This window comes from Epilithonimonas hispanica, assembly GCF_003385395.1.
In the GTDB taxonomy this organism is placed as follows: domain Bacteria; phylum Bacteroidota; class Bacteroidia; order Flavobacteriales; family Weeksellaceae; genus Epilithonimonas; species Epilithonimonas hispanica.
This window is the reverse complement of the sequence record NZ_QNUG01000029.1, coordinates 1-47621: the sequence shown is the minus strand read 5'-3', so window position 1 is coordinate 47621 and position 47621 is coordinate 1. Positions and strand designations below refer to the sequence as shown.

Sequence of the window (47621 nt, the reverse complement as noted above, 5' to 3'; positions counted from 1 at the left end):
GAAATTCATAGACAAATATCTGATTATCAGATATAAATATACAAAAAATAACAATTATAACCAAAAAAAATCCGCCTCAAGTTGTGAGACGGATTCTTTATCAGAAATATTGTTAATTTTATAAAAACTATTCCGATGAAAGAAAAGTCTATTGCAAAACCTACAAAACCTCATCTACTATCAGATATCTGGAATGCTCATCCAGATGCATTAAGCAACAACTACAATGCAGTTACCGATCCTCCATCAGTTGAAAAAATCATTGGCGAAATGTTTGCAATGGGACCATTCTATTATTATGTGATTAATATGGCAAACAGTACTCTTAGCAACCATCATCCAGAACTACTGAAGATGCACGGACTAAAAAGACAGCCTCAGCATCTTAAAGAGATTATCAACCTCATTCATCCTGATGATTTAGAATTTGTGATGCAAGCCGAGAATATGACTTTACAACAAATAAAAGAAATTGGCTTTGAGCATCAACTTAATTTAAAATCTAGTTACTGCTTCCGTATGAGAACTGCAAAAGGTAATTACGAAATGTTTCATCATCAAGCAATCCACTCTCTGAAGGATGAAAATGGAAGATTGCTACAAGCAGTCAACATCCACACCAATATAGAACATATCACTAAGATCAATTCTTACATTGTTTTAGTTACTGGTATTGGAGGACGAACAGACTTCCACCAAATGCAATACAACAGCAAAACCATACAAATCCCTCAGCCAGAAATCAATCTTACAAAGAGAGAAATAGAGATTTTATCTTTACTAGCAACTGGTTACACCGCAAAAAAGATTGCCGAATATTTGAACATATCTTATCATACAACCACAACTCATCGCAAAAATATATTCAGCAAATTGAAATGCACCAAAATATCTGAGCTTGTAAAACGAGCTTTGGAATTGGGACTTATTTGAGATAATTGATAATTGATAATTGATAATTGATAATTGATAATTGATAATTGATAATTGATAATTGATAATTAATAATTAACCATTATTTCCCAAACTTGTTTTAAATTTGATTTTTAAATTATCTTTATGACATCGCCGTTTTACAAATCTTCAAAAGATATTATACCAACTTGCGATTGCATATAATCATTAAAAAAATTTAAATAACTTTATATGAAATATTTATTCATCATTATGCTATCATTATTCGGGTTTTCAAAAAATAAGGCGCAGGCAAAATCGATTCACAGTTTCAAAGTAGAAGCTTTGGATGGTTCTACAATTGATTTTTCTAAATTCAAAGGCAAAAAAATATTGGTTGTCAATACTGCTTCCGAATGCGGATTCACGCCTCAATATGCAGATTTGGAAAAGCTTTATGAGACCTACATAAACAAATTGGTTATCGTTGGATTTCCTGCTAATAATTTTGGTGGACAAGAACCTGGAGCCAACCACGAGATTGCAACATTTTGCCAAAGAAATTATGGTGTTCAGTTTCCAATGGCAGCGAAAATTTCTGTGAAAGGCGACGACATTGCTCCTATCTACAAATTCTTGACCGACAAAAAAGAAAACGGTGTAAAAAACACTACTATCGGTTGGAACTTTACAAAGATTCTATTGGATGAAAAAGGCAATATCATTGATAGTTTTGAAAGTAAAATAACGCCAATGAGCGAAAATATTACAAAGTATTTGAAATAGGGTTTGGAAACTCCATTGGTCCACACAAAATCAATATTAGATTAAGTAAGATTTCTATTCATCAAATGATTTTAAAGCAGGACTTTTGGGTCTTGCTTTTTTATTTTAATTTGCGGGTATTGATAAAAGAGGACAATTGTCTTGTAAAAAAATCTCAACATATACTTCAAAGACACAAACATCTTTTTCATTTAGTAATAAGTTCATAATATGAGCATCTCAATCATAGGTGGCGGAATTGGCGGTTTGACTTTAGGAAATGTTCTGAAGCAACAAAATATAGATTTCCAAATCTATGAAAGTGTATCGGAAATTAAACCTGTCGGAGCTGGAATTGCAATGGCAGGAAACGCAATGCAGATTTTTGATAAACTCGGACTCAAAGAGAAAATCGAAAATGCAGGAACCAAAATGCACGCTTTAATCATTACTGATAAAAAACTCAAAACTATTTCTAAAACTGATGTTCTGAAACTTGAACACAAATATAACGTTGGCAATATCGCAATCCACAGAGCTGATTTGCAGAAAATCCTAAGTGAAAACATTACCGAAAACATCATTCTCAATAAACGTCTTGAGACAATTGAAAAGAAAAAAAATTACCACTTGACTTTTCTGGATAAAACTAAAATTGAAAGCGAAATTGTTTTTGGTGCTGATGGTGTAAAATCTTTGGTTAGAAATCAAATTCTAAAATCAGGAAAAATCCGAAGTGCCGGACAAAAATGCTGGCGCGGAATTCTAAAAACTGAAATTCCGGAAAAATACAGCCACAATGCCTACGAAATGTGGGGCAAAGGAAAACGTTTTGGTTTTGTGAAAATCAGAGAAAATACCTTGTATTGGTATGCTTTGGTGAACGAAAATTTTTATTCTGACAACATAGATTTGTTAAACGAATTCAGAGATTTTCATCCTGACATTTTGGAAATGATTTCTAAAACATCCAAAGAAAATATTATTCTGAATGACATTATCGACCTTAAACCTATGAGTCATTGGTCAGCAGAAAACCTTTGTTTGATTGGCGATGCAGCTCATGCAACTACTCCAAATATGGGACAAGGCGGTTGTCAAGCGGTTGAAGATGCTTATGTAATTGGAAAATTATTAGAAACTGAAAAAGATTGGAACAAACTTTTTTCTCAATTTGAAAAAATCAGAAAAGACAAAGTTCATCATATTGTGAAAACCAGTTTTAAAATCGGGAAAATTGCACAATGGGAAAATTTTACAGGAATCAGGAATTTTATTTTTAGAAATATCCCAGAATCTGTGAATCAAAAACAGATGGAAAAAATTCTGAAATTAGAAATTTAGTTTTTTAAAGTCTTCGAGAACCTCAGACTGACAATTTTTAATGACAATTGAAAAAAAGACTGAGATTGTTAAAAATAGAGAACTACTCTTCTTCTTTTTTAATTTTTTCAATTAAGCTTTCTAGTTCTTTTATTTTATCTTTCAGGTTTTTGATATCATTTTTGTTGTTGGAAACTTTGCTTTTCAGCATTACAGTTCTGGCGCGTTCGCTATGATCTTCATCGTCTTCGTCTTCATTAATTTCCTCCACATCTTCCTGGATTTCATCAATATCTTCCTGAATTTCTTCTACGTCTTCTTGAATCTCTTCAATATCTTCCTGAATCTCATCAATATCTTCTTGGATTTCGTTAACATCTTCCTTCAAATCCTCGATATGTTCAGAACTTTTGTTGACAGACATCTGGATAAAAATTGCCAAATAAATAGCTTCCAAAGAAACAATAGTTGTAAGAACCAGCAACATATGCTCAAATTCTACAATATTAAAAATCGGTAAAGCAAAACTGACTATAAAAAAAATGGTATGAAAAACAAGCGACTGAATAGAACCTACCCACCAGATAATTCCGTTGGCAATTTTTTCTAAAAAGGACAATTTTTCTTCTGTAAGTCTCATTGGAAAATTTTGATAAAAGTAAGGATTAAAAAGGCGATTTGCAAAAATCTTTAACCAATAACATCTGTAAAAGCTTTATCCAAATTATCATATTTAAATTTGAACCCCGAATTTTCAATCTTTCTGGAAGAAATCTTACTGCCTTCCAAAGCTAAAACCGACATATTACCCATAATACTTTTGATAATAAATTGGGGAATATTTGGTAAAAATATTTTTTTGTTGAGATAGGAAGCTAGTTTATTTATAAGTGTTTCGTTGGTTACAAAATCTGGTGCAGCAGCATTGTAAGCCCCGTTCATTGTAGCATCTTCAACCGCTTTGCAATAGATGTTAATCAAATCATCGATATGAATCCAAGGAAAATATTGTTTACCTGTCCCAAGAGCAGAACCAAAGCCTAAATCTATTGGTTTTTTGAAAACTTCCAAAACACCACCTTTCTCAGATAAAACGGTTGCAGTACGAACTCTTACAACTCTGCTTCCAAGGTTTTGGAACTGTAAGGCTTTCAGCTCCCAATCTGTACAAACACAACCTAAAAAATCTTCTGCTGGAGCATCATCTTCCGAAAAATTCTGTTCAGAAGTAACCTGACCATAAAACCCAACAGCTGATGCAGAAATTACCGCTTCCGGATGGATATTCTGCTTCTGCATCTCTTCATAGATGAATTGTGCAGAACTTACCCTACTTGCGTAGATTTCTCTCTTGTAAGAGTCTGTCCAGCGATTACTGATTGGAGCACCTGCCAGATGAATAAAAATATAAGTATTGTCAAGAGCTCCTTCTTCCAAAAAGCCATTCTCATAATCCCAAACATAAGATTTGAAATCTGATTTTTCTTTTTTTGAACGAACCAAAATCTCAACTTGATAGCCACGCTCATATAATTTTCTAGAAAGCTTTTTACCCACTAATCCTGTAGCGCCGCTTATGAGAATTTTCTTCATTAATTATTTAATTTGCTCTTGACTAACAAAAACAATTCCAAATAAGAAGACTATTAATATTTTTTTCAAAAGATGATAATAATTTGAATTAAATTAATAAAAACAACTAAAGCAATCTAATCTTATCCTCTTGTATATCAATCACTTTATCTTTATACAAACTACCGATAGCTTTTTTAAAATTTTTCTTGCTCATTTGTAATTCATCTTTAATTTCTTCGGGAGAAGATTTATCAGATAGATAAAGAAGCCCGTAATTATCATTCAGTTTATCGATGATTTTCTGTTTGAACTCGTCAACATTTTCAAAACCTTGAGCTTGGAGAGTGACATCTATTTTACCATCTTCTCGGATAGTTTTGATGTAACCAGACTCGTCTGAAAGGGGATATAGTTTTTTGAAAACATCAGATGCATAGACCAATCCGATATATTTTTTATCTATTACAACGTTCCAGCCAATCTCTGACTCGTTCATCATAATTAGATCTACCCTATCACCATTTCTGTAAGGTAGATTTTCGTATTGAGGGTTACGTTTGAACTTGGTAGTACCAGTCGTTAGTCCAGTTGCCTCGTCAGTATAAACATAGACCAGATAACGTTTACCTTCTAGAATCTTGGATTTTTGTTGTTTGTACGGGATAAAAAGATCTTTTATAATTCCCCAATCCATAAAAGCCCCAGTCGGAAGACTCTGAACACAAGTCATCACAGCGAACTCACCAACTTCTGCATTGGCTTTTTCTGTAGTAGCTTTCAGATTACCATCGTCTTGATATACAAAAACTTCTACTTCTGCCCCAATTTCCCAAGACTCATCTGCAAAAATTTTCTGGATGAATGCTTTTTCACCAAGTTCATCTTTAAGGATATAACCTGACGAAATTTTTTCTGCGATTGTGAGAGTTTGGGTTTGACCAGCGTTCATAGGATTTAATTTGAGGCAAAAATAGACAAACTTTTTTTAATCTAATCTGTTACCCAAAATTCCCAAAACAAATATTAAAGGATCTTTCTATTTTCAACTTAATATAAAATTCAAAAACCAAAAACCTCAAGTTCATAAAAATATGAGTCGAGGTTTTTTTTATAGGTGTTAAGGAATGAATGTCTTAAAAAACGATTACCAGCTTGAAGTATCTCTTGGTGGATCTTTTGGTGGGTCTAAAGTCATTTCGGGTCTAGAACTAACCTTTGCGGAATCAGAAGCAATTGTATCTATAGATTTTTTATTTTCTAAATTTTCTTGAGAAGTTTTGTTGAGCTCCATTTCTGTAGTTGTATCATCGTCTTGTCTACACGATACAAAACTGAGAGATACAAATGCGATTGCTAAGATTGAAAAGATCTTTTTCATTTATGGTATAATTTTATAATTTCAAATTGAGTTTACAAGAAAATAATTCTGTTTTTATTCTGTGACGAAATTAGACTCTAATTTTGACACTTGATATGCACAAAACAGCAGCGATCTTTACCTTAAAAATAAAATAGCATACCACTTAGGCGTTATCAAAAACTATCTTGGTTATCACGAAGAAGCTATAGAACTGTTCAAAAACAGTGTCAGATATTTTGAGACAGAAGTTAATACTACTAATTCTAAATTTGGAAATGAAATCTACAACAACCAAAAAGGCTACCTGAACAGTCTTCATCAAATGATTGTATCTTACAGACATTTGAAGAACACAAAAAAAAACAGATTCTCTTACAGATATTGGTTTGTTAAAAACATTTAACAACAAAGATTTTTTATTAGAAAGAGGATACTTTTTGAAATCAAGAGGAATTAGCGAATTTAACAACAACAAATATCTCGCTGCCATAGAAAACCTTGACCAATCACTCAAATTGATGAGAGATGATTTTGCCTGGATGTCGGTTGATTATTTTAATATTGGAAAAAGTTATTTAGCACTTAATAACGAAGATCTTGCGATTACCAATTTCAAGAAAATAGATTCTATTTTCAACAAACAAGAGTTTTTACTTCCAGAACTAAGGGAAAATTATGAGCTTCTTATCAACCATTACAAAAAGAAAAAAGATTCTGAGAAACAGCTTTACTATACCACTCAACTTCTAAAAGCTGACAGTATCATATCTAAAGATTTTGCTTCACTTTCTCTTAAAATCCATAAAGAATACGATACTAGTACTTTGATAGAAGAAAAAGGAAGATTAGAAACCGCAAACACTTGGGGTATTTATATGATTTTTGGACTTTTGATTACGGCAATATTATTGGTTTATGTTTTATTCAAAAGACACAAAAAAGGAAAAGAAACCTTGGATAAATATCATATTTTACAGGAAAAGCTACTAACTGACAACTACATTGCTAGATTAGAAAAACCTACGCCTACACCTATTGCTAATCAAGAAAATAGTGAAGATAAAAAGCCGCAGATTACAGAAACTATAAAAAACGATCTTTTGCTAAAGCTGAGAAAATTTGAAGAGAAAAAACAGTTTAATCAAAAAGGTCTTACCATTCATAAGCTAGCAATTCAGTTTGAAACCAATTCCAATTATCTCTCTCATGTGATCAATGAGCAAAAAGGAATGAACTTCAACAGATATCTTGGCGACTTAAGAATCAGACACATCACCTACTTATTATTCGAAAAAAACATCTATCTCAATTATACTATTGATAGCCTAGCAAAAGAGTGTGGCATTGCATCTCGACAAAATTTCTCGGATTTGTTTTTTGAAATCAACGGGATTAGACCGACAGATTTTATCCGAAAAAGAAAACAAGAAATTGAAGATATCAGTTATCCAAAGATAAAAAACGCTACAAGTCTAGTATCTGATAATTAGAATATTTATTGTAAAAACTCTTCTATTTTCAATGTTTGTTGTTCTCCAGAAACAAGATTTTTAACCGTAACTGTTTGCTCTTTTATTTCCTGTTCACCTAAGAAAACAAGATTCTCGATTCCTTTTTTCTCTGCGTAAGTGAATTGCTTTTTCAATTTTGAAGCTTCTGGATAAAGTTCTGCAGAAATGTTTCTATCTCTCAACTCAGAAATTAATTTTAAAGCTTCAATAGATTCTGCTTCTCCGTAATTAGCGAAAAGATACTTTACTTTGACATCAGAATCTTCTGGAAAAATCCCCAATTCTTCCATCACCAAATAAATTCTATCCAAGCCAAAAGAAATCCCAATTCCAGGAATATCTTTAACACCAAAAACTTCCGTCAAGTTATCATAACGTCCACCGCCACCGATAGAACCCATTGCAACTTCATCTGCTTTCACTTCAAAAATAGCGCCTGTATAATAATCAAGACCTCTTGCTAATGTAATATCAAAAACTAAATTTTGAGAATCGATTCCAAGGTTTAAAGCATTGGTAATTACAAATTCTAACTCTTCTACACCTTTCAATCCGATTTCATTTCCTGCGAATTTTTCTTTCAGATTAAGAAGATTTTCCAAAGCCTCATTAGTTTGACTGAAAAGGAAATCCAATTTAGAGATTGCTTCTTCAGAAATTCCTTTTTCAAGCATTTCTTTAGTTACTCCATCTTTTCCGATTTTATCTAATTTGTCAAGAGCTACAGTAAAATCAATTAATTTATCTGCAATTCCCGCATAGTCAGCCAATCCGGAAAGAATTTTTCTGTTATTAATATGAATCGAAACTGATAATTTTAAATCTTTGAACGATTTGAAATATAATTGCAATAACTCCACTTCCTGCCAAAGACTCGTACTTCCTACAACATCTGCATCACATTGATAAAACTCTCTGAATCTACCTTTTTGAGGTCGATCCGCTCTCCAAACCGGTTGAATCTGATAACGCTTGAAAGGAAAAGCCAGTTGTCCGTGATTCATTGCTACAAAACGTGCAAACGGAACTGTCAGGTCATAACGAAGTGCTTTTTCAGAAATCTGAGAAATCAGTTTTTGAGAATTCTTATTATTCCAATCTTCTTCATTTGTTTTCGAAGCATAATCTCCGGAATTAAGGATTTTAAAAATCAATCGATCGCCTTCTTCTCCATATTTTCCTGTCAAAGTAGAAAGGTTTTCGAAACTTGGCGTTTCCAATGGCTGGAATCCAAATAATTCAAAATTCTTTTGTAATGTATTGATAATATATTTTCTTCTGGAAACTTCTTTCGCAGTAAAATCTCTTGTTCCTTTTGCTAAGCTTGGCTTCATTATATTGATAAATGATGATTGATAAATGATAATCGAGTGCAAAAATATGAATTATAAGCGGAAGGCTAAATTTTTGACTTTCATTAATTCAAAAATAATAAATTTGAAATATGAGTTTATTTGAAGACCAATTCGAAATCATAGAAAACATTCTGCCTTACGACGGAACAACTTCTTATTATGGAAAAATATTTTCCGAGGAAGAAGCAAACAATTATTTCCAAAAATTAATGACCGAAGTTGAATGGAAAAGTGATGAAGCTGTTATCTTCGGAAAACTCATTGAAACCAAAAGAAAAGTCGCTTGGTATGGGAATGAGGAATTTAGTTACACCTATTCCGGAAGAACCAAAACGGCTTTACCTTGGAACAAAACGCTTCTTGAAATCAAAGAAAAAATTGAAAATGCAAGCGGAGAAACTTTCAATTCCTGCTTGCTAAACCTCTATCACAACGGTTCCGAAGGAATGGCTTATCACAGCGACGGCGAAAAGGATTTGAAAGATAACGGTGCCATAAGTTCTGTAAGTTTTGGAGCTGAAAGGAAATTCAATTTCAAACATAAAACCACGAAAGAATTGGTTTCTCTAGTTCTTGAACACGGAAGTTTATTAATGATGAAAGATACGACTCAGAAATTCTGGTTGCATAGATTGCCAACGACTACAAGAATCATCAAACCAAGAATTAGTCTGACTTTTAGGACAATTGATAAAGCTAAGTAATTAGTTTGTTATCTCGCAGATTATGCTAATTAAGCTGATTTTTTTTCTAAAAATTAAAATTATTTCCCCCAACCCTAAAGAGAGTAATTTTAATTTTTAAATCACTGCTTTGTATTTCTTAATAAAGGCAAGGCAAAGTAAGAATCCAAGTCCTGCCAAACCTGCACCAACCAACGACGGATAATTGTAAGAAAACCCAAATTCCAAAGGAAATCCACCAAAAAGTGCCCCTACAGAATTCCCAATATTGAAAGCAGCTTGCATAAAGGCAGCAGCCATCATCTCGGAGTTTTTCGCAGAACGCAACATCATAATATTAACAGGCGTTCCAACAGACATTGATAATGCGCCACAAATAAAAGTCAAAATCAAAGAGATTGTTTGATTTTCTGAAAAAAAGAAAACACCAATCAAAGCAAGAATCATTGCACTTAAAAGAATTGCTGCGGCTAAAGCTGGACGCATTTTGTCCGCCAATATACCTCCAAGGAAATTACCAACAACCATTCCTGCTCCCGCTAGAATCATAATGTAAGCAATGAAATCTGTTGAGAATTTTGAAACATTGGTCATCAAAGGTGTGATATAGCTGAACCAAGCGAATAATCCACCAAATCCTACAGCTGTAATCGCAATGATATGCCAAGCTTTTGCAGTTTTGAAGAACTCTAACTCTTGCTTCAAACTTGTAGTTCGTAAACTGTTCATTGCTGGAAGGAGAAATTTGAGTCCAAGAATTGTAATTAATCCAATAACTGAAACTACTCCGAAAGCGTATCTCCAGGACAACTGATGTCCCAACCAAGTCACAAACGGAACCATTGCGAGATTTGCCAACGTTAATCCCGTGAACATCATTGCAATACTTTGCGCCTGTTTTCCAGGTTTTGCTAATCGTGTTGCCACCACAGTTCCTACTCCGAAAAAAGCGCCGTGTGGCAATCCTGCCAAGAATCTAATCGCCATCATCGAATAATAATCATTGGAAAAAGCAGATAATGCATTAAACAATGTGAAGGCAATCATTAAAAAAATAAGGATTTTCTTCGGTGGATATTTAGCTGCATAACCAATCAGAATTGGTGCACCTACAACCACTCCAAATGCATAAGAGGAAATAAGGTGTCCTGCCTGAGGAATTGATATTTTTAAAGATTCTGCCACATCTGGCAAAAGTCCCATAATCACAAATTCTGTTGTCCCTAATCCCAATCCGCCTAATGCTAACGGAAGTATTCTCTTATCCATTTTGCAAAAATCAAGATTTTATCAATCAAATTCAAATTTAGATGTTGCAAAATCTATAATCATATCATTGATTTAAACTATTGTTTAAATTTGGTTAATATTGCAACTATCAAATCAAATATTTATTTAATATAATTATTCATAAAGGAAGAAATATTAAAATTAAAAACAACTGTTATTGTTAGTTAATTTTGATTTGACTAATGTTTTTTCTATTATTTTTGCATAGCTTAAAATTATGTTGAACAAAATTTTGACTTTCCCGATTGTCGTTTTGATAAAATTTTATCAATTTGCCATTTCGCCTTGGTTGGGGAAAAATTGCAGGTATGATCCTACTTGTTCGTATTATACTTTAGAAGCACTGAAAGTTCACGGACTTTTTAAAGGAATCTGGCTTGCCATAAAAAGGATTGGAAGTTGCCATCCTTGGGGAGGCGAAGGTTATGACCCAGTTCCACCCAAAAAACATTAAAATCAATTATCAATGAATCATATTTTTCTTAGATTTTATCTAATCCTTTTCGCAGGGATTTCTCAATTGTTTTTTTCACAAAGTGCTCCCAATCAGCTTTCTGATGGGACTTTGAAAATCAATAATAAAGAAACTGTTGCTGTTAAAATATTTGCTACTCAAAATAGTACAAAATTTTATGATGAAGCTTCTAATAATGTTCCTAATGAATTGGTTATTCTAAACGAAGATAATATCAAGGCAGAATCTGCTGAACATCTTGGGAGCATCCAAAATATTTTATTGAAATACAAAGCTTTTGGTTTTCAATTTTTGGATAAAAATTTTAAACCTGTTGATGCTACATTGGAACAGAAAAACATAGAAAATTTCAAATATCTATTAAAGTCTAAAACTGTTTTGAAATCAACCGATATTGTAGAACTAGAAACAAATTTCAAAATTTGGGATCCTATAAAGGGAATCAAACTAGGACCTTTTATGCTTCATTTTTATAGTTTGATGTTCATTTTTGCTTTTGGATTGGGTTATTTTATAATGGCAAAAATCTTCAAAATTGATGGTGTGGATGAGAAATATCTGGAGCCATTTTTTACTTGGACTTTGGTAGGAACTATTCTTGGAGCGAGATTGGGACACGTTATTTTTTATCAGCCAGAATTATTCAAAGAAGATTTCTTGAGTGTTTTCTTACCAATCAGTACAAAAGGAGGATTGCATTTTACAGGATTTTCCGGTTTGGCAAGTCACGGTGCAGCTATTATGGTTATTGCAACGACTCTATATTATAGTTTAAAAGTCATCAAGAAAAATCCGCTTTGGGTCTATGACAGAATCGGAATCGTAGTAGCTTCTGGAGGTGCTTTTGTGAGAATGGGAAATTTTTTCAATTCAGAAATCATAGGAAAACCAATTGACCCAAATTCTCCTTTCGCTATTTTATTTCCTCAACAAAGCTCTGAATATGGCGTAACAATCCCGCGTTATCCAACACAATTATTTGAAGCGTTTGGTTATGTTTGTCTTTTTGTTTTGCTTTGGTTTTTATATAAGAAAACAGATAAAAAATACCAGCAAGGTTGGTTATTCGGGCTATTCTTTATCATACTTTGGGCGATCAGATTCTTTGTCGAGTTCCTGAAAGAACCACAAGGTGACGAGATTATTCATTTTGCTGGGCTTAATACTGGTCAGGTTTTGAGTATTCCTTTTATGGTTGCCGGATTGGTGATTATGATTTATTCTAAGAAATTCAAACTTCCGAAAGAAGAAGCAACAGTATAAAATTTAAACTCCCAGATTTTGGGAGTTTTTTTATGTCTTAATTTAATTATTAATTGAGTTACAGACTTTCAATTTCATTAATAAACTCATCCAAAACCTCATCAGAAGTTGCCCAAGAAGTAATCAATCTGATGGCTGAACTTTCTTCATCTATCTTTTTCCAAACATAGAAATCAAAGTTTTCAGATAATTTTTCGATTTGAGAATTATTTAAAATCGGAAAAATCTGATTGGTGAATGTGTCTGATAAAAACTCGAAACCTTTGTTCTGAAAAGCAGATTTGATTTTCATTGCCTGAACGTTAGAATGTTTTGCCAAATCGAAATACAAATCATCTTTCATCAATTCCAAAAACTGAATTCCCAATAATCTGCCTTTCGCCAACATCGCACCTTTCTGCTTGATGTGAAATCCGAATTCCTCTTTCAGTTTATCATTGGTAATTACAATTGCTTCTCCTAACAATGCGCCATTTTTTGTTCCTCCGAGATAGAAAACATCAGTTAATCTCGCAATATCTTCCAATGTCAAATCATTGATTTCGGAAGTTAAAGCTTGTCCTAATCTTGCACCATCCATAAAAAGATACAAATTATTGGCTTTACAAAAATCAGATAATTCTTGTAATTCTTTCTTTGTATAAATCGTTCCAACTTCTGTAGAATTGGAAATATAAACGAGTTTTTGCTTAACCTGATGAGGCTTATTAGTATGCGTATCCAAAACCGATTGGATATATTCTGGTTTTAGTTTTCCATCTTCTGTAATTAGACCGTGAACTTTGTGCCCCGTTGCTTCTATCGCTCCGGTTTCATTAGTAAAGATATGTCCGGTTTCTGCAGAAACTACACTCTCGTGTGGACGAAGAATTGAAGAAATAACTAAAAGATTAGCTTGAGTTCCACCACTTACAAAATGAATATCTGCATCGTGATGATTGATTTTTTGTTGGATTAATTCTCTTGCTTGGTCAGAATAATCGTCGTAACCGTAACCGTTTTGCTGACTGAGATTTGTTTTGATTAATGCTTCTAAAATATTGGGATGACAACCTTCTGAATAATCGTTTTTGAAAGAATATTTCTTCATTATTTCTACTTCTTTTTTGATGAATCAAAGTTATTGAATTATCGATTAAGATAAAATTAAACCAAAATTAAATTGTTAGAATAAAACATAATCTTTTCTAACTTTTAATTAACTTTGACTTATGAATTCTCTAACCGAAGAAAATTACCTGAAAGCACTTTATCATCTTGTAAATGAGAATGATGAAGTTTCTGTAAACGATCTCAGCCGTCAACTCAATATCAAAATGCCTTCTGTAAACAGCATGATAAAGAAGTTTGCAGAGAAAAATTGGGTAAAATATGAATCTTATAAACCCATCAAACTTACAGAATCTGGAAAAAAAGAAGCCTCGCTCATTGTAAGAAAACACCGATTGACAGAGATGTTTTTGGTAGAAAAAATGGGCTTCGGTTGGGAAAATGTCCACGAGATTGCGGAACAATTGGAACACATCCATTCTGATGAGTTTTTTGATAAAATGGATGAAATTCTCAATTATCCAAAAATGGACCCGCACGGTGAACCAATTCCCGACAAAGACGGAAATGTTATTCAGCCTGACTTAAAAAAACTAAGCAAATGTAAGGAGAACGAAACAGTAGAATTATTTTCTGTAACCACTTCTTCTGAAGACTTCCTAAACTTTCTCAATAAAAGAAATCTTAGTCTTGGAACAGAAATCAAGGTTTTGCAAAAGGAAGATTTTGACCAATCTATGAAGGTTTTTTATAACAGTCAAGAGGAGAATTTTAGTAAAACTGTTTGTGATAGGTTGTTGGTGAAGTAATTATGATTTATAAAAAACCATTTATACTTTTTATTTTTCTTTTCTTGTTTAGCTGTACTTCAAAATCGGATGAAGTTGTTAAAAGAAAGGGAGAGCCAGATGTTCATATTTTATATAACGATGACTCTGAAATGAATAATGCAATAGAAAAAGCAAAAAGTTCTATTGACCAATTCAGAAAAGCAATTATTAGTCAAAATCCTAATTATTACAATTTCGCTTTGAAGAAAAGATTTAAAATCAATGACATAGATGGCGAACATATTTGGATAAGTGACATTCAATATTATAAAAATAAATATTATGGCTTAGTTGATGGAATTCCAATATCCACAAAAGAAGTTAAACTCGGAGATACGATTGAGGTTGCTTTAGAGGATATTAGTGATTGGCTTTATGTTTATGGAAACAAAGTAAAAGGCGCATATACAACAAGAGTTTTACGAACAAGAATGACAGAAAAAGAGAAGAAAGAAATGGATTCACTTAGTGGATTAATATTTGAATAAAATCGCACTCAAAGAAAGGCTGAGCAAAATCAATTTTATCATCAGCAAAAACTCAGTAATTTTGTTAGAAAATAGAACGATATGCTCATCATAGACTCCCCTTCTCACAACGCTTTTTTCAATATTGCTTCCGAAGAATTCCTTTTGACTAAATTTCCGACTGAAGATATTTTTCTTCTTTACATCAATGCACCTTCTATTATTGTTGGTAAATTTCAGAATACTTTGGCCGAAATCAATTTGGATTATGTAAACGATAACAACATCAAAGTCGTAAGGAGATTGTCTGGTGGTGGCGCGGTATATCACGATTTGGGCAATCTTAATTTCTCATTTCACACACTATTGGGGACCAATGATTTTCTGGATTTCGGAGAGTTTACAAGTCCTATAATTAAAATCTTAAAGGATTGGAATATCAATGCTAACTTGGAAGGGCGAAATGATCTTTTGGTGGATGGAAAGAAATTCAGTGGGAATGCAAAGTTGGCAAAAGGCGGAAAAATGATTCAGCACGGAACAATTCTATTCAATTCTGAAATGAGTGTTTTGAGTGACGCGTTGAAGATTAATCCTTTAAAATTCATCGATAAGGCTACAAAATCCAATCGCTCTAGAGTGACAAACCTTATTGATTTTCTACCAACCGGAGCAACTATAGAAGTCCTAAAACAAAAACTGATTGATGAAATCCTGAAAGATTTCAATGGAAAAGTTTATAACCTTACAGATCAGGACATTCAGGAAATCGAGAAATTAGCCAAAGAAAAATACGAAACTTGGGACTGGAACTTTGGTTTCTCTCCGAATTATAACTTCAAAAAAGCGATTAAAATCCCTGCTGGATTTATAGAAATCCATCTTGATGTTGAAAAAGGAATTATCAAAAAAGCTAAAATTTTCGGTGACTTTTTTGCTTCAAAATCGATTGAAGAATTGGAAGATTTACTCATCGATGAAAAACACGATATTGAAAATTTGAATCAAGTTCTTTCTAAAATTAATATCACAGATTATTTTGGGAAAGTGACTGTTGACGAGATTTTGGAATTATTCAAATAAAAAAAGCCTTCAAAAACTTAATTTGAAGGCTTTCTTACATAAAATTAATTAATATTATTTCTTAATAAATTTCTCTTGATAAACTGCTTTATCAGTCGTAATTCTTAGAATATAATTTCCTTTTAGAAGTTGATTCACATTGATTTTTCCATCAATCAACTTAGTATTAATCGCTTTTCTTGTAACATCGTACACAGAAACCTCAACAATCTTATCTTGAATTTTGATATTCAAGACATCGGTTGTTGGATTTGGATAGATACTTAGGTTGATTTTCTTAACATTATCATTCACAGCTAATGAAGAAGATACTACAGTCAAGGTTTTGTCAACCACTTTCCCGTTGGAATTAAAACTAACCACGATGTTTGCCGTTCCAGCACCTTGCGGCGTTAGCACCAACTCTTCATCAGAATTGATTTCTGCATTAATTGCATTGGCATTGCTATTAGATTTGATTGATTTCAAAATAGAAACCGAAAGATTGTCTGCATCTGTCACAATCGTTTTCAGGTCAATTTTTGTAATACTACTCGTAGTAATTTCCGAAGGAAAAGTAGAACTCACAACCGGAAAATCAACATCCGGGAAAACTGTTACCGCTGGAAACCAATAATAATCGTTCAAGGTTGTTGTATTCAACAAAGCGCCAGTATTGCTGTAAGTATGAATCCAGTTTTTCTGATAATGTGCGCCATAACCACTTTCTGTTGTATTAAGAATCAATTCGTCGGAAACAGGATCAACTCTCAACGCTGCACCGTAAGGAATCTGCTTGTATGTTCCTTCCTGACCAGGAATCGTGATAAAACTATCAACCAAAGTTTTAGTAGTCACATCAAATTTAATAACCTTTGTTCCCGAGGTGAAAGCATTCACAGAGTTCATCCAATACAAAGCATTCTGCTGGTTACTGTAAGTGAAACTTCCTGCGTTCCAAGCCCCCCAAGAACCTAGATATTGCGTTGCCGTAGAAAGTGGATACTCAGTCGTTTCAAAAGAGGTTGGATTAATGTTAATCAACTTCTGATTCTGGATTGCCCAAACACTTCCATCTTTTGCCTGAACAACTGAATGGAAAGCTCCGGAAATTGTCTGAACCAAAGTATTTGTTTTCGGGTCGATAATTAGAATTCCTGTAGATTGCTTAACAGCGAAAACATATTGCGAAGTTCTAATCATATTTCCGATTTGTCCTGAATATAAGCTACCTCCGTTTGTTCCTTCAATTAGACTTCCAACTTGAAGATTATCAATATCAAAAGTAAAAATCCCGTTGGAAGCCCCGATGTAACCAAGATGTTCATTCACACCAAGAAAAAAACGTCCGTCTCCTCCACCGATATTGTCAAAACCTTTGATTTTTTCCATCGTTGTAACATTGGCAACAACCAATCTTCCGCCCGGTGTATATTGCGTATCTCCGCCGTCAGAAGCTTGTTTTGAAATGAAATAGAACTTATCTCCGTAGATTGTTCCTAACTGATTTGTAGCTCCGAAAGCCTGATTATTATTCTTCTCGCTATAAACTCGGTAATAGATTTGGTCATTGTCTCCTACAAAATTCACAGAACCGTTTGTATGACCAAACCATTCTTCGTTCACCATAAAATAACCTTTGGTAAAATCCGCCTGCGCTGAGTAAACGGAAACTGGTGTCAATGTTGAAGAAATATCATAACTTTCCATATTAGGATTTGCATTCCAAACATCCCAAGAACCATCTTGCAATTGTCTGCTGCTTGCTCCTAAACCGGAATATCCAAAATCTGTATCAGTGGCGTCCTTAACCCAATAAGACCAATAACCGTTGTACCAACCAGAAAACCAATGGTCGTTAGAATCAATTGCTGTATAATTATCAAAATCATAAGCGGTTGTATTGATAATTCCATCAACTGGATAAAGCGGATAAGTTGTGTTTCCGTTATTGTAAAGTCCTACAGTTCCTTTTCCGTCAAGGTCAAAACCTAAACCTCCGATTGCACTTCCAAATTGTGTTCCTTGATAAAGTAATGAGAAGAAACGCTTATCAGTTTTTGCAATCGCTTTCAGCATATCTTCGCCTGTTGCGTTTCCGTCCCATTTGAATCCCCAAACTAAAGCATCAGGATTTTTAGCATCATTCCATTGAACAACGAAAGCGGCTTTGTTAGAACCCGTTCCAACCCAATAGACGATATCATCCATTGTGAAATCTGCCTTTTTGGACTGCGTTTTTTTAATGGAATTCGTTTTGAGATCATTTCTCGGAACTCCTTGAACTGTGACTTGTGCATTGGTAAAAAATGCAAAGAACAACAGCAATGTCAAAAGATAAAACTTTTTCATTTTTAATTGATTTAAATAATTTTATTGTTGAATTTTATTTTAAATGTAAATCGTAAGCACCGGCAACTTCGGTATAAACCACGCCAAGCCAACCTGCTTCCTGATTGATTCCGTATAAACTTTCACGAAATCGATTCCGGGAAGTTTGACATAATTTCCGTTCTTGTCAACCGCCCAAGAGATATCAATGTTCGAAGCTTCATCATTATTCGGTGCGTTGTCTGCGTATCCAAATTCATAGGATTTTCCAACCCAATAAGTTCCGCTTCCACTTTGGTCATAGTAATTGTTGGCAAGTCTAGTTCCTGTAAAACTGTAAGAAACATCTGAAATCCATAATGGATAATAGCTTTGAACGTGGAAAACATTTTTGGTCTTAAACCCTGAATTCCCAAGATTATCTGTCCATTTGATATATTCTACATCGTTTTCCCAATATTCTGTCCCTGCAACTGGCGGTTTATTTTCATTGGGTTTGAAATAATTAATCGTATAATTCTTTACTGTTGTATTCTTGAAATATTCGCTTCCGGCAATCTCATACCATTCGTCTTCATCGGGTTTTCCATTTTTATTTTTGTCATAAGCAACGAGAATGATTCCAGGTTCACAAGAGCCTGCGCGTTCTTCCTGAGACAAATCTCCCCAAAATGCATTTCCCAAAATTTTAAAGTCTTTTCCATTCATATTTGGAATGGTGTGGTCTAAACAAAAGTGACATAACCACCAAATCCACCTAACGAAATCAACGTAGAATTAGAACCTACCAAAGATTGTTTCGCTTTCTGAATCATCTGTTCCGATGTATTTCCAACAACATATTCAGGAATCTCGTTTATAAATTGTCCAACCGCAGGACGGAAATCGAAGACATTCGAAATGTATTTACTATAAGAAACCGTTTCTTTGTTGACAATGATTTTTGAAGTGTAAGTTGTCGTTGTTCCATTACTTTCAACCTTCAGAGTCAAAGGATAAGTTTTCGCATAAGGGCTGATGAAATCCAAAGTATTGTTATCAGAAGTCGCTGAATCTTTGATAATCCAAGTTAGTTTTGCGTTTCCAGAGATATTTGGAACAATATTCAAAACTTTGAAACGGTCAATAGCGTATGAATCTTTCAGAACTTCTGTTGAAGAAGTGCCGTCGTCAGGTTCATCACGGTCACTTTTGCAGGAAATAATTCCAAAAGTAAGGAATGACAGCAAAGTAAATTTTAGAAAGTATTTTTTCATTTTCATACCAATTTATTTATACAGAAAAACAAAGTGTGCAGGGATGTTTCCGCCTTCGGTTTTCCATTTGAATTTTCCGTTTTTATCAAAACAATACACGAATCCCGTGGAAACATAATTCCGTGCACCGGTCATATAAATGTCTTCTGTAATTGGGTTGACAGCAATTCCGTAAGGCGTTTTGATAGCGTCAACATATTCTTGGTCAATGATTTTATTGGAGATGATTTGCTCAGTTTTGACATCAATGATTCCGAAAGATTTGGTGTAGGAATGTGTGTAATTGAATTCGTTGCCGTAATAATAGAGTTTGCCATTCACAATCGTTATTTCGCTGACCGCAATTCCAAAGTCTTTTTTCACAGTTCCCGTTTTAGAATCCACCAAAAATAAACTCGAAGGAATCGTATAATAATCGCCTCTTGAACTCACATACAAATCGCCATCATCATCCTTTGCAATATGATGAAGATTAATCGCTACATCGATTTTCTTAGTCTCAGTAAATGTGTTCAAATCAACAACTGAAACAGTTCTGTCATAATTCGGAAATCGATAACTTCCGGAATTAGCAACATAAAGATTGTTCCCGACAATCGCCATTTCTTCCGGCTGATAACCAACGACAACTTCGCGTTTTATGGAAAGTGAATTCGTATCAATCTCAGCGACTTTTCCAATTGGTGCATTCGGGTCAAGCGAAACCGGACCTGCGTAACTTGAAGCGTAAACTTTCCCGTCTTTGAAAGTCACATAACGACAATTCTGCAACGGAATAGTTTTGATACGTTTTGTCGTTTTAGCATCCAAAACCTCGATAATATTGGAAACATTAATAACAGCGTACATCTTGCTCCCATAGATTTTGATATCATTACCAACGTCACCCAATTCTTTTATCACATTGGGATTGGCTTCTGCATAAATATTTCTGTGATAAGTTCCTGTGGTATAATCAAAGAAATCCAGCGTTGCTTTTATTGCTTCCCATATTACCTTCATTCAAGACATAAAAGCCTTTTATTGATGTATTTTCGGGCTGCATCAAGGTTTCTTCTTCGGAATAGACAAAGATGTATTCGTCTCCTCGACAAGAGAAAATGAACATTAGTAACACTAATAACAAGTATAATTTCCTCATAATGTGAAGCTGATAATGAGTTTAAAATTCCTTCCCGGCATTGGATAATTGAGAACCACATCATAATATCTGTCCAAAAAATTATTAACTTCCAGACTGACTTTGAACTGATGAGACTTGTAATCAATTTTTTTTCTGAATCGATAAATCGTGCGTGTACCAAGGCGAAATGTTGTTGTAAGCTATATTATTCTGATTCACATCATAACGCTCTCCCGCATATGATTAAATTATTTCCCAACTCTAGCCTGTAAAGAAGCAGGATAACGCTCGCCAACAATCTGAATTTGTTTTAAAGCCAAATCGATTCTGTTTAATTCTTCTTCATTCAGATGAACATTCACTGCGCCAACATTTTCTTCTAAACGATGAATTTTTGTCGTTCCAGGAATCGGAGCGATATATGATTTTTGAGCTAATAACCAACTCAAAGCAACCTGTGCAGAAGTCGCATTATTTTCGATTGCAACTGCTTTTACCAAATCTACCAACTCCTGATTTGCCTTTCTGTTTTCTTCTGAAAATCTTGGAACAATATTTCTAAAATCTTTATCGTCAAATTTTGTTTTATCAGTAATTGCTCCCGTCAAAAATCCTTTCCCAAGCGGGCTGAATGGAACAAAACCGATATTTAGCTCTTCCAATAAGGGTAAAATTTCATTTTCAGGTTCACGCCAAAACATCGAATATTCACTTTGAAGTGCTGTTACAGGCAAAACTGCGTGCGCTTTTCTGATACTTTCAACACCAGCTTCGCTCATTCCGAAATGTTTTACTTTTCCTTCAGCAATCAAATCTTTCACGGTTCCTGCAACATCTTCCATAGGAACATTCGGGTCAACTCTGTGCTGATAAAGTAAATCGATAACGTCGGTCTGCAGATATTTTAATGAATTTTCAACCACCGTTCTGATTCTTTCAGGACGGCTGTCAACACCTTTTGAAGCATCTCCGTCAAGGAAACCGAATTTTGTGGCAATCACAATGTCGTCTCTGAAAGGTTTTACGGCTTTTCCGAGTAAAGTTTCATTTCCTCCTTGACTGTAAGCTTCCGCTGTATCAAAAAATGTAATTCCTAAATCATATGCTTTTTGAATCAAATCAATTGCATCTTTTTCGTCAGTTGCAGGACCGTAACCGAAAGTCAGTCCCATACAACCTAATCCTAATTCGGATACTTCTAAGTTTTGTCCTAAAGTTCTTGTTTTCATATTTTTTTTTGTATAAAGTGTAATGTAAAAAGTAGAATTATCAAATCACCTATTTTTCACTTTACAAATGTCCGATGATTCAAGAAAGGATTTGTTATATGAATTACTGCTTTGCTTACCATTTTTACTGATGGTTCTTGCAGTCGAATTGTTGCGTAAGGGATAGAAACGGCATCCTTTTTTGTTATTGCGATTGCCAAATAGTTATAGAAATTGCTTCACTTCGTTCGCAATGACAAAAAAGATATAGCGGATAGCCCGACCCGCTTGCATTTTTTGCCTTGTTGAAATGTTCTTTTAATAGACAAAAACTTCTGGCAAAAATGCAAAGGGATACGGAAATTATTCTTCAAGAACACCGAAAATCAAGACAGATTACAGATTCTCTTACCATTATTACTGAATTGGCGATTCAGATACCTCTGAGCGGTATTTTTAGATAAATTTGTAGTTTAAAATTCATCTAAAATGAACATAAACATCCTTAAAAGCGTTGGTGAATACAGTTTTCTTCGTGGTGCAACTACGCTTCATCCGCTCATTAATGTGATGGATTATGATGATCTGAAACCTTTGAATTCGGCGACCTACAACTTCGGATTTTTCTGTGTTTTTCTGAAAGAAACGAAGTGTGGAGATCTGCGTTACGGGAAAGAATCTTACGATTATCAGGAAGAAAGTCTGGTTTTTGTGGCTCCCGGACAGATTTTGACGGTTGAAAAATACTTACCCAATATAAAACCTAAAGGAAAGGTAATTGTCTTTCATGCGGATTTCCTGAAAGGAACGGCTTTAAGCACGATTTTAAATGACTACAGTTTTTTCTCTTATGCTTCAAACGAAGCTCTGCATCTTTCCGAAAAAGAAAGAGAAATGGTGGTGAATATGTTTGATACAATTGAAAACGAACTAAAACAAAATCTCGATAAACACAGCAAAACACTGGTTATCTCACAACTTCAGCTTTTCCTGAATTATGCTACCCGTTTTTACGACAGACAATTTATCACGAGAGAGCACATCAACAAAGGAATTTTACAAAGGTTTGAAGAGCTTCTCAATACTTATTTTGTATCGGATAAACCTCAAAATATTGGTTTGCCTTCCGTTAATTTTTTTGCGGAGGAACTGAATTTATCGGCCAATTATTTTGGAGATTTAATTAAAAAAGAAACCGGCATTTCTGCTCAGGAATATATTCAGCTCAAGCTGATTGATATTGCGAAAGAAAGGATTTTTGATAATGAAAAATCGATTAGTGAGATTGCTTATGGTTTAGGGTTTAAATATCCTCAGCATTTTACGAGGTTGTTTAAGCAGAAAGTTGGGGTGAGTCCCAATGAGTATAGGAATTTGAATTGATTTAAAAGACTGTTTAAAAATGATAAAATTTTAAAACCACAAAAGTCACAAAAGTTTTTGTTTTTTTAGTATAAAAGTTCAAAAAAGGAATCTGTTTTAAAACATTATCTTTTTGCTCTTTTGGTTATCTTTTTGTAGATTTCCTTTTGTGACTTTTGTGGTTTAAATTATTCCCAAATTGTCAAATCATAAGCAGCCTGCCAAAACTGAAACTCGAGTTTGGAAGCGGTGATAAAAGCTTCATTCATTCGGTTTCTTATTTCGGGAGTTGTGTTTTCAGCGGCTTTGTTGCAAATCTCGATGGCAGTTTTAACGGCAATGGCAAAATCTTCTCCGCCGTATGTTTCTATCCAGCTTTGATAAGGATTTTCTGAAGTTTTTTCAAGATTCAGAATGTAATCTCCGACTTCCTTATAAATCCAAAAACAAGGTAAAGTAGCTGCTAAAGCCACTTCAACAGGTTCAAAAGCGGCTGTACTTCTCAAAAAATGAATGTAATGATGACAAACAGGCTGTAAAATCCCTTTGTTTGAAATCTCAAATTCTTTAAAATAGGATTCGTGCAAAGCATTTTCCACAACGATTGCATTTTCGGCAAATCTCATATAAGCCAAAGCGTCTTCAATCTGATGCGCTTTACTTCCGATTAAAGCTAATGTTCTTCCAAAATGTTCCAGATACAAAGAGTCCTGAGCAATATAAAATTGGAATTTTTCTTTGTCTAAAGTTCCATCTGATAATTCTTTAATAAAAGACATTTCGATGATGTTGTTGTAAATATTTTCAATTGATTTCCAGGCGTTTTCAGACCAATTCATTCTTGATAAGTTTTTGAGGATTAAAAAAGTGATTCAAAGGACCATTTCCTTTTCCGGTTTGGACGTTGCTTCCTTCAAGAATAGCTTCTGAAACATAATTTTGAGCTAAAGCAACAGCTCTGTCCATAGATTTTCCTTGGGCTATAAAAGAAGCAATTGCGGATGACAATGTACAACCCGAACCGTGGGTATTTTTTGTATTTAATTTTAAAGATTCAAAAGTTTGAAAACCCTCTTTATTACTATAAAATAGAGAGGTAATTTTTTCGGTTGTTTGATGTCCGCCTTTTAGCAGAATATGCTTACAGCCTAATTTTTTGATGTTTTTTCCGGCAATTTTCATATCCTCTAAAGTTTTCACTTCCATATTGGCTAAAATGGAAGCTTCATCCATATTCGGCGTGATAATATCTGAAATTGGGAAAAGTTTCTCGATAATAGTCTGAATGGTTTCTTCTTCAATCAGCCGATGTCCGCTTGTTGCCACCATTACTGGGTCAAAAACAATCGGTACTTTTTTATATTTGGCTAAAGTTTCCACAATGGTTTCAACCAATTCTGGTGTGTGAACCATTCCGATTTTGATGGCTTCAGGAAAAATATCGTCTAAAATGGATTCAATTTGTTCTGAAACGGCCTGAACAGGAATAGAAAAAATATTTCTTACACCCTGTGTATTCTGCACAGGTAAAGCCGTCAAAACTGAAGTTGCATAGCATCCCAACGCTGAAATGGTTTTTATATCAGCCTGAATTCCTGCGCCTCCACTTCCATCAAAACCTGCAATCGTGAGAACTGATGGATATTTGTATTGTCTCATCTGTCAATTTTATTTTTTATTAAGGTCAGATGGAACGCCTATTTTTGTTTTCCATAGTAAAAATGTTTTCCGTTTGGCGTTTCATTTATTGATTTCGTTTTTTAGATTAAAAGCCGCTTTTTGAGGATTTTCAGCACTGCATATTTCTGAAACTACAGCGATGCAATCTGCTCTTGCATCCATCACAGTTCTGGCATTTTTTAAATGGATATTTCCGATGGCAACCAATGGTTTTTCCGTCAGTTTTCTGATTTTCATTAAACCTTCCAATCCCCATTCTGTTATGGTATCGGTTTTAGTGTCTGTTCTGAAAACCGGACTGATTCCCAAATAATCCGAAACAATTGTTTCCTGGTTTTCAAGTTGTTCTAAATACTCAATAGAATAACCAATCATTTTATTTTGAAATGAATTTTCCCTCAAAACTGTTGGCTGAGTATCACTATTCCCAACGTGAATTCCGAAAACATCGACCTCTTTGGCTACGAAAGTATTATCATTGATGATCAAAGGAATTCCATATTTATCGGTAATTTCTTTCAGACGAATTGCTTTTTGCAGAAAATCTTGGTCGGAAGCATTTTTCTCCCGTAATTGGATGATATCTACACCACCTAAAATTGATTGTTCGGCAACTTCAAGAAAGTTCCGTCCTTTACAATCAGCTTCAGAAATCACAAGATATAATTGGTAAGGAAAAGAATGAATTAAACTCATTTTTTAGAAACTTTTACGTTATCGAAAAATTCCTTTTCAGAAATATTGTAAAGCTTATCTAAAATATTCATTTGAAGACTTCCAGATCCATTTGAAATTTTTTCTGCTAATTCTCCGGCTATTCCTAAAAGCGACATTGCAGCAACAGTAGATTCGGTTTTATTTTCAAAAATCCCAGCAAAAGCTCCAATAATTGCCGAAGCAGAACACCCCAAACCCGTTACTTTCGTCATTAATGGATGTCCGTTTTCAACAAAATAAGTTTCTTTCTCATCAATAATAATATCCGTTGCACCCGAAATACAGACTACAGATTGATAATTTTCAACAAGATATTTTGCGGCATTAATTGCCTCGTTACTTTCTGCTGTACTGTCAACTCCTTTTGTAATCGTTTTATTGGCTTTGGCTAAAGCGATAATTTCAGATGCATTTCCTCTGATAACTTTTGGTTTGAATTGTAAAAGCTTTGCCAAAACCTCATCTCTGAAAGAAGTTGCGCCCGCTCCGACTGGGTCTAAAATCCAAGTTTTATTTGTGCGATGAGCTTCTTCTGCAGCAATCAACATTGATTCAGACCAATATTCATCAAGTGTTCCGATATTGATAACGACAGCATTCGAAATGGCGACCATTTCTTTGATTTCAGATTTTGCGTGAGACATAATCGGTGAAGCTCCGACTGCCAAAAGCGCATTGGCAGTATTATTCATTACCACGAAATTGGTGATATTATGAACAAGCGGCGATTGTTTTTTTACAGATTGAATGTAATTCCAAAGGTTGTTTTCCATTTAATTTTAATTAAAAATAAGCTTTAGGAAAACAAATAGAATAAGAAAGAAAACATCAAAAGATGCATTCCTGCTTTTCCCTACGTCGGTGTGAGCCGTATCAGGTTCAAAGGGACTCTCTCAATTCTTTTCAGAATACCCCTAAAGCGTGAAACAAATATACGAATGTTCTGTATTTAAAATAAGGTTTAAATAAAAAAATAGTCCTTATTAATTGGGCATAAAAAAACCGGGATAAACCCGGTTGAATATTATAATTAGTGTATAAAAGATTATCCAAAGAATGAATAACTTTTATTTATTACTTTACTAGTTCGATATTGATTGCTGAAAAACCTTTTGGAGATCTTTCTTTTTCGAAAGATACTTTGTTTCCTTTTTTTACCGGTACTGCACAGTTGTTACTATGGAAAAAGACATTTTCATTAGTTTTATTTTCCGTAATAAAACCGTAACCTTTATCACTTAAAAAAGTTACAATTCCTGTTTTAATAGGAGATTCTGCTTCCACAGGAGCTGCTCCTAACTGGATATCGTCCAAATCAACCTCTACTCTTTCTTCTGGTGGTGTAGAAGTTAATCTTCCGTATGCGTCAACATACATAAACTCGGTTTCTTTTCCTTTGTCGTTATTAGTTTTTCGTTCTTCACGACGAAGTGCTTTGTCTTTTTGTTTTTGAAGTTTTTTCTTGAAGTTTTCTTTTTTTGAGAAAGAATCTGCCATAAATTATTGGTTGTTATTTTAAATTAATGTTCTGAAATTGAATTAAATGAATTCAGAATAAATCTTCATTAATGGAATTTGAAAATCGATTCCTAATAAGATTAAAAAGTTATTCTGTTTCTACTATTCAGAGAGATTGTGTCGCCAATAAAAACATTAACCAAGGCCGAGAACACAAAACAAAAGAAAACGTTGCATCAGCAGATACAGAAAACCGTTTAGAAATTATAGTGCAAATATACGACAAATATGTGAGACATAGAAAATGCCCCTAAAAATTAGAGGCATCGTCTTTATCTATGGTATTGGGATATGACTAGAAAAAGTCCATCCAATCACTTTTTTCGCTTGTGTCGCACAGTGCGCTGATATTCTTATGATGATTGAAAGATGCTACAAGCGTCACAATCTCTTGTCTTACAATCTCTATAGAGTTATCTGTCAACTCTTGATTGAAGCCTGCATTATTAAGATCTGTCAAATCATTTACAGTCACAATTCTTGAAATAATTTTACCTAGATCAATCATTTTTCTTTGAGAAAGTGGACTACTGATTGTAAAGTCCAATTCTTTTTGGTATAACTTAGCAGCCTCTTTAGTAATCTCATTAATAGCAAGATAATCCGCCAGATTTTCTGTTTTCTTCTTCTTCATATCTTTCAAGATTCCTTCAGAAATCTGAGTATAAAGCATCTCATTAGACCCTTCAAAAATCTGGAAAGGACGGCTATCCATAATTCCTCTTCCGCCAATATGGCTCAATCTGTAACCTTTGGCTCCAGACAATTGCACCAAAATCTGAGCAGCTTCCTGCATCATATCTGTCACAAAAGCTTTCATACTATTGGCGTGTACTCCACTAGCAGAAACATCTTTATCAATTCCACTAATTAATGTACTTTTTGCACACATTGCAGAAGAAAGCGTAAAAAATGACTGTAATTTTGCCAATTGATATTGAACCTGATCCAAAGAGAATAAGTTAGAAGCTCCCACAATTCTTTCTTTACACTGCGTCATTGCTTCCTCCATCATTCTTTTCAAGAATCCCATTCCCATTCCCGGAAATTGTAATCTACTTCTGTGAAGCAAATCCAGCATCAGTTTAAGACCTGTAGATTCTGGAATCAGTTTGTTTTCTTGAGGAACTTTGATATCAAGTTTATTAAGACCGTAAGGAATCATATATAAACCTGCATTGTCATAATATTCCTGAACTTCAATATTTTGTTCTGGTTTGTGTGTATCTGCTATAAAGAAATCTACATCTCTCGCAAGATTACCATCAGCATTGATATTTCTTGAAGTTACCAACCAATAGTTGGCTAAACCTGTAAGACCTTGCCAGTGTTTTGTTCCTTTGATGTGGTATTTGTTATCCTTAAGTTCGTTCTGAGTTCTCATACTAAGCGCATCACTTCCGTAATCTGGCTCGGTAATCATCAACCCGCCCATTGCACCGTAGTCTAAAAAATGTTTGAAGATATCTCCTTTTATAATTTCATTACCATATTTTGCCAAAGGCTCTAGGAAAAGTGCAATATTAATCCCAAATGTCAAAGACAATGGTAAAGATTCGTAAGAGGCTGCAGATAAAACGCCTAAACATTCTTTCACCTTCACTCCTCTACCTCCAAATTCTTTTGGAATAGCAACAGATAATGGTTTCAAATTAAAAATCTCCTTCCAAACATTAGCTGGCAAACCTCGGGAAAGACTTAATTGATCTATATTTTCCTTTTGAAAAAGAGATGAGAGTGAGGTTTTGAAACGGTTAAGGAACTCTGTATAAGAATCCGTAGGTAAATCCAATGCTAGTGCATTCATATAGTTTGAGAGATAAAACACTGCAAGCCATCATTACAGTAAAATAGCTAAGTGAAACGAATGGCAATTGGATTACAAGAATCCAGCAGCTTCACAATTATATATACATTATGGCAAAGATAATATAATTAATTGGTTCACACTATTTTGATAAACATATGTTAATTATCACTGTTAAATTAATTAAAAATTAAACATAAGTTTAATAAAAAAAAGCTTTGAATTCTTGATTAAAAGGCTTTAATTTTTGAGAGTCATTTTGCGAAGAGTGAGGACTTTTTCACCTTCTCTTCATCTCTTTATTGATAAGCATCTTGTGAAAGATCTTAAATAATGTATTTGTAAAAAGTGGTAAATCCTATATAAAAATTTCGCGTATAAAAAGTAGAGATTTTCTTTCAAATTTGGAAATTATCTAGCTTAAAAAACAGCCTTCTTTTTGAACAAGTTTGTAATTGATATGAAAAAGTAAAAAGATAAAATAACAATTTTCACTTTCAATCTTATCCTAAAATAAGATGAGCTAATTGCTCGTATTTGATTCCTGAATAAGAACAAAACTCTTCGATTGTCAGGAATTCGTGGGGTTGTTTGCTAAGATCTTTTCTGATCTTCTGCATCAATCTTGTACTCTGGCGATAACTTTTGCCTGTTATCAGCTGTATGTCTTTTGGATAGATGCAAACCCTATTCATTTTCTTTTCCATACACTATGTATGCCTTTGGTTAGGATTATCTATTCTAATCTATGCAAGTTAAACAATTTTTCTCAGGTCTTTTCTGCTTCATCAAGACATCTATGTCAATTTGGGACATATGGAACACCAGAGTCTTTGACGGTCTATTTTTTAAGCTAAAATTTGCAAGAGAAATCAATCAAAACTGTTGCAACGAAAAAATGATTGAAGTGTAATTAACCCCATTTTTAACTTAAAATTTTAAAACAATGGCAAGACAAAGAAGTATTATAAAATTAGGCGGTACTATAGGAGGCATTACCTTCTATAAATCCAAAGACGGCTACCTCGCCAGAGAGAAAGGCGGTATATCTGCAGACAGAATCAGAACCGACCCTGCTTTTCAAAGAACCAGAGAAAATGGCGCTGAATTCGGGAGAGCCGGAAAGGCCGGAAAAGTCCTGAGAAATTCTATCCGTCAACTTTTGCAAAATCTCAATGACAGCAGAATGGTAAGCCGGCTGACCAAGGAAATGATTAAAGTGGTACAGATGGACGCCATCAATCCGAGAGGTTTGAGAAACGTCATCGACGGAGAGGCAGAACTCCTTATCGGTTTCGATTTTAACTCCAATGGAAAACTTGGAAATACCCTCTATGCTCCGTGGGAGAAGACACTGGACAGAGCAACCGGCGAAGCCGGTGTATCTTTCGCACCTTTTGTACCAGACCAAATGATAACAGCCCCCGGAGGTACTACCCATTTTAAACTGACTGCAGCCGCGATGGAAATCGATTTTGAAAATGAGAGCTATGTTGCTCCCACCGGAGAATCCGCTGTTCTGCTCTGGGATAGTACTCTTACCGCTGCATTGGATATCCCATTACAACTCACTGAAGGCTCTACCCATCCGCTCTTTCTGGCACTTGGTGTAGAATTCTACCAGCAAGTCAATGGCGTAAATTACCCGCTAAAGAATGGCACCTACAATGCTTTGAAACTCGTGGACGTTATAGGCTGATCATGGAGCTTGTATTAGAAAGGGAGTATTTTTCTTCGGGAACCAACGGCATTTTGTCCTATAATGGTGATGAAATCTGTAAAACTATAGAATTGCCGTGGCTAGAAAATCAGAGAAGAATTTCCTGTATCCCCGAGGGTACTTACGTCATCAGAAAACGTTACAGCCCTAAATTTAAATGGCATCTGGAAGTTGTTGCGGTTAAAAACAGAGACCTGATCCTGTTTCATCCCGCCAATGATGCGCTGAAAGAATTGAATGGCTGTATTGCTCCGGTCACGACACTGACCGGCGAAGGAAAAGGCATCCAATCACGGGTTGCTTTTGAACGATTGAAAGATGTCATTTTTCCGCATCTAGAGAAAGGACATGTAATTAAATTAACCATTAAAAAGATGTTCAATGAAAAAAGTAATTGAAAGAATCCAGGAGCCTACTCCAAAATTCTTTAAAATGATAAGAAACATAGGTTTGCTAATGACTGCAGTTAGCGGCGTTATAGCTACAGCCCCCATCTCGCTACCTACTATTGTTATAACGGTTTCAGGTTACCTTGCTGTTGCGGGCGGTATTGCATCAGCAATCAGTCAAACCGCTATCCATCGTGATGATTAGTCCATTAAATCAATTTTGCTATGAATTACGTGGATAACTCAACAAAAGTAAGTACCGCATTCGGAACTGTATTAACTCTGTTTGTGAATGTTCCCAGCGAAGATGTCGTCAAGACCATTGTATTGGCGTCTGTGGGCGGCATATCGAGTTTTGCAGCTACTTTGATGGTGAAATTTCTTATCAGAAATATTAAAAACAAGTTCCAGAGATAATCCTATCAAGTTATGGAATAGAAGAGCCTCTCAATATATGAGAGGCTTTTGCTATAAAAAACGTAGTACAATATCCTATCATTTCTATGTTAAAGCTCATATCCTAAAAATGTATTAGCTATACAAAAGTTAATGCTAACCAATTCCTTTTGTGTATCTAAAACAATTAATTATCTAATTAGGATTTCTTTACCTCTTGTCTAGGTTTGTCAGTAAAATAAAACATCACTACGTGGCTTCCCCGGAATGGATTGTAAGATGGCTGATAATCTATGTATCCCCTTGCATGAAGCTCCTTAATACATTTATGATAGGTTGCTTTGGAGCTGATTTTACTAATCTTCATAACCTCATCCCTTGAGATGCTTATAGGATTTCTGAAACGATTGAAGTTCCATAACTGGAATAAAGCTATGTATAAACTTATGTGTGTAGGATTGAGTATTTTGTCCTGCGTTACTTTTTCGAAAAAATCTGTGAGATGTTTGATGTAGTACATAATATCTGGTTGTTTTTGGTTATTATCTATTTTGCAAAATGAGGAATAAGACTTGTTAAAAAAATTATATTCAAAACCCATGGTGCATTTTGATGTATTTTCATCAGTTTGAGTAGACTGCTTTAGATGAGACATATTGATAAGTTTGTCATAAGACCAATTCTATTCTCGATACATTTTTCTCCACTTTGTTGCGAAAAAACACTCGAATTGACGAATCAACATTTTAACAGGTCTAATTAAAGTTGTCCACTTCAGCCGAAACGTATGGATAAGTTTGTCATTTGAAGACCAATTCTATTCTCGATACATTTTTTCTCCACTTTGTTGCGAAAAAACACTCGAATTGACGAATCAACATTTTAAAAGGTCTAATTAAAGTTGTCCACTTCAGCCGAAACGTATGGATAAGTTTGTATTTTGAAGACCAATTCTATTCTCGATACATTTTTTCTCCACTTTGTTGCGAAAAAACACTCGAATTGACGAATCAAATTTTAACATGTTTAAAGGAACTGTCATAATCATTAAATATTTCTATGACAAAGTTTAGAAAAAGTCAAAAAAAAAGTTCGGTAGTTCTTCGTAACTACCGAACGATTCTCTGTCAATTACTTTAGAAAGCCTATTTAAGAAATAATTTCAACGATACTCGTTGATAGAAATTGAAGTTTTGTTTCAGAAAAGATTATCATCAATAGCTTTATTAAGATTATTTGTCAATAATTCCAGAAATTTTGTTCTGTTATATTTTCTACTTTTAATTTCACCAATTGTTTTATAGAAATTACCAAGATCTACCCTAAGAATCTTTTCGGTTTCCCGAACCACTTCGATAAATTCAATATTTCCACCGTTAAAACATTGAGTAAGATGCAAAGAATACAAAACTTCCAGCAAAGAAACCTTCGAGGAAGACCAAGATAGTTTTGAATCGAAATTAGATAAATCGCTTTTGGGATTTTCGATTATTCTGATTTGTTCTGTAAAATAGTTTTGCAAAAGTTCGTCAGCCTTAATGATTGACACCTTACTGTCGTGAGAAGTTGTAAACTGTTCATCGAGGTCATAAAGACTAGACGACAATCTCATTTTAAGATCATTGGATTTTCTGGTAAAATATTTATGATCCAGATAAGTAGCCTTACGTCTATAATAGCTATAAAATTCAGAATTGTCGTTATAAAATATCTGCAATTTAACCTGCTCTGTCTCGTAAAAATCTTTTAAAGTTTTATTGTCAGCATTTGGTTTTAGTGCCTCAATCTCCAGTACTTTAGAATAATAGATAAACTTAGAAATAAATAGCGGCTTTAGTTCCTTAAAAAAATAGATTTCATCTGCCACATTTTCAAAATGATGAACAGATATCATTGCTTTTAATCTCCGGACATATTCATCCACAAAGATTAGTGACTTTTCAGCTGTTAAAACAATGTCATTTCTTTCCTTCCATAATACATTAATTTTTACATCAAGCTCTTCATACAGCTGGTTTGTTTTTCTAAAAATAGTTTTTGTTACCATGTCCTTTTTTCAGAAATTTACAAAAATTCCTTTATGAAAGCCTATATCAGCTTATTCCAAGTTCGGCTTTTCGCTTCTTAATAAAGTCACCAGGTCTAATTCCGTTTATCTCATAAAACAAGTTTGAAAAATTTGCGCGGGAAGCAATTCCGCATTCTTCAGCTAGCGCATCCATCCGGTAATTAAGATACTTGCTTTCACTGTTTAAAAGACTTGTAATATAATTGATTCTCAGATATGCCATATACTTATTAAAATTCATTCCCTTATTTTCGTTAATATAAATTGATAAATAATGAGAATTTGTATCTAATTTTGCAGCAATACTTTTCTGAGTCAATCCTTTCTTTCTGAATTGGAGTTCAGTTTCAAATTTTTTAAGTTTAGTTTCAATATGTGATGTTATCTCGGGTGCTAGAAAAGTTTTTCTTAAAGAATACTGAGGAGCTTCTTCATCTACAGTAACAATGTTTTGGGTAATTTGGTCAGAAAGTTTTTTCTGAAGGAGGTAATATTGTTTTTTAATTTTTAAATCCTTTCGATACCGAAGTATAAAAAAGACCAGAAGTAAAACAGTAATTAAAATAACAAACAATGCAACTCTAAATCTATTTTTCCCAGTTAATTCAAGTGATTCGCTATTATCAATTAAAATTTGTCTGTCATAATCTTTGTGAAGCTTTGATGATAAATAGACATAATCCTTAGCAATCACACTATCTGCTTTTAGCAGTTGATTAGTATAATAAAGTTGTTTTTTGAGATTGTTATTTTTATAATTTTCTATCAGAAAATTATAACTACTATAAACCTCAGGTACAATATAGTAATGATTTACAAAAATAGAATCTATATTATTAAAACTGGCAATTGCATTCTTCTTATCATTTTGTGCCATATATACCCTACCCATGTAATAATAGATCACAGAAGCCCAAGCAAAATCGCCTTTTAATTGAATAACGGTTAAAGACTGCTTTAAATCACGTAAAGCCTCGGAATAGTTTTTAGTATGAAACTTAGAAATTCCTTTGCACTTCAGAAAATAGCTATTTTCTAATTTAAAGTCGTTATCATGTAATGTTAGTTGATATCCCAAGTGACTTAAGCTATCACTAATCTTAAAATTTTTCAGGTATCTGTTAACAACACTAAGCTGATGCAGACTATTATAGTAAGCTTTTTTGTAGTTGAACTTTTCATTTTCAAGAAGTGCACTACTTAACTTAGTTTTATAGAATGAATTACAATATTGAAAATGCTCAAGAGCTTCCTCGTAGTATCCTAAATGAACTTTGACAACCCCTAAATGGTAAATCACTTTGTGCTGAAGATATTGATCTGTTGAACCTTTTGAATAGTTGTATGCTTTGAGATATTCATCCAAGGCTAGTTTGTACTTTTTCTGATAAAAATAATAGATAATGCCTTTGCTAAGGTAATCTCTGCTAATATCATTCTTAGTTCCATATTTTAGACTAACGGCAATAGCACTATCGGCATAAGCTAACTTGTTGTTCTTATCGAACTGTCTTCCATCACGATATCCTTGCAATAATCTGATCACATTAGAGGTACGTTTTGCCTGGCCGATAAAACGACACACTTGAACCATTGCATCGACATCATCAATTGCTTTTTTTTCGTAAGTTTTTCTGATTTCGCTGAAGATTTTTTCTTCACTATTCTGCGAAAAAAAATGCTGTGAAAAAACAAAAAAACAGAAAAGAAAGAATAAACCTTTTTGCATAAGCTATATTTAGAACCTCACCAAATCAAAAATAGTCATTTTGTCTTTAAATAGCCGATTAACGATGACTATACGCTAATTTTGGAAACAAATCATTCGTAATCATACGTTATTAGCATTTTTAAGCGCTTTTTTTGTCGTATCAATTTTAAAATTGACTCGTATTAATTTTAAAATCGCTACTACAAGGTTTTTTTTGTAGTCTGAAAGCCGTCTACCTTTGATCTCAGAATTCTAAATAATCCGGCCGGGATAATTTCAACTTAACCTAATTAAAATGAAAAAATTTATCCCAATTTTATGTTTAACGGCGTTTACATTTGCCGTTCAAAATTGTAACAATCGAGATGAAGATTTAGCTACGGAAAATTACAATAGCGAAGCATTTTCCAATAAGTCAATCAGTGATTCAACAATAAAAAAAACATCGATTGTAGATCCTGACCCACCAGTAAGAGATGGAGACAATTGGAGAATCAATCCAAATAATTAAAATAATTAATAAACATTGAAAAGATGATTCCTCATACATCCATTACAGTTTCCACCGGCTCACCATGTCCTAAAAGTGGTATCTGGGAAAGTATGGGGAATTTTAAAACACAGCATCCCTTATCAAAAGGGACCAAAATGCCAGACTATTGCGGTAAGAAAATCAAATGGAGATTGGTTCAAGTCTGAAAGAGGCTGATTATACGATTGGACTGTAAAAGTAATATTTTCATCTGTGACAAAAACTTCTTGTATCACATCGTCCAATGTCGCTAACATTTTCAGCCTTAAATTTTTAATATCAAGTTCGGCAATACCAGAAGTATAGTTAGTCGTATTAAAAGCTTTTAAGATTAACTTTCGATTCATATTCACTTGTAGAATCTTTGGTATATCCCAATATGATTCATTTAAGTATTTGGTTCTAAAATCTTCCTGAATAGAGAAACTTATGTCCTTTTCTCTTCCGAAAGTCAATCTTTTTGCGGTAACATGAATTAAATCAACCAAAAACAAATCGTATCCATCACTAATAATCCAAAATCCTTTTTTATTTGTAGAATATGCATTTCCTGAGCTATAATCTGAAAGACCATTGTAAACCCAGCTTGTGAAATTTGAAGGCTTTTCGAAAGGAATCTCGGAAACTAAACCGTTATTTAGGTTTTCAATCTTCCATTTTTGGTCTTGAAAATAAATCATCCTGTTTGTTAATCCATCATAATAGTAATTCTGTTTTCTCTCGTGAGAATTATCTATCATAATTTTGCTTTCTCCGAACTTTTTCTCAATTGTCATCTGATGAGTAACATTACTTTCATTCTCTATTTTGTCTACGGACGGATCAAATGACATTATTGTTCCAAAATCATCCAATAGAATCTGTCTGCTAAAAAAATCAGAACCCTCAGGCAAACGCTTCCATTTACTTTCAGTCAAATCAAAAACGGCCATCTGGCTCATTGGGGTTTTATAATAGGCATTTTGATTAGTGTACAAAATCAAACTCTGCTGAACTTTAGACTTATCGATTTTCTTAACTAAAGGTAAGATCAAATAACGATTTTGCTTTAATGTCATTTTTGCTGTTGATAAGCTGTCAAGATAAAAGCCCTCTTGGATATGTAGTATTTTAGTCTTTATATTATTCAATTTACCATAATGCCTAATTAGATAATTCTGACCATTAGATTCTAAACTTATAACATCCTCATTTAATAAGCGTTGCCAATAAACCTTATCTTCGGATTTCCATTGAGTGAGTTCAAGCTTTTTTAGATCAAATTTAAAAGTCTGTGAAGAATTACGGAATACGATTTGAGATTGCTCATGTGATTTCCCTATACTTTCGATATCTTCATATGATCTCAGTTTATTCCCTGCGCTGTCAAATAGTAATAGTTCTTTTTTCAACCTATCATAAAATAAAAGTTTCCCTACCTTATCAAAAGCCTCGTAGAGATAGTTCCCTTTTAATTGGATTGTATTCTTGTTTTTAAGTGATTTAACAATGGTACGTTCGTTCTCTTGAATTATTAGCAGATTATCACCAAAAAAGTAATTGTTATAAGATAAAGGAATATCTTCAGATTTTCCAGTCTGAAGCTGTACTAAGTGAGCACGTTCCAAACCATAGCTATTCTTGTCACTTATTATAGCCCACTTATGTGTTGGACTCATTGTCAAAACAGCACTGGTATAATATTGAGCGTATAAATTATTAATTGCTTTAATAGAATCTTCGTTTATCTGTCCTTTAAAAAAGGAAATAAACAAAGGAACAACAAACACTAATATTTTTTTAATAACCATCATTTTGAGGAAGCAGATTTGGGTTTAACAACAGTTCACTTTCAGGTAGTGGCAGATTTTGATAGTCTGCTTTCCAGTTAGCTTTAACGATCTGCATGACAGTGGTAAGTTCACCAGAACGCTTCAAGTCAAAAAAACGATGTCCAAATTCAGTGAATAGCTCGTGATTTCTTTCATTCATAACAGCAACTAAAAGAGCCTGACCGTCAACAGTAGTTAATGAGGGTAGCCCCACTCTATTCCTGATAAGATTCAGATCTGACAAGCCTTCTTGTATCATTTGTTTTTTGATGTAAGCTTCCGCTCGTATGAGATACTGTTCCTCTACTCGCAGGACAACTGAATGTTCTTGTGTTGTCGAAGTAACAGTATTCTGTTTGTATTTATATGAATAATAGAATTGATTCTGTTGAGCATCCTTTATCGTTCCAATCCAGTTTGTTTTACGTTGGTCTTGTGGTTCAAATGAATTAACAAAGCTATTGGACAATGATAACTGAGTAGGTGGTGCCGTCAAAAGTATAAACAATGTTCCTTGCTTGGTATTACTTCCCGCTAATGCAGGTTCCAACTGCCAAATAGAACTTCTGCTTTCCTTTTTAAAAGTTTTACTAAGATCAGTTTCATAGGCATAACTACCATTTGATATTACCTTCGAACTATATAAAATAGCCTGATCCCATTCCTTAAGATATAAGTGAATTCTTGATTTTAAAGCATAGACCGCCATTTTTGTTGGTCTGACTCTAGCACCTGCAGCAAGCTGTTCAGGTAAAAGCCTTTCAGCATTACTTAGGTCTTCTAACGCCTTACGCAATACTTCATCTGATTCCACCTTAGCTACCACTGCATTAATCCTATAATCTGTTGTTTTAATGTATGGTACATTTCCAAAACTTTGGGTCAGATAAAAATGTAATAAAGCTCTAAGAAAATAAGCTTCACCAGTTAGTCTATTATTGACATCGACACTTACATTACTAGATGCAGATAGACCTTCTATGATTCTATTAATCGAATAAACCTGATTGTATGTGTCGTTCCATAACGTTTTAATTAGATTTGCTTGTGGGTTGAGTGTTAATCTGTAAAACTGTACAAGATTGGAATTAGTTGTTTCGTGTGCTGTCAATTCATCAGCGTAGCATCCCATGTATGCACTGATTCCCATTGAGGAACCTGTCAAAAATCCTTTTTCCTCAATTGATCTATAGACACCTGCCATTGCTGACTTAGCCAGCTGGTCATCTTTAAAAATTAAATCAGCGGTTAATTGATCTTTGGGAAGCTCTACCTCTAAGAACTCATTGCAACTAACGACTAGTAAACCAAAGAATATAAAAATTATATTTTTCATCTTATTTAAAATTTTATGTTGAAACCAAACGAGAAAACCTGTAAAGGAGGCGTGTAACCAGAGAGGACTAGCTCAGGATCAATATCTTTGAATTTGGTCCATGTAGCAAGATTCTGACCTTGAAAGAACACTGACACATTCATAACTTTCAGTAAATCTGCTGGAAAATCATATTGTAGTGATACATTTCTCAGTCTAACATACCAGGCATTACTAATAACAGCATCACTGTTAGTGAAGTTAACTGCAGCTGTGGTCAAAGCTGCGTTAGCCAATGTAGTAGGTTTCTGATAGGTGGCGTTGGGATTATCAGGCGTCCAGTAATCCAAATACTGAACGGGCAAATTTCCCATCGATCCCAAACTGGTTGCATTAGACTTACTATTGGTAAGGTTCTGGTTGATGACCTGAACAAGGAACTGTAATTTCCAACGGCCATACTGAAAACTGTTCTGAATACTTCCATCCCATCGCAGCCCTATATCTTTAACAACAGTCCTATCATTAATATCCAACTTGCCGTCTTTATTAACATCTTCAAACTTATAGATACCCGTAACAGGATCTATTCCAATGTAATGATAAAGCTTTCGAATCGTAGTAGATCTACCTACGACTAAAGTATTCGCAAAAGTTGAACCTTCAAGATTTGGGAAATCAATCAATTGATTTCTTGGAGCAGAAAAATTGATGACACTACTCCATTTAAAATTATCCCGATTGAAAATCTTAGAATCAAGCACAAACTCCCATCCTGTATTTTGAACAGTCGCATTAAGATTTCCTTGGATAGTCGAAAATCCTGTAGTACCCGGCTGTGGAATTCCAACCAATTGATTTTTACTTCTATTACGATAATACGCTCCCGAAACATTAATCCGATTATCTAAAAAACCAGCCTCTAAAGCCACTTCCATTTTACGGGTTTCTTCCCATCCAAAATTGGGGTTATAAAGTCTAACAGGATTAATACTTTGAACACCCTCATAACCATATTGTCCTGTCTGATATGTATCCAGATACTGATAATCTCCAATCAAGTCGCTTCCAGCAGTTCCATAACTTCCTCTAAGTTTTGCAAAGCTCAGCCATTTAACAGATTGTAAAAATTTCTCTTTGGAAAAGATCCAAGCACCACCGACCGCAGCGAAGTTAGAATACCTTCTTTCAGGACCGAAACGGCTTGAACCGTCACGCCTTCCAGTTAAATTTAAGAGGTACTTTCCATCATAATTGTAATTAATACGTCCGTACAATGATTGATAACGATAAGTAAATGATCCTGTACTGTTAACTATCAGACTTTGAGCAGACCCTAAATTTTCAATCAATTCATCAGAAGGAAAATTAGATGCATATAAGACTTGATTGGTACTTCTCTGTTCCTGAAACGTGCTACCCAGCAACATCTGAATCTGATGATTGCCTAACTTTTTATCATAACTTAGCTGAGGTTCGACAATCCAACTCGTATTATTGACTTCTCCTTTTCTAATAGCCGAGCGTTCACTACCAATATTGGTACTTGGATTATAAAAGGTTTTAGGAAACAATCTTGTTTCATTGACCTTATTATCAGTATAGCCACTATTGATTTTAAGCATCAATCCCTGCATCAATTTATAATCCATTGACAGATTAGAGATCAACTGTTTAGACCCTGTACTGTACGTCTGAGTAGCAGCGGCTAAAGGATTAGTGAACGTATTATTTTCCCAATTAAGACTTCCATCAGGCTTATATAAATCAGGAGCATTAGGCGCAAGAGTTGTGTAAACCCTGTAGAAATCAGTAGGTGGCAACACATTATTTTGTGTGCTGTAATAAGAAGAAAACTGAACAGAAAAATTCCTATTAGGACTTTGATGCTGTAAACTGATTCCAGCATTATTCCTTTTATAACCATAATCACCTGGAAAAACAGTAGTTTGCTCATCGTGTGAACCACTTAGATTGAACCTTGTATTATCAGTTCCCCCAGAAATATTAATCTGATGACTCTGTTGCTCAGAACGATTTCCAATAAAGTATTTCTGCCAATTGGTATTTCTGTCAGGACTCCAACGGCCATTGATATCATACGCAGTCGCAGGAATGTTTTGGATATTGTCATTTTGAAATGCCTGTCTTCGAACTTTAATGTACTCCTCCGTTGACATCATTTCAGGAAGTCTGGCAGCTCTACCAATTCCATAAGACCCATTATAGCTCACAATAGTTTTTCCTTTACTGCCTTTCTTTGTCGTAACTAATACAACACCATTAGCCCCTCGTGAACCATAAATAGCAGTAGCATCCGCATCCTTAAGAACTTCGATACTTTGAACATCATCTGGGTTTATAGCACTTAAAGGATTAGTATCCTGATATGGAAGAATAGCAGAAGCCATCCCAGAGCGAAAATCATTTCCAGCAGGAACAGGAACCCCATCAATAATATACAAAGGCGCATTAGCATTAACACTTCCTGTACTGTAAGTCCTCAATGAATTTCTACCTCTTATCTGAATATCGTAACCTCCACCAGGAGTTCCAGAATTCTGAGTAATACTGACACCAGCCAACCTCCCCTGCATTGCAGAAAGCACATTAACCACAGGTTGATTTTCAATATCCTTAGCAGTAATCTTAGCAATACTACCCGTACTCTCCTTCTCCTTAACCTTATAATAACCAGCATTAAGAATTACTTCCTCAATACCAGTTACTGCCTGCCTTAAACTAAGATTAATGACAGTCTGACTACCAACAGGTAGTCTTTCCTGCATATAATTAGGATGTTTAAATAATAAAATAGGATTTTCTGATCGGACTTGTAGCTGATAAGTTCCATTAGAGTTGGAGGTAGTGAACTGATCGCTGCCCTCTTGTAAGATAACAACACCAGAAAGCGGTTTGCCATCAGCAGTTATAGTCCCTGAAATGGTTCGGGTCTGATTCTGAGACTGAGCCTTAACAGTAACACCACCGGTGCTCAACATAAGACCAAAGAAAATACCCCCTATTAGAGAATAGGATTTTTTCATAGATTTGTAAAGGTTTTTAATTTTCTTAACTGAATTAAATACTGAGCCTAGCTCGTTCCCTTAGGTCTGCAAACTGTATGGGAATGGGCTTTTTTCATTTTTTTTATTTCAAGTTTAATAGTTTCGATTCATCATATCAATGAAAAACTTTCCTGATGCCTTTAAGTATGAAAAAGGACTGGTGAGGCTCTAAGGCAGTGACCACAAGGCACCGGAAAGAATTTAATATGAATGAAATCTAAGTTCCCAAGTAAGCTATCGAAAGCCTCAATAGGCCGTACCCTCCTATTGTATCCATTAATCTGATACTATGTTAGGAAGCAAGCTTAGATTATAATGTAGAAATGAGCGAACAGCATCGAAAGAAAACGGCATGGAACTCTACATTATCCAATTCGGGGTACTGGTATACCTTACATACAGATAAGAGAGCCCACGCCTAGGTCGTGAGCTTCCTGCTTATCATCTCGTATGTTAAAAATTACCAGTTTTCGAATTTGAGATTCTAAGCAATAGCTTCTATAATTCTTTGAAGTATCGCAAAGTTACATTTATTGTAACCTATCTTACAAATATAGTAAAAAGTTTTGATATTCGGATTTCAGTCCGAGATTTATTTAACAATTAACAATTTATTTGTTTCTATGTTTGAAGTAAATAGAAAAATTGTTGAATATATAAGGAATGAATGGGTTATTCCTTCAGACAACAATAGTCAATTTGCTTTAGATCACGGTATTGATGAAAAAACAGTTCGCAGGATAAAAGATGATGAAAATTATCAAATTGCACTTATTACCATTATGCGAATATGCTCTGCTAAAGAAATTACTTTAGCAGACTTTTTTAAATCCGTAGGTATTTAAAGTTTTCTTATCACTTTTTACTACTACTCTCCAATTAATTTATAATATCTCTCTGAACATTGCTCCAGAACTTCTTCTGTTTTTTTATCATCGGTATTTCATCTAAATAATGTTAAAAAAAGAAATAATGAAGAGTTTAAAGTATTTTCATTTCAAAATTTGTATACTACAATAAAAAAAGAATTAAATTTGAGAAATTTTTTGTATAGATGAACACTTTTAAATATGTAGATTTATTCTCTGGCTGTGGAGGGTTATCATTGGGATTACATAATTCTAGTTGGAAAGGTGTTTTTGCTATTGAAAAGAATGATGATGCATTTAAAACTTTAGAATTTAATCTTATTAAAAAGAGAAAGCATTTTGAGTGGCCAGAATGGCTACCTCAAACGGCACATGACATCAATGAAGTATTAAATAACTTTGAATCAGAACTTAAAAAACTTAGAGGTCAAATAAATTTAGTTGCAGGAGGTCCTCCTTGTCAGGGTTTTTCGATGGCAGGTAGAAGAAATGAATCTGATGAGAGAAATGATTTAATAAATTCCTATATAAATTTTGTTGAACTTGTACAGCCTAATTTGATTTTTTTTGAAAATGTAAAAGGTTTTACAATGGAATTTAAAAAGAATAAAGAGAAAGGTATCGCATATTCTGAATTAGTTCTAAAAAATCTACGAAACCTCGGTTATATTGTACAAGGAAAACTAATAAATTTCTCTGAATTTGGAGTTCCGCAGAAAAGAACAAGATTTATTTTGGTAGGGATGAAGAATGATCTTCCAAAAGCTTCGCAAGAAACAGTAGATAATTTTTTTGAAGAATTGGAAAATAATAAATTCAATTTTTTAAAAAATAAAAATTTAAATTTTATAAATACTGTGGAAGATGCAATCTCTGATTTACTACAGTCCAATGGATTAGTTGATTCAAATGACTCCCCTAGTTTTAAATCATCAAAATATGGTTTAAGTAAATCAAAATATCAAAAATATTCTCGCAAAAATATTAAATCGGATATTCCAGATAGCCATAGATTCGCAAAACATCAAGATTCTACAGTTGCAAAATTTAAGAATATTCTAGAATTAACTGAAAACAGAAGAAATTTAGATATCTCTAACGAAATAAGAGAAAGGTATAACATTAAAAAACATACCATTATACCCTTGTGTGGGAATAATTGTAGTCCAACAATTACGACACTTCCTGATGATTATATTCATTACAAAGAACCTCGAATATTGACAGTTAGAGAATATGCAAGATTACAGTCCTTTCCCGATTGGTATCAATTTCAAGGAAAATATACAACTGGTGGAAAACTTAGAACTAAAGAAGTTCCTAGATATTCGCAAATAGGAAATGCTATCCCTCCATTATTCGCAGAACAAGCTGGAATTGTTTTAAAAAATCTCTTATAGTAATGCAGAACGAATTAAACTTTAAAATAAGTTCAGCATTAAAAAATATTATTGGTCGTGATTTAATCAATGATGACTTTATTGCTGTTTTTGAACTTGTCAAAAATGCTTATGATGCTCATGCAAATGAAGTAGATATTATTTTTGAAAGAGATGATATCTCTTTCAAAAAAATAATTATTTCTGATAATGGGAAAGGAATGAATTATTCTGACCTGATTAACAAATGGTTATTTGTAGCTTATTCTGCTAAAAAAGAAGGTACAGAAGAAGATAACTATGAGTATAGGGATAAAATAAAAGTAAAAAGGGCTTATGCTGGAGCTAAGGGAATCGGTCGATTTTCGTGTGATAGATTAGGCTCTAACTTATATCTTGAATCAATCAAAGATGAAGAAAACGCAAAAGTTGAAGCTCTTATTACTGATTGGGAAAAATTCGATAATGACTTAAATGATGAGTTTATTAATATAAGCGTACTACACGAAACATTAAATAATAGCTCATACAAAAAAGATAATGGAACAGTATTAGAAATAACTAGCTTAAGAAGTGACTGGAATCGAGAAAAACTACTTAAATTAAAAAGTGCTTTAGCTAAGCTTATAAACCCTAATTCTCAAAATGGAGAAGACAGATTTAAAATCAATTTAATTGTTGAATCCGAACAAGATAAAGATAAAGAGTTAAGAGAAGCTGGAGTAAAAAAGAAAAAATCAGAAGAAGCAATCTACAATGAAATTGTAAATGGTGAAGTTAAGAATTTGATATTTGAAACATTAGATTTCAAAACAACAAAAATTATTTCTAAAGTTTCATCAAACACAATTTCTACAGAATTGTTTGAAGGAGGAAAACTAGTTTACAAGATTGCAGAACATAATACTAATTTATATTTAAGTGAGGTTGATTTTACAATTTACTACTTAAATCAATCTGCAAAATCCACCTTTTCAAGAAGAATGGGGCTACAGCCCGTAGAATATGGCCATATCTTTGTTTATAAAAATGGATTAAGAATCTATCCATACGGTGAACGAGGTGAAGATCCTCTGAAAATGGACAACAGAAAAGCTCAAGGTACCGCTAGGTATATTGGTACGAGAGAGTCAATTGGCTATATTGAAATAAATGGAGACAACTCAAATTTAGTTGAAACCTCAAGTCGTGGAGATGGTTTAATAAAAACTCATGCTTATAATGAATTATATGAATGGTTTTATACAACATTGCGTAGATTAGAAAGATATGTTGTAGAAGTTTCTGATTGGGGAAAAGATTTATCAGAAGATGACTATATCAATTTAGATGAATCTCAAAAAGTATTAGCACTTCAAAATATAGTACAAAAATTAGCTCGTTCTCAAAATTTAATTTCTATAGAATATGCGGACGACTTATTTGACATTTTAGAGGAAAAAGAAGAGAATTCTACTAAAAAAATTCTCGAAGAAATTAAAGAAAAAGTCAACAACAAAGATTTCAATAAAAACGAAATTATTTCTTCTGTCAAAAAAATAGAAAAGAAAATATCTGATTTACAAACAACCAAAGAAGAAGCGGAAGAAGAAACAATTAAAGCTCTTATAGAGAATGAAAAACTAAATTCACAAATAGAAGCTGAAAAAAAGAAGAATCTTTGGACAAATTCAATTATAGGAACTGACAAAGAAAAAATTATTGCTTTACAACATCAGATTTTTCATTCTTCTGGACGAATAAACAGAAATATTGGACTCCTCCTTAAACAAATAAAAAATGTAGATGGTTTTGAGAAGTATAACAAATTCATTTCTGTAATCTCCTTGGAATCTGCTAAAATAAATTCTATTGCCAATTATATTACTAAGGCAAATTTTAATCTTAAAGCTACTGAAATTAATGAAGATTTAGTTGAGTTCATTATAGGATACATTAATGAAATATACCTTAGTAATGATAAAGTGATTGATTTATCTATGGAAATAGATATTAAAAATCAAGAAGATATTTATTATAAAACTAAATTTATACCTTTAGAAATAACAACATTATTTGATAATTTTATAAACAATTCGGAAAAATCAAAAGCAACTAAATTTGAAATTTCTTTTACTATTTCAGATGAAAATATAATAATCTCCTTATTTGATAATGGAAAAAATTATATACCAGATGAAGATTACGATAAGATATTTGAATTAGGGTATTCTACTACAGATGGATCAGGAATCGGCTTATTTCAAGCAAATGAAATTGTTAAAAAGATGAAAGGTAACATTAATGTTCAATCAATAAAAAATGAAGGAACAACTTTCCAAATAACATTGCCTTATGAAAATAGAATATAGTATTTTGTGGCTTGATGATAAAAAATCAGATATAATAGATGATAATTACGCAGAAGAACTTCAAAACTTTATTGTAAATGAAGGTTTTGAACCTAATATTAATTTAGTAAGTAACGAAGAAGAGTTTTTCAAGCACTTAAATGATTCTTATGATTTAATCTTAACGGATTATCACTTGAATGAAACGGAAGAAAATTCAAGAGATGGCGATAAAATCATTGAAGAAGTTAGAGGACAAAATGTGAATACAGAAATCATGTTTTATTCAGCTCAAGGAGATGTAGCAGATACAATTAAGAAAGATAGAATCACATTTGTTGATACGAGAAAAATTTCAGGTACAGTACACTATGAAAAAATCATAGAGAAAGCTAAAGATTTGATTTCTTTAACAATCAGAAAGTTCCAACAAATTGTTCCGATGCGAGGTTTACTTATTCAAGAAGCAAGTAATCTTGAAAATGAAATGTTAGAAATTATCATAAAATATCTTGACAAAAAAGATTCTGATAATGTTAAGAATGCTATTTTTGACAGTTTAGTTTCTTTTTACGGAGAAAAAGCTAGTAAATCAAATGAATACAAAGAAAAAAATAGAATAGATAAAATCCTTAAAGACCCGTTACTTATATCTTCTTCTCAAAGAGCCATTGCAATTAGTCAAATTTTAGATGATGAAGGTAAAGACAATTTTATTAATGATTTCAAAAATGAAATTATTAAAATGAGAAATGAATTTGCTCATGCGAAATATGTAAAAGATAACGAAAAAGGTATTGAATACTTTCAAACAAAAGCTTGTGATATAACTTTTGACGCAGAACTTTGTAAAACAATTAGAGTTAATCTAATTAAACATAAAAAGAACATCTCAGATTTAGACCAAAGTATTGAAAAATTATAAAAAACCATTTTGGTTTTTGACTTTATTTTTGTCGCTTTCTATGTACAGTCAAAATCTAAGCAAAAAGGAAGTAACGCAAATTCAAAGTGTACAAAAGAATTACAATCAACTCGTAGTGCATTATTAAATTAATTCAATTTTAAGTCTATTCATTTTTCTACTGAAAACAAAAACATTTACAAACTGAATGAAAGTTAATGCTG

General features: G+C 33.6%; 44 protein-coding genes, 1 pseudogene and 1 riboswitch. Of the genes and pseudogenes, 20 read left to right on the top strand and 25 right to left on the bottom strand.

Annotated elements, in window-relative coordinates:
* Positions 1 to 135: 135 nt before the first annotated feature.
* The 3 genes from DRF58_RS13015 (at position 136) to DRF58_RS13005 (ending at position 3003) form a co-directional block, all read left to right on the top strand.
* Entirely contained in the window at positions 136 to 933 is a 798-nt protein-coding gene (locus tag DRF58_RS13015; protein WP_116036071.1) for a LuxR C-terminal-related transcriptional regulator, read from the top strand.
* A gap of 234 nt (positions 934 to 1167) precedes the next feature.
* Positions 1168 to 1680 (top strand): glutathione peroxidase, encoded by a 513-nt coding sequence (locus tag DRF58_RS13010; protein ID WP_379883822.1) that lies wholly within the window; start codon positions 1168 to 1170, stop codon positions 1678 to 1680.
* 210 nt (positions 1681 to 1890) lie between these two features.
* Positions 1891 to 3003, top strand: a complete 1113-nt coding sequence (locus tag DRF58_RS13005; RefSeq protein ID WP_116036067.1) for an FAD-dependent monooxygenase — start codon at positions 1891 to 1893, stop codon at positions 3001 to 3003.
* Positions 3004 to 3085: 82 nt separating this feature from the next.
* On the opposite strand, the gene DRF58_RS13000 is transcribed toward DRF58_RS13005, so the two are convergent.
* The 4 genes from DRF58_RS13000 to DRF58_RS12985 all read right to left on the bottom strand — a co-directional run bounded on the left by DRF58_RS13000 (position 3086) and on the right by DRF58_RS12985 (position 5935).
* The gene (locus DRF58_RS13000) at positions 3086 to 3622 is read right to left on the bottom strand and encodes a coiled-coil domain-containing protein (RefSeq protein WP_116036066.1); all 537 of its coding nucleotides are present in this window, start codon (positions 3620 to 3622) and stop codon (positions 3086 to 3088) included.
* 50 nt (positions 3623 to 3672) lie between these two features.
* Positions 3673 to 4575 carry a TIGR01777 family oxidoreductase gene (locus DRF58_RS12995; protein WP_116036064.1) on the bottom strand — a complete coding sequence of 301 codons (903 nt, stop codon included), beginning with the start codon at positions 4573 to 4575 and terminating at the stop codon, positions 3673 to 3675.
* A 106-nt stretch (positions 4576 to 4681) separates the two neighbouring features.
* Positions 4682 to 5506 (bottom strand): CvfB family protein, encoded by an 825-nt coding sequence (locus tag DRF58_RS12990; RefSeq protein WP_116036062.1) that lies wholly within the window; start codon positions 5504 to 5506, stop codon positions 4682 to 4684.
* Between the two features lie 195 nt (positions 5507 to 5701).
* Positions 5702 to 5935: a hypothetical protein gene (locus DRF58_RS12985; protein ID WP_116036061.1), complete on the bottom strand. Its 234-nt coding sequence runs from the start codon at positions 5933 to 5935 to the stop codon at positions 5702 to 5704.
* Positions 5936 to 6303: 368 nt separating this feature from the next.
* On the opposite strand from DRF58_RS12985, the gene DRF58_RS12975 reads away from it, so the two are divergent.
* Positions 6304 to 7407, top strand: a complete 1104-nt coding sequence (locus DRF58_RS12975; protein WP_123902412.1) for a helix-turn-helix domain-containing protein — start codon at positions 6304 to 6306, stop codon at positions 7405 to 7407.
* A gap of 5 nt (positions 7408 to 7412) precedes the next feature.
* On the opposite strand, the gene hisS is transcribed toward DRF58_RS12975, so the two are convergent.
* Complete coding sequence (gene hisS, locus DRF58_RS12970) at positions 7413 to 8762, bottom strand: histidine--tRNA ligase (RefSeq protein ID WP_116036056.1); 1350 nt, start codon at positions 8760 to 8762, stop codon at positions 7413 to 7415.
* A 110-nt stretch (positions 8763 to 8872) separates the two neighbouring features.
* Between hisS and DRF58_RS12965 the strand changes: the two genes are divergently transcribed.
* Positions 8873 to 9487 (top strand): alpha-ketoglutarate-dependent dioxygenase AlkB family protein, encoded by a 615-nt coding sequence (locus DRF58_RS12965; RefSeq protein WP_116036055.1) that lies wholly within the window; start codon positions 8873 to 8875, stop codon positions 9485 to 9487.
* Positions 9488 to 9583: 96 nt separating this feature from the next.
* Here DRF58_RS12965 and DRF58_RS12960 read toward each other — a convergent pair whose 3' ends face one another.
* On the bottom strand, positions 9584 to 10735 hold the full coding sequence (locus DRF58_RS12960; RefSeq protein WP_116036053.1) for an MFS transporter: 1152 nt from the start codon (positions 10733 to 10735) through the stop codon (positions 9584 to 9586).
* A 238-nt stretch (positions 10736 to 10973) separates the two neighbouring features.
* Between DRF58_RS12960 and yidD the strand changes: the two genes are divergently transcribed.
* Both yidD and lgt read left to right on the top strand, forming a co-directional pair.
* Complete coding sequence (gene yidD / locus DRF58_RS12955) at positions 10974 to 11210, top strand: membrane protein insertion efficiency factor YidD (protein ID WP_116036051.1); 237 nt, start codon at positions 10974 to 10976, stop codon at positions 11208 to 11210.
* A gap of 414 nt (positions 11211 to 11624) precedes the next feature.
* On the top strand, positions 11625 to 12494 hold the full coding sequence (lgt, locus tag DRF58_RS18755; protein ID WP_379883821.1) for a prolipoprotein diacylglyceryl transferase: 870 nt from the start codon (positions 11625 to 11627) through the stop codon (positions 12492 to 12494).
* A 58-nt stretch (positions 12495 to 12552) separates the two neighbouring features.
* Here the strand turns inward: lgt and DRF58_RS12945 are convergent, their stop codons facing one another.
* A complete protein-coding gene (locus DRF58_RS12945) occupies positions 12553 to 13584 on the bottom strand; it encodes a threonine aldolase family protein (RefSeq protein WP_116036048.1) in 1032 nt (343 codons plus the stop codon).
* A 121-nt stretch (positions 13585 to 13705) separates the two neighbouring features.
* Between DRF58_RS12945 and DRF58_RS12940 the strand changes: the two genes are divergently transcribed.
* The 3 genes from DRF58_RS12940 (at position 13706) to DRF58_RS12930 (ending at position 15924) form a co-directional block, all read left to right on the top strand.
* Positions 13706 to 14353: a metal-dependent transcriptional regulator gene (locus DRF58_RS12940; RefSeq protein ID WP_116036046.1), complete on the top strand. Its 648-nt coding sequence runs from the start codon at positions 13706 to 13708 to the stop codon at positions 14351 to 14353.
* Positions 14354 to 14355: 2 nt separating this feature from the next.
* Positions 14356 to 14862 (top strand): YegJ family protein, encoded by a 507-nt coding sequence (locus tag DRF58_RS12935; protein ID WP_116036045.1) that lies wholly within the window; start codon positions 14356 to 14358, stop codon positions 14860 to 14862.
* A gap of 81 nt (positions 14863 to 14943) precedes the next feature.
* Positions 14944 to 15924, top strand: a complete 981-nt coding sequence (locus DRF58_RS12930; RefSeq protein ID WP_116036043.1) for a lipoate--protein ligase — start codon at positions 14944 to 14946, stop codon at positions 15922 to 15924.
* 54 nt (positions 15925 to 15978) lie between these two features.
* Here DRF58_RS12930 and DRF58_RS12925 read toward each other — a convergent pair whose 3' ends face one another.
* The 5 genes and pseudogenes from DRF58_RS12925 to DRF58_RS12905 all read right to left on the bottom strand — a co-directional run bounded on the left by DRF58_RS12925 (position 15979) and on the right by DRF58_RS12905 (position 21842).
* On the bottom strand, positions 15979 to 18255 hold the full coding sequence (locus DRF58_RS12925; protein WP_116036042.1) for a DUF5074 domain-containing protein: 2277 nt from the start codon (positions 18253 to 18255) through the stop codon (positions 15979 to 15981).
* 39 nt (positions 18256 to 18294) lie between these two features.
* Entirely contained in the window at positions 18295 to 18942 is a 648-nt protein-coding gene (locus tag DRF58_RS19035) for a hypothetical protein (protein ID WP_317124864.1), read from the bottom strand.
* A 17-nt stretch (positions 18943 to 18959) separates the two neighbouring features.
* A complete protein-coding gene (locus DRF58_RS19030) occupies positions 18960 to 19490 on the bottom strand; it encodes a hypothetical protein (RefSeq protein ID WP_317124863.1) in 531 nt (176 codons plus the stop codon).
* A gap of 12 nt (positions 19491 to 19502) precedes the next feature.
* Positions 19503 to 20631 (bottom strand): annotated as a pseudogene (locus DRF58_RS12915) (YncE family protein).
* A gap of 230 nt (positions 20632 to 20861) precedes the next feature.
* On the bottom strand, positions 20862 to 21842 hold the full coding sequence (locus tag DRF58_RS12905) for an aldo/keto reductase (protein WP_116036040.1): 981 nt from the start codon (positions 21840 to 21842) through the stop codon (positions 20862 to 20864).
* Between the two features lie 468 nt (positions 21843 to 22310).
* Here DRF58_RS12905 and DRF58_RS12900 point away from each other — a divergent pair, with 468 nt between their 5' ends.
* The gene (locus DRF58_RS12900; protein ID WP_116036039.1) at positions 22311 to 23204 is read left to right on the top strand and encodes a helix-turn-helix domain-containing protein; all 894 of its coding nucleotides are present in this window, start codon (positions 22311 to 22313) and stop codon (positions 23202 to 23204) included.
* A gap of 167 nt (positions 23205 to 23371) precedes the next feature.
* Here DRF58_RS12900 and tenA read toward each other — a convergent pair whose 3' ends face one another.
* The 7 genes from tenA to DRF58_RS12860 form a co-directional block, all read right to left on the bottom strand.
* The gene (gene tenA, locus DRF58_RS12895) at positions 23372 to 24022 is read right to left on the bottom strand and encodes a thiaminase II (protein WP_116036037.1); all 651 of its coding nucleotides are present in this window, start codon (positions 24020 to 24022) and stop codon (positions 23372 to 23374) included.
* Complete coding sequence (gene thiD / locus DRF58_RS12890; RefSeq protein WP_116036035.1) at positions 24009 to 24842, bottom strand: bifunctional hydroxymethylpyrimidine kinase/phosphomethylpyrimidine kinase; 834 nt, start codon at positions 24840 to 24842, stop codon at positions 24009 to 24011. The genes tenA and thiD overlap by 14 nt, the downstream gene beginning before the upstream one ends.
* 81 nt (positions 24843 to 24923) lie before the next feature.
* A complete protein-coding gene (gene thiE, locus DRF58_RS12885; RefSeq protein WP_116036034.1) occupies positions 24924 to 25559 on the bottom strand; it encodes a thiamine phosphate synthase in 636 nt (211 codons plus the stop codon).
* Positions 25556 to 26353 (bottom strand): hydroxyethylthiazole kinase, encoded by a 798-nt coding sequence (thiM, locus tag DRF58_RS12880; RefSeq protein ID WP_116036032.1) that lies wholly within the window; start codon positions 26351 to 26353, stop codon positions 25556 to 25558. The genes thiE and thiM overlap by 4 nt, the downstream gene beginning before the upstream one ends.
* A gap of 60 nt (positions 26354 to 26413) precedes the next feature.
* Positions 26414 to 26506, bottom strand: a riboswitch (TPP riboswitch).
* Between the two features lie 148 nt (positions 26507 to 26654).
* A complete protein-coding gene (locus tag DRF58_RS12875) occupies positions 26655 to 27077 on the bottom strand; it encodes a cold-shock protein (protein WP_116036030.1) in 423 nt (140 codons plus the stop codon).
* 316 nt (positions 27078 to 27393) lie between these two features.
* A complete protein-coding gene (locus tag DRF58_RS12865; RefSeq protein WP_116036027.1) occupies positions 27394 to 28905 on the bottom strand; it encodes an acyl-CoA dehydrogenase family protein in 1512 nt (503 codons plus the stop codon).
* A 503-nt stretch (positions 28906 to 29408) separates the two neighbouring features.
* Positions 29409 to 29612: a hypothetical protein gene (locus DRF58_RS12860; protein WP_116036026.1), complete on the bottom strand. Its 204-nt coding sequence runs from the start codon at positions 29610 to 29612 to the stop codon at positions 29409 to 29411.
* Positions 29613 to 29851: 239 nt separating this feature from the next.
* On the opposite strand from DRF58_RS12860, the gene DRF58_RS12855 reads away from it, so the two are divergent.
* From DRF58_RS12855 to DRF58_RS12840, 4 genes are read left to right on the top strand one after another with little or no spacing between them, the layout of a single operon-like run.
* The gene (locus DRF58_RS12855; RefSeq protein ID WP_116036024.1) at positions 29852 to 30604 is read left to right on the top strand and encodes a hypothetical protein; all 753 of its coding nucleotides are present in this window, start codon (positions 29852 to 29854) and stop codon (positions 30602 to 30604) included.
* 2 nt (positions 30605 to 30606) lie between these two features.
* Positions 30607 to 31023 carry a DUF5675 family protein gene (locus tag DRF58_RS12850; protein ID WP_116036023.1) on the top strand — a complete coding sequence of 139 codons (417 nt, stop codon included), beginning with the start codon at positions 30607 to 30609 and terminating at the stop codon, positions 31021 to 31023.
* On the top strand, positions 31007 to 31219 hold the full coding sequence (locus tag DRF58_RS12845) for a hypothetical protein (protein ID WP_116036021.1): 213 nt from the start codon (positions 31007 to 31009) through the stop codon (positions 31217 to 31219). The genes DRF58_RS12850 and DRF58_RS12845 overlap by 17 nt, the downstream gene beginning before the upstream one ends.
* 20 nt (positions 31220 to 31239) lie before the next feature.
* Positions 31240 to 31431, top strand: coding sequence for a hypothetical protein (locus DRF58_RS12840; protein ID WP_116036020.1), 192 nt, complete (start codon positions 31240 to 31242; stop codon positions 31429 to 31431).
* 178 nt (positions 31432 to 31609) lie between these two features.
* On the opposite strand, the gene DRF58_RS12835 is transcribed toward DRF58_RS12840, so the two are convergent.
* The 3 genes from DRF58_RS12835 to DRF58_RS12825 form a co-directional block, all read right to left on the bottom strand.
* Positions 31610 to 32065 carry a hypothetical protein gene (locus DRF58_RS12835; RefSeq protein ID WP_245955446.1) on the bottom strand — a complete coding sequence of 152 codons (456 nt, stop codon included), beginning with the start codon at positions 32063 to 32065 and terminating at the stop codon, positions 31610 to 31612.
* 543 nt (positions 32066 to 32608) lie between these two features.
* Positions 32609 to 33457 (bottom strand): RteC domain-containing protein, encoded by an 849-nt coding sequence (locus tag DRF58_RS12830; RefSeq protein WP_116036018.1) that lies wholly within the window; start codon positions 33455 to 33457, stop codon positions 32609 to 32611.
* A gap of 46 nt (positions 33458 to 33503) precedes the next feature.
* The gene (locus tag DRF58_RS12825) at positions 33504 to 35207 is read right to left on the bottom strand and encodes a helix-turn-helix domain-containing protein (protein WP_116036017.1); all 1704 of its coding nucleotides are present in this window, start codon (positions 35205 to 35207) and stop codon (positions 33504 to 33506) included.
* 277 nt (positions 35208 to 35484) lie between these two features.
* Here DRF58_RS12825 and DRF58_RS12820 point away from each other — a divergent pair, with 277 nt between their 5' ends.
* Positions 35485 to 35700, top strand: coding sequence for a hypothetical protein (locus DRF58_RS12820; RefSeq protein ID WP_116036015.1), 216 nt, complete (start codon positions 35485 to 35487; stop codon positions 35698 to 35700).
* A gap of 122 nt (positions 35701 to 35822) precedes the next feature.
* Here DRF58_RS12820 and DRF58_RS12815 read toward each other — a convergent pair whose 3' ends face one another.
* From DRF58_RS12815 to DRF58_RS12805, 3 genes are read right to left on the bottom strand one after another with little or no spacing between them, the layout of a single operon-like run.
* A complete protein-coding gene (locus tag DRF58_RS12815) occupies positions 35823 to 37514 on the bottom strand; it encodes a hypothetical protein (protein WP_116036014.1) in 1692 nt (563 codons plus the stop codon).
* A complete protein-coding gene (locus DRF58_RS12810; RefSeq protein ID WP_116036012.1) occupies positions 37501 to 38868 on the bottom strand; it encodes a RagB/SusD family nutrient uptake outer membrane protein in 1368 nt (455 codons plus the stop codon). Before DRF58_RS12810 ends, DRF58_RS12815 begins: the two co-directional genes overlap by 14 nt.
* Before the next feature lie 5 nt (positions 38869 to 38873).
* A complete protein-coding gene (locus DRF58_RS12805; RefSeq protein WP_116036010.1) occupies positions 38874 to 41894 on the bottom strand; it encodes a SusC/RagA family TonB-linked outer membrane protein in 3021 nt (1006 codons plus the stop codon).
* Positions 41895 to 42538: 644 nt separating this feature from the next.
* On the opposite strand from DRF58_RS12805, the gene DRF58_RS12800 reads away from it, so the two are divergent.
* The 4 genes from DRF58_RS12800 (at position 42539) to DRF58_RS12785 (ending at position 47418) form a co-directional block, all read left to right on the top strand.
* The gene (locus tag DRF58_RS12800; RefSeq protein ID WP_116036009.1) at positions 42539 to 42760 is read left to right on the top strand and encodes a helix-turn-helix domain-containing protein; all 222 of its coding nucleotides are present in this window, start codon (positions 42539 to 42541) and stop codon (positions 42758 to 42760) included.
* 209 nt (positions 42761 to 42969) lie between these two features.
* Positions 42970 to 44184 (top strand): DNA cytosine methyltransferase, encoded by a 1215-nt coding sequence (locus tag DRF58_RS12795; protein ID WP_116036007.1) that lies wholly within the window; start codon positions 42970 to 42972, stop codon positions 44182 to 44184.
* Between the two features lie 2 nt (positions 44185 to 44186).
* Positions 44187 to 46514 (top strand): ATP-binding protein, encoded by a 2328-nt coding sequence (locus DRF58_RS12790; RefSeq protein ID WP_116036005.1) that lies wholly within the window; start codon positions 44187 to 44189, stop codon positions 46512 to 46514.
* Positions 46498 to 47418, top strand: coding sequence for a response regulator (locus tag DRF58_RS12785; protein WP_116036004.1), 921 nt, complete (start codon positions 46498 to 46500; stop codon positions 47416 to 47418). Before DRF58_RS12790 ends, DRF58_RS12785 begins: the two co-directional genes overlap by 17 nt.
* Positions 47419 to 47621: the final 203 nt, after the last annotated feature.

Coding starts and splice junctions, on each gene's coding strand:
- DRF58_RS19030 (WP_317124863.1), bottom strand. CDS start 19,490: ATGAAAAAATACTTTCTAAAATTTACTTTGCTGTCATTCCTTACTTTT.
- DRF58_RS12995 (WP_116036064.1), bottom strand. CDS start 4,575: ATGAAGAAAATTCTCATAAGCGGCGCTACAGGATTAGTGGGTAAAAAG.
- DRF58_RS12935 (WP_116036045.1), top strand. CDS start 14,356: ATGATTTATAAAAAACCATTTATACTTTTTATTTTTCTTTTCTTGTTT.
- hisS (WP_116036056.1), bottom strand. CDS start 8,762: ATGAAGCCAAGCTTAGCAAAAGGAACAAGAGATTTTACTGCGAAAGAA.
- DRF58_RS12850 (WP_116036023.1), top strand. CDS start 30,607: ATGGAGCTTGTATTAGAAAGGGAGTATTTTTCTTCGGGAACCAACGGC.
- DRF58_RS13010 (WP_379883822.1), top strand. CDS start 1,168: ATGCTATCATTATTCGGGTTTTCAAAAAATAAGGCGCAGGCAAAATCG.
- DRF58_RS12940 (WP_116036046.1), top strand. CDS start 13,706: ATGAATTCTCTAACCGAAGAAAATTACCTGAAAGCACTTTATCATCTT.
- thiD (WP_116036035.1), bottom strand. CDS start 24,842: ATGAGACAATACAAATATCCATCAGTTCTCACGATTGCAGGTTTTGAT.
- DRF58_RS12810 (WP_116036012.1), bottom strand. CDS start 38,868: ATGAAAAATATAATTTTTATATTCTTTGGTTTACTAGTCGTTAGTTGC.
- DRF58_RS19035 (WP_317124864.1), bottom strand. CDS start 18,942: ATGAATGGAAAAGACTTTAAAATTTTGGGAAATGCATTTTGGGGAGAT.
- DRF58_RS12990 (WP_116036062.1), bottom strand. CDS start 5,506: ATGAACGCTGGTCAAACCCAAACTCTCACAATCGCAGAAAAAATTTCG.
- DRF58_RS12820 (WP_116036015.1), top strand. CDS start 35,485: ATGAAAAAATTTATCCCAATTTTATGTTTAACGGCGTTTACATTTGCC.
- DRF58_RS12835 (WP_245955446.1), bottom strand. CDS start 32,065: ATGTCTCATCTAAAGCAGTCTACTCAAACTGATGAAAATACATCAAAA.
- DRF58_RS12855 (WP_116036024.1), top strand. CDS start 29,852: ATGGCAAGACAAAGAAGTATTATAAAATTAGGCGGTACTATAGGAGGC.
- DRF58_RS13005 (WP_116036067.1), top strand. CDS start 1,891: ATGAGCATCTCAATCATAGGTGGCGGAATTGGCGGTTTGACTTTAGGA.
- DRF58_RS12905 (WP_116036040.1), bottom strand. CDS start 21,842: ATGAAAACAAGAACTTTAGGACAAAACTTAGAAGTATCCGAATTAGGA.
- DRF58_RS12830 (WP_116036018.1), bottom strand. CDS start 33,457: ATGGTAACAAAAACTATTTTTAGAAAAACAAACCAGCTGTATGAAGAG.
- DRF58_RS12840 (WP_116036020.1), top strand. CDS start 31,240: ATGAATTACGTGGATAACTCAACAAAAGTAAGTACCGCATTCGGAACT.
- DRF58_RS12900 (WP_116036039.1), top strand. CDS start 22,311: ATGAACATAAACATCCTTAAAAGCGTTGGTGAATACAGTTTTCTTCGT.
- DRF58_RS12945 (WP_116036048.1), bottom strand. CDS start 13,584: ATGAAGAAATATTCTTTCAAAAACGATTATTCAGAAGGTTGTCATCCC.
- DRF58_RS12825 (WP_116036017.1), bottom strand. CDS start 35,207: ATGCAAAAAGGTTTATTCTTTCTTTTCTGTTTTTTTGTTTTTTCACAG.
- DRF58_RS12800 (WP_116036009.1), top strand. CDS start 42,539: ATGTTTGAAGTAAATAGAAAAATTGTTGAATATATAAGGAATGAATGG.
- DRF58_RS12875 (WP_116036030.1), bottom strand. CDS start 27,077: ATGGCAGATTCTTTCTCAAAAAAAGAAAACTTCAAGAAAAAACTTCAA.
- thiM (WP_116036032.1), bottom strand. CDS start 26,353: ATGGAAAACAACCTTTGGAATTACATTCAATCTGTAAAAAAACAATCG.
- DRF58_RS12815 (WP_116036014.1), bottom strand. CDS start 37,514: ATGATGGTTATTAAAAAAATATTAGTGTTTGTTGTTCCTTTGTTTATT.
- yidD (WP_116036051.1), top strand. CDS start 10,974: ATGTTGAACAAAATTTTGACTTTCCCGATTGTCGTTTTGATAAAATTT.
- DRF58_RS12865 (WP_116036027.1), bottom strand. CDS start 28,905: ATGAATGCACTAGCATTGGATTTACCTACGGATTCTTATACAGAGTTC.
- DRF58_RS12785 (WP_116036004.1), top strand. CDS start 46,498: ATGAAAATAGAATATAGTATTTTGTGGCTTGATGATAAAAAATCAGAT.
- tenA (WP_116036037.1), bottom strand. CDS start 24,022: ATGAATTGGTCTGAAAACGCCTGGAAATCAATTGAAAATATTTACAAC.
- DRF58_RS13000 (WP_116036066.1), bottom strand. CDS start 3,622: ATGAGACTTACAGAAGAAAAATTGTCCTTTTTAGAAAAAATTGCCAAC.
- DRF58_RS12930 (WP_116036043.1), top strand. CDS start 14,944: ATGCTCATCATAGACTCCCCTTCTCACAACGCTTTTTTCAATATTGCT.
- DRF58_RS12790 (WP_116036005.1), top strand. CDS start 44,187: ATGCAGAACGAATTAAACTTTAAAATAAGTTCAGCATTAAAAAATATT.
- DRF58_RS12845 (WP_116036021.1), top strand. CDS start 31,007: ATGAAAAAAGTAATTGAAAGAATCCAGGAGCCTACTCCAAAATTCTTT.
- DRF58_RS12860 (WP_116036026.1), bottom strand. CDS start 29,612: ATGGAAAAGAAAATGAATAGGGTTTGCATCTATCCAAAAGACATACAG.
- DRF58_RS12985 (WP_116036061.1), bottom strand. CDS start 5,935: ATGAAAAAGATCTTTTCAATCTTAGCAATCGCATTTGTATCTCTCAGT.
- DRF58_RS12960 (WP_116036053.1), bottom strand. CDS start 10,735: ATGGATAAGAGAATACTTCCGTTAGCATTAGGCGGATTGGGATTAGGG.
- DRF58_RS12965 (WP_116036055.1), top strand. CDS start 8,873: ATGAGTTTATTTGAAGACCAATTCGAAATCATAGAAAACATTCTGCCT.
- DRF58_RS12805 (WP_116036010.1), bottom strand. CDS start 41,894: ATGAAAAAATCCTATTCTCTAATAGGGGGTATTTTCTTTGGTCTTATG.
- DRF58_RS12795 (WP_116036007.1), top strand. CDS start 42,970: ATGAACACTTTTAAATATGTAGATTTATTCTCTGGCTGTGGAGGGTTA.
- DRF58_RS12925 (WP_116036042.1), bottom strand. CDS start 18,255: ATGAAAAAGTTTTATCTTTTGACATTGCTGTTGTTCTTTGCATTTTTT.
- thiE (WP_116036034.1), bottom strand. CDS start 25,559: ATGAGTTTAATTCATTCTTTTCCTTACCAATTATATCTTGTGATTTCT.
- DRF58_RS13015 (WP_116036071.1), top strand. CDS start 136: ATGAAAGAAAAGTCTATTGCAAAACCTACAAAACCTCATCTACTATCA.